The 51,208-nt window shown below is 70.4% G+C and carries 46 protein-coding genes; 26 read left to right on the top strand and 20 right to left on the bottom strand.

All coding sequences use genetic code 11. From position 1 onward, the window contains the following. The 8 genes from AUL35_RS22575 to AUL35_RS10995 all read left to right on the top strand — a co-directional run. Positions 1-339, top strand: a 339-nt coding sequence (locus AUL35_RS22575; protein ID WP_202814273.1) for a hypothetical protein, incomplete at its 5' end; no start/stop codon positions are given. A gap of 148 nt (positions 340-487) precedes the next feature. Then, positions 488-919: a DUF2852 domain-containing protein gene (locus AUL35_RS11025; RefSeq protein ID WP_062014735.1), complete on the top strand. Its 432-nt coding sequence runs from the start codon at positions 488-490 to the stop codon at positions 917-919. A 104-nt stretch (positions 920-1,023) separates the two neighbouring features. Beyond that, a complete protein-coding gene (locus AUL35_RS11020) occupies positions 1,024-1,764 on the top strand; it encodes a M48 family metallopeptidase (RefSeq protein WP_062014733.1) in 741 nt (246 codons plus the stop codon). 102 nt (positions 1,765-1,866) lie between these two features. Next, positions 1,867-2,547, top strand: a complete 681-nt coding sequence (locus AUL35_RS11015) for a phosphoribosylanthranilate isomerase (RefSeq protein WP_062014731.1) — start codon at positions 1,867-1,869, stop codon at positions 2,545-2,547. Beyond that, on the top strand, positions 2,544-3,767 hold the full coding sequence (gene trpB / locus AUL35_RS11010) for a tryptophan synthase subunit beta (RefSeq protein ID WP_062014729.1): 1,224 nt from the start codon (positions 2,544-2,546) through the stop codon (positions 3,765-3,767). Before AUL35_RS11015 ends, trpB begins: the two co-directional genes overlap by 4 nt. 83 nt (positions 3,768-3,850) lie before the next feature. Continuing rightward, positions 3,851-4,678, top strand: coding sequence for a tryptophan synthase subunit alpha (trpA, locus tag AUL35_RS11005; protein ID WP_062014728.1), 828 nt, complete (start codon positions 3,851-3,853; stop codon positions 4,676-4,678). A gap of 62 nt (positions 4,679-4,740) precedes the next feature. Then, entirely contained in the window at positions 4,741-5,667 is a 927-nt protein-coding gene (gene accD, locus AUL35_RS11000) for an acetyl-CoA carboxylase, carboxyltransferase subunit beta (protein ID WP_062014726.1), read from the top strand. Between the two features lie 65 nt (positions 5,668-5,732). Beyond that, positions 5,733-7,028, top strand: coding sequence for a folylpolyglutamate synthase/dihydrofolate synthase family protein (locus tag AUL35_RS10995; protein WP_062014749.1), 1,296 nt, complete (start codon positions 5,733-5,735; stop codon positions 7,026-7,028). Positions 7,029-7,090: 62 nt separating this feature from the next. On the opposite strand, the gene trxA is transcribed toward AUL35_RS10995, so the two are convergent. From trxA to AUL35_RS10930, 13 genes are all read right to left on the bottom strand, one after another. Then, the gene (gene trxA / locus AUL35_RS10990; RefSeq protein WP_062014724.1) at positions 7,091-7,414 is read right to left on the bottom strand and encodes a thioredoxin; all 324 of its coding nucleotides are present in this window, start codon (positions 7,412-7,414) and stop codon (positions 7,091-7,093) included. A 124-nt stretch (positions 7,415-7,538) separates the two neighbouring features. Beyond that, positions 7,539-11,135 (bottom strand): double-strand break repair helicase AddA, encoded by a 3,597-nt coding sequence (addA, locus tag AUL35_RS10985; protein ID WP_062014723.1) that lies wholly within the window; start codon positions 11,133-11,135, stop codon positions 7,539-7,541. After that, a complete protein-coding gene (addB, locus tag AUL35_RS10980) occupies positions 11,132-14,269 on the bottom strand; it encodes a double-strand break repair protein AddB (protein ID WP_062014721.1) in 3,138 nt (1,045 codons plus the stop codon). Before addB ends, addA begins: the two co-directional genes overlap by 4 nt. A 255-nt stretch (positions 14,270-14,524) precedes the next feature. Next, positions 14,525-15,298: a nucleotidyltransferase family protein gene (locus AUL35_RS10975; protein WP_244493740.1), complete on the bottom strand. Its 774-nt coding sequence runs from the start codon at positions 15,296-15,298 to the stop codon at positions 14,525-14,527. A gap of 13 nt (positions 15,299-15,311) precedes the next feature. Continuing rightward, positions 15,312-16,862, bottom strand: a complete 1,551-nt coding sequence (gene tsaE, locus AUL35_RS10970) for a tRNA (adenosine(37)-N6)-threonylcarbamoyltransferase complex ATPase subunit type 1 TsaE (protein ID WP_062014719.1) — start codon at positions 16,860-16,862, stop codon at positions 15,312-15,314. Next, positions 16,859-19,372, bottom strand: a complete 2,514-nt coding sequence (locus tag AUL35_RS10965) for a PAS domain-containing sensor histidine kinase (RefSeq protein ID WP_082666265.1) — start codon at positions 19,370-19,372, stop codon at positions 16,859-16,861. The genes tsaE and AUL35_RS10965 overlap by 4 nt, the downstream gene beginning before the upstream one ends. Before the next feature lie 221 nt (positions 19,373-19,593). After that, entirely contained in the window at positions 19,594-20,994 is a 1,401-nt protein-coding gene (gene ahcY, locus AUL35_RS10960) for an adenosylhomocysteinase (RefSeq protein ID WP_062014716.1), read from the bottom strand. Positions 20,995-21,157: 163 nt separating this feature from the next. Continuing rightward, positions 21,158-21,460 carry an HPr family phosphocarrier protein gene (locus AUL35_RS10955; protein WP_062014714.1) on the bottom strand — a complete coding sequence of 101 codons (303 nt, stop codon included), beginning with the start codon at positions 21,458-21,460 and terminating at the stop codon, positions 21,158-21,160. Positions 21,461-21,521: 61 nt separating this feature from the next. Further along, positions 21,522-21,923, bottom strand: a complete 402-nt coding sequence (locus AUL35_RS10950) for a PTS sugar transporter subunit IIA (RefSeq protein WP_062014712.1) — start codon at positions 21,921-21,923, stop codon at positions 21,522-21,524. A gap of 202 nt (positions 21,924-22,125) precedes the next feature. Continuing rightward, complete coding sequence (locus tag AUL35_RS10945; protein WP_062014710.1) at positions 22,126-22,605, bottom strand: HPr kinase/phosphorylase; 480 nt, start codon at positions 22,603-22,605, stop codon at positions 22,126-22,128. Continuing rightward, complete coding sequence (locus AUL35_RS10940; protein ID WP_082666264.1) at positions 22,602-24,395, bottom strand: sensor histidine kinase; 1,794 nt, start codon at positions 24,393-24,395, stop codon at positions 22,602-22,604. The genes AUL35_RS10945 and AUL35_RS10940 overlap by 4 nt, the downstream gene beginning before the upstream one ends. A gap of 29 nt (positions 24,396-24,424) precedes the next feature. Beyond that, on the bottom strand, positions 24,425-25,135 hold the full coding sequence (locus AUL35_RS10935; protein ID WP_062014709.1) for a response regulator transcription factor: 711 nt from the start codon (positions 25,133-25,135) through the stop codon (positions 24,425-24,427). A gap of 233 nt (positions 25,136-25,368) precedes the next feature. Beyond that, positions 25,369-25,848, bottom strand: a complete 480-nt coding sequence (locus AUL35_RS10930) for a pyridoxamine 5'-phosphate oxidase family protein (RefSeq protein WP_062014707.1) — start codon at positions 25,846-25,848, stop codon at positions 25,369-25,371. A gap of 331 nt (positions 25,849-26,179) precedes the next feature. Between AUL35_RS10930 and AUL35_RS10925 the strand changes: the two genes are divergently transcribed. The 6 genes from AUL35_RS10925 (at position 26,180) to AUL35_RS10900 (ending at position 30,596) form a co-directional block, all read left to right on the top strand. Continuing rightward, positions 26,180-27,790: a phosphoenolpyruvate carboxykinase gene (locus AUL35_RS10925; RefSeq protein ID WP_062014705.1), complete on the top strand. Its 1,611-nt coding sequence runs from the start codon at positions 26,180-26,182 to the stop codon at positions 27,788-27,790. A 139-nt stretch (positions 27,791-27,929) separates the two neighbouring features. After that, entirely contained in the window at positions 27,930-28,406 is a 477-nt protein-coding gene (gene arfB, locus AUL35_RS10920) for an alternative ribosome rescue aminoacyl-tRNA hydrolase ArfB (RefSeq protein ID WP_062014704.1), read from the top strand. A gap of 140 nt (positions 28,407-28,546) precedes the next feature. Then, positions 28,547-29,110, top strand: a complete 564-nt coding sequence (locus AUL35_RS10915) for a fasciclin domain-containing protein (RefSeq protein WP_062014702.1) — start codon at positions 28,547-28,549, stop codon at positions 29,108-29,110. 96 nt (positions 29,111-29,206) lie between these two features. Further along, positions 29,207-29,704 carry a peptide-methionine (R)-S-oxide reductase MsrB gene (gene msrB / locus AUL35_RS10910; protein ID WP_062014700.1) on the top strand — a complete coding sequence of 166 codons (498 nt, stop codon included), beginning with the start codon at positions 29,207-29,209 and terminating at the stop codon, positions 29,702-29,704. A gap of 143 nt (positions 29,705-29,847) precedes the next feature. Then, the gene (locus AUL35_RS10905) at positions 29,848-30,285 is read left to right on the top strand and encodes an Hsp20 family protein (protein WP_062014743.1); all 438 of its coding nucleotides are present in this window, start codon (positions 29,848-29,850) and stop codon (positions 30,283-30,285) included. Positions 30,286-30,341: 56 nt separating this feature from the next. Further along, positions 30,342-30,596, top strand: a complete 255-nt coding sequence (locus AUL35_RS10900; protein WP_062014698.1) for a DUF1150 domain-containing protein — start codon at positions 30,342-30,344, stop codon at positions 30,594-30,596. Between the two features lie 73 nt (positions 30,597-30,669). Here AUL35_RS10900 and ptsN read toward each other — a convergent pair whose 3' ends face one another. The 6 genes from ptsN to lptC all read right to left on the bottom strand — a co-directional run bounded on the left by ptsN (position 30,670) and on the right by lptC (position 35,613). After that, positions 30,670-31,134: a PTS IIA-like nitrogen regulatory protein PtsN gene (ptsN, locus tag AUL35_RS10895; RefSeq protein WP_062014696.1), complete on the bottom strand. Its 465-nt coding sequence runs from the start codon at positions 31,132-31,134 to the stop codon at positions 30,670-30,672. 145 nt (positions 31,135-31,279) lie between these two features. Beyond that, positions 31,280-31,858: a ribosome hibernation-promoting factor, HPF/YfiA family gene (gene hpf / locus AUL35_RS10890; protein ID WP_062014695.1), complete on the bottom strand. Its 579-nt coding sequence runs from the start codon at positions 31,856-31,858 to the stop codon at positions 31,280-31,282. Positions 31,859-31,953: 95 nt separating this feature from the next. After that, positions 31,954-33,282, bottom strand: coding sequence for an RNA polymerase factor sigma-54 (gene rpoN, locus AUL35_RS10885; RefSeq protein ID WP_062014693.1), 1,329 nt, complete (start codon positions 33,280-33,282; stop codon positions 31,954-31,956). A 101-nt stretch (positions 33,283-33,383) separates the two neighbouring features. Beyond that, the gene (gene lptB, locus AUL35_RS10880) at positions 33,384-34,145 is read right to left on the bottom strand and encodes an LPS export ABC transporter ATP-binding protein (protein WP_062014741.1); all 762 of its coding nucleotides are present in this window, start codon (positions 34,143-34,145) and stop codon (positions 33,384-33,386) included. A 128-nt stretch (positions 34,146-34,273) separates the two neighbouring features. Beyond that, positions 34,274-34,897 carry an LptA/OstA family protein gene (locus tag AUL35_RS10875; protein WP_062014691.1) on the bottom strand — a complete coding sequence of 208 codons (624 nt, stop codon included), beginning with the start codon at positions 34,895-34,897 and terminating at the stop codon, positions 34,274-34,276. Further along, positions 34,894-35,613, bottom strand: coding sequence for an LPS export ABC transporter periplasmic protein LptC (lptC, locus tag AUL35_RS10870; RefSeq protein WP_062014689.1), 720 nt, complete (start codon positions 35,611-35,613; stop codon positions 34,894-34,896). The genes AUL35_RS10875 and lptC overlap by 4 nt, the downstream gene beginning before the upstream one ends. Positions 35,614-35,885: 272 nt before the next feature. On the opposite strand from lptC, the gene sppA reads away from it, so the two are divergent. The 8 genes from sppA (at position 35,886) to AUL35_RS10830 (ending at position 42,347) form a co-directional block, all read left to right on the top strand. Next, a complete protein-coding gene (gene sppA / locus AUL35_RS10865; RefSeq protein WP_062014687.1) occupies positions 35,886-36,839 on the top strand; it encodes a signal peptide peptidase SppA in 954 nt (317 codons plus the stop codon). Between the two features lie 113 nt (positions 36,840-36,952). Next, on the top strand, positions 36,953-37,237 hold the full coding sequence (locus AUL35_RS10860) for an integration host factor subunit beta (RefSeq protein ID WP_062014685.1): 285 nt from the start codon (positions 36,953-36,955) through the stop codon (positions 37,235-37,237). A gap of 153 nt (positions 37,238-37,390) precedes the next feature. After that, positions 37,391-37,798 (top strand): lipopolysaccharide assembly protein LapA domain-containing protein, encoded by a 408-nt coding sequence (locus AUL35_RS10855; RefSeq protein ID WP_062014683.1) that lies wholly within the window; start codon positions 37,391-37,393, stop codon positions 37,796-37,798. A 66-nt stretch (positions 37,799-37,864) separates the two neighbouring features. Beyond that, a complete protein-coding gene (locus tag AUL35_RS10850; RefSeq protein ID WP_062014682.1) occupies positions 37,865-38,911 on the top strand; it encodes a class I SAM-dependent methyltransferase in 1,047 nt (348 codons plus the stop codon). Beyond that, the gene (locus AUL35_RS10845) at positions 38,908-39,777 is read left to right on the top strand and encodes an RNA methyltransferase (RefSeq protein WP_062014739.1); all 870 of its coding nucleotides are present in this window, start codon (positions 38,908-38,910) and stop codon (positions 39,775-39,777) included. Before AUL35_RS10850 ends, AUL35_RS10845 begins: the two co-directional genes overlap by 4 nt. Beyond that, complete coding sequence (gene lspA / locus AUL35_RS10840) at positions 39,774-40,289, top strand: signal peptidase II (protein WP_062014680.1); 516 nt, start codon at positions 39,774-39,776, stop codon at positions 40,287-40,289. Before AUL35_RS10845 ends, lspA begins: the two co-directional genes overlap by 4 nt. 25 nt (positions 40,290-40,314) lie before the next feature. Continuing rightward, complete coding sequence (locus AUL35_RS10835) at positions 40,315-41,325, top strand: MDR family oxidoreductase (protein WP_062014678.1); 1,011 nt, start codon at positions 40,315-40,317, stop codon at positions 41,323-41,325. 113 nt (positions 41,326-41,438) lie between these two features. Beyond that, a complete protein-coding gene (locus AUL35_RS10830) occupies positions 41,439-42,347 on the top strand; it encodes a GNAT family N-acetyltransferase (RefSeq protein ID WP_082666261.1) in 909 nt (302 codons plus the stop codon). A gap of 14 nt (positions 42,348-42,361) precedes the next feature. Here AUL35_RS10830 and AUL35_RS10825 read toward each other — a convergent pair whose 3' ends face one another. Further along, entirely contained in the window at positions 42,362-42,646 is a 285-nt protein-coding gene (locus tag AUL35_RS10825) for a DUF1236 domain-containing protein (protein ID WP_062014676.1), read from the bottom strand. Positions 42,647-42,896: 250 nt separating this feature from the next. Between AUL35_RS10825 and mutS the strand changes: the two genes are divergently transcribed. From mutS to murJ, 4 genes are all read left to right on the top strand, one after another. Continuing rightward, positions 42,897-45,590 carry a DNA mismatch repair protein MutS gene (mutS, locus tag AUL35_RS10820; RefSeq protein ID WP_062014674.1) on the top strand — a complete coding sequence of 898 codons (2,694 nt, stop codon included), beginning with the start codon at positions 42,897-42,899 and terminating at the stop codon, positions 45,588-45,590. Between the two features lie 55 nt (positions 45,591-45,645). Continuing rightward, positions 45,646-46,545, top strand: coding sequence for an SDR family oxidoreductase (locus tag AUL35_RS10815; protein WP_280137334.1), 900 nt, complete (start codon positions 45,646-45,648; stop codon positions 46,543-46,545). Positions 46,546-46,653: 108 nt separating this feature from the next. Further along, positions 46,654-49,524, top strand: coding sequence for a [protein-PII] uridylyltransferase (locus AUL35_RS10810; RefSeq protein WP_082666260.1), 2,871 nt, complete (start codon positions 46,654-46,656; stop codon positions 49,522-49,524). After that, on the top strand, positions 49,521-51,140 hold the full coding sequence (gene murJ / locus AUL35_RS10805; RefSeq protein ID WP_062014671.1) for a murein biosynthesis integral membrane protein MurJ: 1,620 nt from the start codon (positions 49,521-49,523) through the stop codon (positions 51,138-51,140). Before AUL35_RS10810 ends, murJ begins: the two co-directional genes overlap by 4 nt. Positions 51,141-51,208: the final 68 nt, after the last annotated feature.

The following is a 51,208-nucleotide window of genomic DNA, read 5'->3' as shown; positions in this document are numbered from 1 at the left end:
CCCGCCGTCCCGCCGGTCGAGGCGCCGGCCGCCGCCGATCTGCCGGACGGCGAGGTGCTGGGCGCGGGAACCGCCTTCACGGCCGCCGCCGCCCTGCCCGACAACCCGGTTCGCCTGCCTGTAGCTCCAGCGGAGACGGAGCAGCATCGGCCCGGCACCGCCGCGTTGGAGGCCACCACCGCGCTGCACGGGACCGAGCCCGACGGCGACCCGGCCCATCTCGGCGAAACGGCGGCGACCCTTTCGGCGCCGTCGGGCGGGGAGGGCATGGAGGCTATCCTGCCGGAGCCGCGCTTTGCGGATGCCGAGCGCGAGGCCGAGAACCGCACCGGAACCTGACGTTCCCGCCGGCCCGTTCGCGTGAGCCTTGCCGAATCGTGAACGGCGCGAAGCGGCGAGGCGTTGAAGCGCGTTTTGAGGCCCACCATCTGAGGAAGCGGGATCGTCGCCCGCTACCCATGGGCCTTTCGCACTGGAACGCCGTTCGATGAGATCGCAAGCCCTGATTCGCCCCGCCTGGACCCCTGCCACCATCGCTTTGATGGTGCTCGGCTTCATGGCCTATTGGCCGCTTGGCCTCGCCGTCCTCGCCTACATCCTCTGGGGCGACCGGCTCGAGGCCTTCCGCGGTGACGTCGGCCGCATGACCGACCGCGTCGCGGCCACCTTCCGCGGCTCGGGCGCCAACATTCCGGCCGGCTTCGGCCGCACCGGAAACGTCGCCTTCGACGACTGGCGCGAGGCCGAGCTGAAGCGCCTCGACGCGGAGCGCCGTCGCCTGAACGAGGCGAGCGCCGAGTTCGAGTCCTATGCGCGCGAGCTTCGCCGCGCCAAGGACCAGGAGGAGTTCGACCGCTTCATGAGCCAGCGCGGCCGCCGCGCCGGCGCCGAGGACGCCGAGATCGTCACCGCCCGCTAGGGCGTCAGTCTCGATCCGTGAACATGGGCCGCCCCGGCGACGGGGCGGCCTTTTTCGTGTCCGTATGGAAACCGGCAAGGCCCGCGCGCTAGAAGAGCGGGCACATGCCCGCGCTTCCCGCCTTTCTCCGCCGCTCCGCCCCCCAGCCGCTGCCCGAGTTCTTCGAGATCGAGGGCCGCGCTCTGCCGCTGCGCGTGCGCGAACATGCCGGGGCGCGGCGCCTCGTCCTGCGTCTGTCGCCGTCGGGCGAGCTGCGCGTGACGGTTCCGCCGCGCACGCGCGCGGCGACGGTGCTCGGCTTTCTCGACCGGCACCGCGCCTGGGTCGCCGGGCGGCTCGAGGTGCATCCTGGTGCCGTGAGAGTGGAGGACGGCGCGATCTTGCCGTTTCGCGGCGGCGAGCTTCTCGTCGTGCACGAGCCGGGACGCCGCGCGGCGCGCGTCGAGGCGGGCGAGGGGCGTCTCCTTGTCGGGGGCGAGCGGGACGGGATCGGCCGCCGCGTCGCGGACACGCTGAAGCGCGAGGCGCGGCGCGACCTGCAGGCCGAGGTCGACCGGCTGGTGCCGATCCTCGGGCTGCGGCCGAGCGCCCTGTCGCTCAAGGACACGCGCAGCCGCTGGGGCTCTTGCTCGGCGGAACGCCGGCTCAGCTTCTCCTGGCGCATCGTCATGGCGCCGCCCCCCGTGCTGCGCTACCTCGTCGCGCACGAGATGGCGCATCTTCGGGAGATGAACCACGCCCCGGCCTTCTGGGCGCTCTGCCGCGAGCTATGTCCCGAGACGGAGGCAGGGCGCGACTGGCTGCGCCGCCGCGGCGGTTCGTTGCACGCGATCGATTTCGGGTAAGGACAGGCCGTTTCCATGCAACGCATCGGGGTCGGCGCGCTTTACACGGGCCGCCCTCCGGCGCGATAAGGCCCTGACCCTCTTAGCGGATTTCGAGATCCCGTGAACCGACCGCACGTCAAGATCTGCGGACTTAAGGAAGCCCGGCACGTCGACGTCGTCCTCTCGCGAGGCGGCAACGAGATCGGCTTCGTTCATTTTCCTCCCAGCCCGCGCCACCTCGAGATCGCGGACATGATGCGACTGCGCGCCCATGCGGGCGGCCGGGCGCTGGTGACGGTCGTTCTGGTGGACCCGGACGACGACCTCCTCGAGCGCGTCGCCGAGCGCGTGCGCCCCGACGTTCTCCAACTCCACGGGCGCGAGAGCGTCGCGCGTGTCGCCGAGGTCGCGGCGCTGACCGGCCTCAACGTGATGAAGGCGATCTCGGTCGCCGAGCCCGCCGACCTCGACGCCTTCGAGCGCTACGAGCCGGTCGCCCACCGCATACTGATCGACGCCAAGCGCCCCAAGGGCTCGCAGCTTCCCGGCGGGAACGGCGTGAGCTTCGACTGGCGCCTTCTCGACGACCTGCCGACGCGCGACTTCACGCTCTCGGGCGGCGTCACCCCGGCCAACGTCGCGGAGGCCGTCCGGCGCGTGCGCCCCTTTGCCCTCGATCTCTCCTCGGGCGTCGAGCGCGCCCCGGGGGTCAAGGACGAAGGCCTGATCCACCAGCTGTTCGACGCCCTCGACGGGGCGGCCCGGACCACCGACCACACCAGCCAGCGGCATTCGGCATGAACTCGATCGCGACCCCGAACTCCTTCAAGCTCGGCCCCGACGACGACGGTCGCTTCGGCCTCTTCGGCGGGCGCTTCGTGGCCGAAACCTTGATGCCGCTGATCCTCGACCTCGAGGCGGCCTACAAGGCGGCCAAGACCGACGAGGCCTTCAAGGCCGAGCTCGGCAGCCTCCAGACGCACTATACCGGCCGGCCGAGCCCGCTCTATCACGCCGAGCGCCTCACCGAGCACTTCGGCGGCGCCGAGGTCTGGTTCAAGCGCGAGGAGCTGAACCACACCGGCTCGCACAAGATCAACAACTGCCTCGGCCAGATCCTGCTCGCCCGCCGCATGGGCAAGCGGCGCATCATCGCCGAGACGGGCGCGGGCCAGCACGGCGTCGCCACCGCCACCGTCTGCGCGCGCTTCGGCATGCCCTGCGTCGTCTTCATGGGCGCGACCGACGTCGAGCGCCAGAAGCCCAACGTCGTGCGCATGAAGCTGCTCGGCGCCGAGGTGCGCGCCGTGACGGCGGGCGCCGGCACGCTCAAGGACGCGATGAACGAGGCGCTGCGCGACTGGGTCTCGAACGTCGAGGACACCTACTACCTGATCGGCACGGCCGCCGGTCCGCACCCCTATCCCGCCATGGTGCGCGACTTCCAGCAGGTGATCGGCGACGAGACGCGCCAGCAGATGCTGGACACGGTCGGCGCCTTGCCGGACGCGGTGGTCGCCTGCGTGGGCGGCGGCTCCAACGCGATCGGCATGTTCCGCGCCTTCCTGGACGATCCCGACGTCGCGATCTACGGCGCCGAGGCCGGCGGCCACGGCATCGACGTCGAGAACGGCCATGCTGCCTCGATGAGCGGCGGGCGGCCCGGCGTGCTTCACGGCAACCGCACCTATCTCCTGCAGGACGAGGCGGGACAGATCCTCGAGGGCCATTCCATCTCGGCCGGCCTCGACTATCCCGGCGTCGGTCCCGAGCACGCCTACCTGCGCGACACGGGCCGCGTCTCCTACGTGCCGATCACCGACCAGGAGGCGCTGGACGCCTTCCAGCTCTGCACGCGGCTCGAGGGCATCATTCCCGCCCTGGAGTCGGCTCACGGCCTCGCCCAGATCGCCAAGATCGCGCCCACGATGCGGCGCGACCAGCGCATCGTCCTCTGCCTGTCGGGCCGGGGCGACAAGGACGTGAACACGATCGCCGCCCGCATGGGAATGGACATCTAGGGCGACGCGCATGGGGCCGGGCGCTTGAGGCGCCGCCCCGCGCGCTGTATCGCCGATCCCGTTCCGCACCGAAGGACCCGAGCATGACCACCCGCATCGAGACGCGTTTCGCCGAACTGAAGGCCGAGAAGCGCCCCGCGCTCGTCACCTTCGTGATGGCGGGCGACCCGGACCGGGACACGGCGCTTGCCGTGATGCGCGCCCTGCCGGCGGCGGGCGCCGACCTGATCGAGCTCGGCATGCCCTTTTCCGACCCGATGGCGGATGGACCCGCCATCCAGCGCGCGGGGCTTCGGGCGCTGGGAGCCGGCGAGACGCTGGCGCGCACGCTGGAGACGGTGCGCCTCTTCCGCGAAGGCGACGCGGCGACGCCCGTGATCCTCATGGGCTACTTCAACCCGATCTACATCTACGGCGTCGATCGCTTCGTGCGCGACGCGAAGGCGAGCGGCGTCGACGGGCTGATCGTCGTCGACCTGCCGCCCGAGATGGACGACGAGCTCTGCCTGCCGGCGCTGGAGGGCGGGCTGAACTTCGTGCGCCTCGCCACCCCCACCACCGACGACCGGCGGCTGCCGGCCGTTCTCAAGAACACGTCGGGCTTCGTCTACTACGTCTCGATCAACGGCATCACCGGCACCGCCGCGCCCGACGCCGGCGCGGTCGGCCGCGCCGTTCAGCGCATCAAGGGCCATACCGACCTGCCGGTCTGCGTCGGATTCGGTGTGCGCACCGCCGACCAGGCCGGGGCGATCGCGCGGCAGGCGGACGGCGTCGTGGTGGGCTCGGCCATCGTGCAGGCCATCGAGGAGGCGGCGCCGCATGGAACGCAGGCCGTGGTCGATGCCGTCACCGCGCTGGTGCGCTCGCTGGCCGAGGGCACGCGCGGCCGGAACCTTGCGGCGGCCTGAACCCGCCCTCATCTCATCTTGAACGCTCCGGCCCACGCGCCGGCCTCCGCTCGGAGAACCGCATGAACTGGATCACCAACTACGTCCGCCCGAAGATCTCCTCGCTGCTCGGCCAACAGCCGCGCGAGGTGCCCGAGAACCTTTGGATCAAGTGTCCCGAGACCGGCGAGATGATCTTCCACAAGGATCTGGAGGCGAACCAGTACGTCATCCCGACCTCGAACTTCCACATGAAGATCGGGGCACGGGACCGGCTGACCCACTTCTTCGACGGCGGCGTCTTCGAGGAGATCGCGCTGGAGAAGGTGCCGCTCGATCCGCTGAAGTTCCGCGACTCCAAACGCTACGTGGACCGGCTCAAGGACTATAAGGCCAAGACGGGACTCGAGGATTCGGTGCTGGTCGCGGCCGGCGCGCTCGAGGGCCTGCCCATCGTGGCGGCGGTCCAGGACTTCGCCTTCATGGGCGGCTCGCTCGGCATGGCGGCAGGCGAGGCGATCGTGACGGCGGCCGAGACGGCGGTGGACCGCCGTCGCCCGCTCGTGCTCTTCGCGGGCTCGGGCGGGGCGCGCATGCAGGAGGGCATCCTGTCGCTCATGCAGCTGCCGCGCACCACGGTCGCGGTCGAGATGGTGAAGGATGCGGGCCTCCCCTACATCGTCGTCCTCACGAACCCGACCACCGGCGGCGTGACCGCCTCCTACGCCATGCTCGGCGACGTCCATATCGCCGAACCCGGCGCGGTGATCGGCTTCGCGGGCGCGCGCGTCATCGAGCAGACCATCCGCGAGAAGCTGCCGGAAGGCTTCCAGCGCTCCGAATACCTGATGGAGCACGGCATGGTGGACATGGTGGTCCACCGTCATGAACTGAAATCGACGATCGCGAGGCTCCTGTCGGTGCTGACCAAGGCGCCCGCCGCCGAGCTGGCGCCCCAACCGGCCGCCGCTGCCGCGCCCGAGCCTGCCGCGCAGCCAGAGCCGGCCTGACCGCATTGACCTCCTCCCTTCCGCGCGTGGACACGGGCGAAGCCGAGCGCGAGATCGCCGGCCTCATGGAGCGCCACCCGAAGGGCTTCGACCTCGGGCTGGAGCGCATCCGGCGGCTTCTCGCCTCGCTCGGCGATCCCCAGACGCGCCTGCCCCCGGTGATCCACGTCGCCGGCACCAACGGCAAGGGCTCCACCGTCAGCTTCATGCGCGCCATCCTCGAGGCCGAGGGACTGGCGGCGCATGTCCACACCTCGCCCCATCTCGTGCGCTGGCACGAGCGCTACCGGCTGGGGCGTCGGGGCGAGCCCGGACGGCTGGTCGACGACGCGGTGCTGGCGGACGCGATCCGCCGGGCGCGCGAGGCGAACGGCGGGGAGCCGGTCACGGTCTTCGAGGTGCTCTCGGCCGTCGCCTTCCTTCTCTTCGCGGAGCATCCGGCCGACGCCGCGCTGATCGAGGTAGGCCTTGGCGGACGTCTCGACGCGACCAACGTCGTCGACCATCCGGCCGCGACCGTCGTCACCGCCATATCGCTCGACCACCAGCCCTATCTCGGCGACCGTGTCGAACTCATCGCCGCCGAGAAGGCGGGGATCTTCAAGCCGGGATCGCCGGTGGTGATCGGCCCGCAGACGGACGGCGCCGCGCTCGACGTCCTCCGCGACAAGGCGGCGCGCACACGCGCGGCCGTGAAGGTCTACGGCGAGGATTTCCTCGCCTATGCCGAGCGCGGACGGCTGATCTACCAGGACGAGGCGGGGCTTCTCGACCTCGCCCTGCCGCGCCTTCCGGGCCGTCACCAGATCGGCAACGCGGCGACCGCGATCGCGGCGCTGCGCGCGGCTGGCTTCAAGGCGGGCTCGGCCGCGATCGCGCGCGGGCTGACCGGCGCGCAGTGGCCGGGCCGCCTGCAGCGCATCACGACGGGTCCGCTCTTCGAGGCGCTGCCGCCGGGGTCGGAGCTCTGGCTCGACGGGGGCCACAATCCCGGCGCGGGCGCGGTGATCGCCGAGGCGCTGGCCGAGATGGAGGACCGCACGCCGCGCCCGCTCCATCTCGTCTGCGGCATGCTCTCGACCAAGGAGCCGGTCGGCTTCTTCCGCCATTTCCAGGGCATGGCGCGCGACGTGCAATGCGTGCCGATCCCGACGAGCGATGCCGCACTGGCGCCCGAGGTGCTGGCGGGCGCCGCCCGCGAGGCGGGTCTGCGGGCCTCGCCCGCGGCCGGCGTGGCGGAAGCCCTGTCGCGTGTGGCGGCGGGCGGGCGGACGGGCGACGCCGCGCCGCGCGTCCTTGTCTGCGGCTCGCTCTATCTTGCCGGCGAAGTGCTGCGCGACAGCGATCTGGCGCCCCGCTGACGCGAAAAGGGCCCGCCGGTCGTGAACCGGCGAGCCCTCTCGTCAATCTGCGCGGGAAGCGATCAGGCGGCGGTGTTGGAGTTGATCCAGGCCAACAGCTTGCTCTTGGGCGCGGCGCCGACCTGGACGCTCGCCTGCTCGCCGTTCTTGAAGAGCATGAGGGTCGGGATCGAGCGCACGCCGAACTGGGCGGCCAAATCCGGGTTCTCGTCGATGTTCACCTTCACCACGTCGATCGCCTGGTTCTCGGCGGCGATCTCCTCGAGGCTCGGGGCGATCATCTTGCAGGGACCGCACCACTCCGCCCAGAAGTCGACCACCACGGGCTTGGCGGACTGAAGGACGTCGGACTGGAAGTTGCTGCTGTCGATGGTCTTGGTGGCCATGCTCGGCTCCTGGGATAGGGCCTCGACGCTGCTTGCGAGGGGCCACGTGCGGGGGCGGGAACGAGAATTCTTGCGAGTCTCTCGTTCCGCGTCCGCGCATAGGTAGATGGGGCCGGGCCCTGGTTCAAGCGGCGTGGGCGGCGGCCTGCGCCCGTGCCGCCCGGGCGGCCAGCGCCTCGTCCAGCGCCTCGGCCGGTACCGGCATGAGGAGCGGTCCCTCGGTGAAGAGCAACGAGGTCCTGATCTCCAGGGCCGGGAAGAGCGGGCGCACCAGCTCGCGGTAGAGCGCGAGCTGCAGGCACATGGCGTCCGGGACCTCGGCGAGCGATTTGGGAAACGGTGCGTTCGTCTTGTAGTCGAGGATGTGGACGAAGTCCGGCCCGACCGCCAGCCGGTCGATCGCTCCGTTCACGGCGTAGAGAACGCCGCCGAGCTCGATCTCGCCCGCGACCGTCACCTCCGCCCGGCTCCCGTCCGAGAAGAGTTCGGCATGGACCGGATCGTCGAGCACCGCCTCGACGGCCGCCAGCATGGCCTCGCGCTCCTCGTTCGCGAACGCCGCGCCGACGCGCTCCATGTATGTGCGGGCGGCCGGTCGCCGTTCCTCGTGCGGCAGTTCGGGCAGAACCTGGAGAAGGCGATGCATGAGGCGGCCGCGCTCCAGGGCCAGCCGCCCGTTCGAGCCGGGAAGCGCCGGATCGGCGTCCGCCACGATCTCGAGGCGGCTCGCCCCGCCCGCCGTGGAGGGTGTCAGGGGGCGTGGGGGCAGGGGCTCGGGATCGAGCTTCGTCATGTTCACTTCACGTACGGGCGCCACCGGCTCGGGCGCGAGCGCCGGGGCGTCGATCCGCTCGTCGGGCTCCTCACCGATGCGCAGCGCGAGCAGCTCGCCCGTCTCGGGATCGCGGATCTCGCGCGCGCCGTCGCCGCCCAGCGCCGCGCGCACGCGCATTGCCCACGACGCCTCGTCCGGACCGCGCTGGCCCGCGATGCCGCAGACGACCAGCCGGTCGGCCGCGCGCGTCAGGCCCACATAGAGGAGGCGGCGGTACTCGTCCTCGGCCGCCTCGCGCTCGATGTCCTGCAGCCGCTCGACCACCGCGTTGCGAGCACCCTTCTCCGGGCACCAGAGGAAGCCGGGCGCTGCGCCCGACGGGCGGCCGGGCATGTCGGCCCACTCCATGAGCCGGGCGCCGTGCGCTCGGCTGAACGGCGCGGAGCCTGGATCCACCAGGAAGACCACCGGTGCCTCAAGGCCTTTCGAGGCGTGCGCGGTCATGATGCGCACCTCGCCGCGCCCGTGGTCCATCTCGCGCTTGATCTCGGGCGGCGAGGCTTCGAGATCGGCGAGAAACGCGTCCAACCCGCCGCGGCCGGCCTCTTCCTCGGCCAGCGCGAGGTCGAGAAAGGCGTCCACCACCGTGCCGGCCTCCGAGCCGAGGCGCACGACCAGCGCGGCGCGTCCCCCCTCCGGCCCGAGGATGCGCGCGAAGAACGGGAACACGGTGTCGAAGCCGGAGCGCCGGCGCAGTTCCTCCAGGCGATCGAAGCTCGCCTTGCAGAGTTTCAGGAAGCGGGCGCGTTCGCCCTCCGGCACGAAGGGGGGCACGAGCGCCACGCCGCGCGGGCGCGCGAGGCGGCGCAGGGCGAAGTAGAGCGATTCGGGGCGCTTCTGGTCGCGCGAAAGGGCGAGCGCCATCAGGTCGTCGTCGGAGAAGCCGAAGAGCGGGCTCTTCAAGACCGCGGCGAGCGACAGCTCGTCCTCGGCGTTGGAGACCGTGCGGCCGAGCGCCATGAGGTCCTGCACGGCGATATGGTCGGTGATGACGAGGCGGTCGGCGCCCGCCACCGGCAGCCCGGCATCGCGCAGCGCCGCGCCCATGGCCGCGACGAAGCCGGAGCGCTTCCTCACGAGGACGATGACGTCGCCCGCCGTGATCGGGCGCGTCTCGCCGCGCACGCGCACCGGCTGGCCGATCCAGCGCCGGATCGTCTCGGCGATGCGCCGCGCGAGGCGGCTCGGCGGGGCGGAGGCGGGCTGGTGGTCGATCGGGTCGAGCCAGTCGTCGCTCGCCACCACGGCTGCCGGCACGAGGCTCGGCCAGACCTCGATGAGGCCGGGGTCGCTCGCGCGTGCCGAGACGTGGACGGGCCGCTCGTTGCCGCTCGACAGGCCGCGCCGGTCGCTTTCCCCGGAGAAGACGCGGTCCACCGCGTCGAGAACCGCCGGCACGGAGCGGAAGCTCTGGTGCAGCTCGACGCGCGAGAAGGGCAGGCCCGCATTCTTCGCCAGCGCCTCCAGGTTACGCCGCTCGGCGGCGAACATGGCCGGCGAGGCCCCCTGGAACGAGTAGATCGACTGCTTCTCGTCGCCGACCGCAAAGACCGTGCGCGGCCTCGGCCGGGCCTGCGCCTCGCCGAAGAACTCCTCCACGAGCTGGCGCACGACCTGCCACTGGCGCGGGCTCGTGTCCTGCGCCTCGTCGACCAGCACGTGGTCGATGCCCTGGTCGAGCTTGAAATGGACCCAGGCCGCGGCCTCGCCGCGCAGAAGGAGATCGGCCGTGCGAACGATCAGGTCCTCGAAGTCGAGCCGCCCGCGCCGCCGCTTGAGCGCCTGGTAGTCGGCGTCGAGCCGCTCGGCGATGCGCAGCGCCGCGCGGCTGGCCGAGAAGAGCCGGAGCGTCGCGAGGCGCTCGGCGAGCGCGTCCAGCGCGTCGCCGGCCTCGGCAAGGCGTTCCGCGAAGTCCGGGAAGCGGCTTGCCACCGCCTTGGTCGCGACCGAGCCCGGCTTGCGGCGCTCGCCCGCCGCCGTGAGCAGGATGGCCCCCAGAGCCTCGAAACGCCCTTGCGCCGTCGCCGCGCTCTCGAAGTCGGCGAGCTTGCCGAGAAGGGTCGCATCGGTCGCCTTGTCGCTGTCTCCCGCAGCAAGGCTCAAGGCGCGGCGGAAGTCGCGGTCGAAGCCCGGCGGATCGTTCACCGCCGCCAGCGCGGTCTCCGCCGTCGCGGCCGGGTCGATGCCGAGCGAGCGCGCGGTGAGCGCGATCGCCTCCTCCAGCCCGCCGGCTCCCTCGATGAAGCCGCGGACGCGGTCGCGCTTGGCGACGATCTCGGTGAGAAGCGCGTCGAGCCCCCACTCGCCGCCGGCGGCGAGCGCATCGGCAAAGGCGAGCGCCAGCGCGCCGTCCTCGGGGTCGGGAGAGCCGGGCCTCGTGCCGGTGACGAGCAGGCGGCGCGCCTCCGCTAGGAGAAGCGCCGACTCGGTCTCGTCCAGCACCTCGAAATGGCCGGGGATGTTGGCCTCCAGCGGGAACTGGTGCAGCACCGCCTCGCAGAAGGCGTGGATCGTCTGGATCTTCAGGCCGCCCGGCGTTTCCAGCGCGCGGGCAAACAGGCGCCGCGCCTCGGCCAGCCGCTCCGGCGCGGCGGGCCGGTTCGGCTCCATTCGGGCAAGTTCCTCGGCGAGCGCGGCATCGGGAAGGCGTGTCCAGCCCGCGAGCCGTCGAAAGACGCGCGTCTGCATCTCGGCGGCCGCCGCCTTGGTGTAGGTGAGGCACAGGATCTTGGAGGGCTCGGCCCCGGCGAGCAGCAGGCGCACGACACGCTCGGTGAGGACATGCGTCTTGCCGGAGCCGGCATTGGCCGAGACGAAGACCGAGCGCGAAGGGTCGGAGGCGAGCGCCTGAGCCCGCTCGGTCTCGCGCGAGACGGTGCGGCTCATGCGTCCTCTCCTTCGTCGCTCGCGGCCACGCCCCATTCGCGGGCTCGCGCCAGGTGGTCGTAGGGGCCCGAGAAGTCGCCCGCCATGAAGGGCCGGGCGCGCGACAGGTAGCCCTTGTCCGCGTTCTTGTAGATCGCGGCGAGGGCACGGAACCTGGCGAGCGCCCCCTCGGCGAGGTCGTCGCCCGTCTGCGGCTCGCCGGTGCGCCCGCCTCCATGCGCCAGCCGTTCCTCCAGGAACTCGCGTTCGCGCAGGCGCACGTAGATGAGATCGGAGATGCCGCCGGGCTTGTCGCCCAGCGCCTCGAAGCCGCCGAGCCTCGCCATCGCACCCTCCAGCGGAAGCTGCGGGGCGAGCAGCGTGCGCGCCTGTTTCACGGAAGGGTGCGTGCCCGTCTTGTAGTCGACGATCTCGATCGCGCCGCCGCGCAGCCGGTCGATCCGGTCGGCATAGCCGCGCAGCGTCACGCCAAGATCGGCAAACGTGACTTCGCCCTCGACCTCGGTGAAGCGTGCCTCGACGAAGGGCGCGCGCGTCCGCTCCCAAGCCACCATGTTGTGCGCCAGGGTCTCCATGCGAGGCCACCACACGGCCTCGATCTCGGGCGGTAGCTTCTCGCGATCGAAGAGCACCCTGGCGATCTGCAGGAGCTTTCCTTCCGCGCGGGGGTCGTCGCCGCGCACCTTCGAGACGAACTCGTGGAGCACCGCGTGGTAGAGCGTGCCGCGCTCCGGCGCGCCGGGCTGGCGGATCAGCGGCTCCAGCGGCTCCAGGCGCAGGACGCGCCGGGCATGGACCGCGTAGGGGTCGCGCACCAGCGTCTCGACCTCGGTCACCGAGTAGCGGATCGGCCGCGCTTCGGCCGGGGGCTTCGGTTCGGGCCGGCCGGCCTTGCCCGTCTCGGGTAGGCCGCAGAGATCGGCCTCGGCCACGCGCGCGTGATGGAGATAGACCCGCCCGCGCTCGCGCATCGCGGCCTCCTCGCCCGGTCCGGCGAGCGTCAGGATGCGCTGCAGCCAACGCGACGCGATGGCGGGCGCGCCGCCCGCGCGAGCCGAGCGGGCGAGGATGACGCGCGGCGTGCCCATCGCCATCCAGATGTCATGGGCCGCGAGGCCGATGCGCCGCTCCGGCGGGTCGAGGTCGATCTCGGCGCGCATGACGCGCGACAGGAAGGCGTCCGAGCGCGCCGCGCGCGGCCATGTTCCCTCGTTGAGCCCGGCGAGGATCATCGTGTCGACGTTCTGAAGCCGTGCCTCCAGCGCCCCCCACACGAAGACGCGCCGCGACAGGCCACCGCGCGGGCGCACGGTCACCTCGCCCATCAGGGCTCGCACGACATCCGGCAGCTCCTCCGGCACGAAGGCGAAGCCCGTCTCGGGCGCCGCGCCCATCTCGCGCAGGAAATCGGCCATCGCCGCGCCGGCCTCTTCCGCATAGAGCGGACGGGGCTCGCCCTCCTCGTCGCGCGCCAGCGCCTCCAAGGCGGTGCGCAGCGCCTCGGCATAGTCGGCGACCTCGGTCTCGCCGTCGCCGCGCAGGACGAGGAGGGGGCCGAGCGCTGCGGCCAGCTTGTCGGCGACCTCGGTCGCGTAGCCGCGCTCCTCGGGCCCCAGAAGATCGACGGCGCGGCTGGCGCGCAGCCGGTCCGGATCCTCGCGCGGCAGCTCGAAGCGGCGGATGCGCGATCGTACGAGTTCGGGAAGCGATAGTGCGTCCGCCGTGCCGACGCCGCCGCGCAGTGCCAGGAGCTCGATCGCGCGCGCGCCCTCGCGCGCCTGCGCGGGCGAAAGGCCCAGCCGCACCAGCGGGTGCTTGAGGAGCGAGAGCAGCACGATCGGGTCGCCCGGCCGCAGCGCCGCGTCGAGTGCCAGGGACGCCAGCGTTCCGGGCGGCGTGCAGGCGAGCGGGCGGCCCGCCGAATCATTGGCCTGAACGCCGAAGCGCTCGAGTTCGGCGACCACGCGCCGCGCCACGTTGCGGTCCGGCGTCGTCAGCGCCACGGTCGAGCCTTCCGCCGACAGCGCGTCGCGGATCGCCACGGCGATCGCCAGCGCCTCCTCGCGCTCGTCCGCCGCCTCGATCAGGTCGACGCCGCGCAGCGCGGGACCGGCGAGCTCGGCCAGGTCCCGGCTCGCCCAGAGGTCGGTGGTCTCGGCCGGGCGCATCGCCTCCGACAGGAAGCGCTCGCGCGCCAGAAGGTCGCTCCCTTCCGTTGGCGCGGTCTGGTGTACGTCGTCGCGCCCCAGCTGGAGAGCTTCCATGATCCGCCGAAGGCCGTGCTGCGGATGGCCGGGCGCGGCGATCGTGCGCGAGCGGTCGATCCAGCGGAAGCTCGGCTCGTCGAGATGGCAGTCCAGGCCGGGCAGCACCAGCGCGCCGTTCGGGAGCCGCGCGACCGCACGAAAGAAATCGAGCGTCGCGGGCGCCGTCGCGGTCGAGCCGGCCACCACCACGCCGCCGCGCGACCCGTGCCGCCGCAGCCGCTCGGCCTCGCGCCGGAACCATTCGACGCGCGCCGCGGCCCTGTCCTGCAGCCGCCGCTCCGCCAGGATCGCCGGCCACTGCCGCGCGAGAATGTCGAGGAAGGTCAGCGTCAGCTGCCACCATTCCGCGAGCCGGTCGGGCGCAAGGTTCGGCAGGGCGGCCAGACTCGCCTCGTCGTCCGTCGCCTCGTCGAGAAGGGCCGCCAGATCGTTGGCGAGATACAGCGCGTCCGCTGCCGAGGCCGGCAGCACGCGCTCCTCGCCCGTCAGAATGCGCAGCGACTGCCGGTTCAGCGTCGTCTTCCAAAGCCGCACCAGCCGCGCCAGAAGCAGCCGCCGCTCCAGCGCCGCCATCTCCGGCACGAGCTGCGGCGTGGGGCCGAGATCGAGGAAGGCCGCTGCATCTTCCGCCTCGCCGAGCGGACGCACGCTCGGCAGGATCGCGGCCCGCCCGCCCAGCGCCCGCGCGAACTCGCCCTGCAGCGCCCGCGCCGCGCGGCGCGTGGGCACCAGAACCGTCAGGTCCGCCAGCTTGAGCGGATCGCCCCGAAGATCCAGGCCCGGCAGGAAGCGCCCGTCCAGAATGCCCTCCGCCAGGGTCGGCAGGAACGGAAGACCCGGCGAGATCGAGAAGACATGACTGCGCATCGCCGCATCCTATCCGCGCCCGCACGGGCGTTCAAACGCATGAGGGTCGCGTGTTGGAGCCAAGACGGGACTCCACCCTCGACCCGGCCTGTGCGAGCCACGGGTCTCGCCCGTCCGTGGGACGGGAATGATTCCCCTGCAGCCCCTTCTCTTGAAGAGGTTTGGGATCGATCATCGAAAGAAAGGAAGGGTCCGGGAAGCCATTCCCGGACGGGGTCGGGGCGGTAGCCGCGCCATGACCCGGATGCGCGCCCCTCAGGCGTACTGGACGCGTCCCGTGCTGGCGAGGAAGGCGTCGTTGGCCTCGCGCACGGCGGCGGGGGTTCCGACGGTGATCCACAGGCCGTCGAGGCGCACGCCGTAGAGGCGGTCGGCCGCGATCGCGGTGTCGAAGACGCGGTTGAGGGAGAAGGTTTCCTCCGGCAGGCCGTCGAAGACGGCGGGGTTCAGGATGCCGGCGCCCGCATAGATGAAGGGGCTCATGTCGCGCTCGGCGACGCGGCGCAGGCGCCCTTCCTTGTCCATGGTGAAGTCCCCGCGTCCCTCGTATCCGGTGGCCTGCCGCATCTCGGCGATGAGGAGGGTGATGTCGGACTTCGCGGGGTCCCAGAGGTCGGCGACGAGGTCGAGATTGTCCCGGTAGCCGTCGATCCAGAACGTGTCGGCGTTGAGGAGGTAGAACGGGTCGTCGCCGAGTAGCGGGCGGGCGCGCACGATGCCGCCGCCCGACTCGAGGAGCCTGTCGGTCTCGTCGGAGACGACGACCTCCATGTCGCGGCGCTTGCGCAGGTGGGCGCGCATGAGCTCGGCCATGTAGTGGACGTTGACCACCACGCGCTCGACGCCGTTGCGGGCGAGCGCGTCGAGCCCGTAGTCGATCAACGCCTTGCCGCGCACCTCGACGAGGGGCTTGGGGATGGTGGAGGTGATGGGGCGCATGCGCTTGCCGAGGCCCGCCGCGAGGATCATCGCGGTGCGGGGCTTGGCGGCGGAGCGGGGCATGCGGATGGCGGCTGTCGGTCGGTTCATGGCGTCGGCAAGGCTATGATGGTGCGCCGTCCTCGTCCAGCAGGCGCCAGCGGCCGTAGAGCTCGGCCAGTGGTGCCAGCGCCGGATGGGGAAGGGTGCGCTTCAGATACTGTTTGAGACGGGGAATGTGACGACGGTATTGCGGTTTGCCGTCGCGCGCGTGAAGCCGGACGAAGATGCCGAGAATCTTCGTCAGCCGCTGCGCCGACATCACCGCATAGGCCGCCTCGAAGCGGAAGGCGTCGAAGGCGGGATCGTGCCGGCGCCGGGCGGCGCAGTAGCGCGCGATGAGGCGCGCCTCCAGCTCGGGCTCGACGGTGACGCGCGCGTCCTGCGCGAGCGAGGCGACGTCGTAGGCGGTCGGCCCGATCATCGCGTCCTGGAAATCGAGCAGCGCGATGCGTCGGATGCCTTCCTCTCCCGGCTGCCAGAGCAGGTTGGGCGAATGAACGTCGCGCAGGAGAAGGTGATGCTCGGCGTCCTCGGCGAGGTCGAGGAGCGGTGCCCAGGCGGCGTCGAACGCTGCCCGGTCGTCGGGCGAGGCGGGCTGGCCGTACCGGTCCGGCCAGTACCAGTCGAGGAGCAGCGAGATCTCGATCGCCATGGCGTCGCGGTCGAAGGGCGGGATGCGGTAGGGGCCGTCCGGCCCCGCGACGGTCTCGGCGAAGGGCTGCGCGTGGAGATGGGCGAGGGCGTCGACGGTGGCCTCGTAGCGCTCCGGGATCGGACGGCCGCCGGCGTCGAGAACGCCGTCGCGGCCGAGATCGGAGAGGAGGGCGAAGCCGGCGCGCGTATCGGCATGGAGAACGTCCGGAACCAGGAGGCCGTGGTCGCGCAGGGTCCCGGCGATGGCGACGAAGGGCGCGAGCGTCTGCGCGAGATGGGCGATCGCCGCGTAGGGCCGGCCGCCGCGCACGGGCGGGCCGGGAACGAGGTCGGGCGAGTCCATGAGGATCAGGGGGGCCGCGCCGGCCTCGACGGTCACCGTCTCGTAGCCGCGCGCCGAGGCGTCGCCGCCGAGCGGCGCGCGCCAGGCGCGTCCATGGCCGGCTTCCTCGAGAAAACGACGGGCGGCGAGCGTCCGGCCGAAACGCGTGGCCGCGGACGCGTGCCCGGACTCGATATGCGCGACGCGCCCGCCGCCCGCCGCGTCACGCAACCGGATACGCAGGCCCGGGTGTCGCGTGAAGCTTGGCGCGCGCTCCGGCCACTCCACGAGAAGAATGCCGTCCTCCAGCACCTCCACGAGCCCCAGTTCCTCGATCTCCGCCTCGTCGCCGAGGCGGTAGAGGTCGGCATGGGCGGCTGGCGGCTGCGTGTCGTAGAGCTGGACCAGCGTGTAGGTCGGCGAGGGGACCTCGAGTTCCGGATCGCGCGCGAGCGCCCGCAGGAAGGCGCGGGCGAGCGTCGACTTGCCGGCGCCGAGATCCCCCTGCAGCGCCAGGAGGTCGCCCGGGCGCGCGGCAAGCGCAAGGTCGGCCGCGAGACGCCGCGTGGCCTCTTCGTCCGCCAGCGGAACGTCCCACGTCGCGTCCGGTCCCGACCGATCGGGAATGCCGCTCATTCCGCCGCGAGGTCCCGTTCGTTCCTGTCGGGAGCGGCCGGGAAGCGGCAGGTCACAGTCGTGCCGCGACCGCGCGGACCGGTGCCGACCTCGACGCGCCCGCCATGCAGTTCGACGAAGCTCTTGACGATCGACAGGCCCAGCCCGGCGCCCGACTGGCGGCCGCCCGCCGGGTCGGATTCGAAGCGCTCGAACAGCTTGGCGACGGCGTCCGGCGCGATGCCGGGGCCCTCGTCGCTGACGGCGAAGACGACGTCGCCCTTCTCGCGCCAGGCGCGCACGCCCACCAGCGATCCGGCCGGCGCGAAGTTGGCGGCGTTGGACAGGAGGTTGAAGAGGATCTGCGTGATGCGATGCCCGTCGGCGCGGAAGGTCGTGCCCGCGCCCGCCACATCCACCGAGAGCCGCAGGTCGCCGTCGCGCAGGCGCTCGCCCACGGCCTCGGCGGCGTGCTCCACCGTGCGCGCGATGTCGACGTCGGTCAGATCCAGATCCATGATGCCGGCATCGATCGTGGCCAGATCGAGGATGTCGTTGACAATGGCGAGAAGCGTCGTCGTCGAGGTGCCGATATAGTCGAGATACTCGCTCTGCTTGGCGTTGAGCGGACCGGCGTCGGGCGAGCGCAGCAAGGCCGAGAAGCCGATGATGTTGGTGAGCGGCGAGCGCAACTCGTAGTTTACGTGCTGGACGAAGTCGCTCTTCAGGCGCGCGGCGTGCTCCAGCGCCTCGTTGCGCTCGCGCAGCATGCGCTCGGCGGCGCGCGCGTCGGAGATGTCGGTGAAGGTCAGCATGGTCTGCCCGTTGGGCAGGGGCACGATGCCGTAGAAGTGGATGCGCCCGTCGGTCAGCTCGATCTCGCCGCTGACCGCCTCGCGGCCCGTCTCGTCGAACGCGGTGACGGCGCGGGTGAAGGCCGACCAGTCCGCGCCGCCCTCGCCGGTCGGGCGCACCGAGACGGCGGCGCTCGCCGCGAAGGCGCGGATATGGGGCTTGGCCTGGAGGAAGTCCGGCTCCAGACCCCAGACCGAGGCGAAGACCGGGTTCCACAGGCGCAGCCGGCCGTCCTGGCCGAACACGGCGACGCCCTCGCGCAGGTAGTCCAGCGTCTCGCCCTGAAGGCGCACGAGCGCGTTGAGGCGCGACTCCAGCTGAAGCTTCTCGGTCAGGTCCTCGAAGACCCAGGTCGCGCCGCCGCGCGGCTCCGGGCTCGTGAAGACGCGCAGCGTCCGCCCGTCCGACAGGTGCCAGAGGCCGTCGGTCGGCTCGGTCGCGCGATGGGCGCGCAGGATGTCGGCCTTCACCTGGCTGAGCGGGCGGTCTTCCGGCAGGACGCCGCGCGAGCGCAGGTGGTCGATGATGGCGACATGGTCCGGCCCGGCCTCGAGGAAGCCGGCCGACAGGCCGAAGAGCTTGGCGAAGGCGCTGTTGTGGTAGATCAGGAGCGTGCGCTCGTCGAAGCGAGCGATGGCGGTCGTCAGGTGATCGAGCGTCTCGGCATGGGAGCGAACGGTCTCGCGCAGCTCCATGCGGACCGTCTCGGTCTCCGACACGTCGACGGCCAGGCCCGCCGAGCCGAAGGCACCGCTGGCGTCCACGACCTGGAAGTTGCGCCGGTCGGAGGCGACCACGGCGCTGATCTGGCCCTCGAAGCGCCCGGCGGTCTTGAGGCGCGCGGCGATCTGCTGGCGCTCGCGCTCGTTGAAGAACTCGATCTGTCGCGCCACCGCATCGGACACGCCCGGCGCGTCGACGGCGGCGGCATAGGCGCTGTTGACCCAGACAAGGAGCCCGTCGGCGCCGCGCACCCACATGGGCAGGGGCGCCGCGTCGAAGAGCGCCTGCACCGTTTCGATCATGCCGTTGGCACGTTCCAGCGCGATGCGCGCCTCGGCGATCTCCTCGCGCAGGCCCTCCAGCGGCGCGAAGCGCACCGTGGCGAGCCCGCCCACGGTGCGGCCCACGATCTCCATGGCTTGGCCGCCCGGCGCCTCGATCTCGCGCCGGAAGCCTTCGGCCCGGGCGCGCAGCGTGTCGATGTCGCGCTGGAGCGCGGCCGCCTCCGTGGGGTCCATCCATTCCCCAAGGCGCAGGAAGGCTGCCGGCTCGGCGGGGACGCCCAGGGGACGCGGCAGCGCGCCCATGACGTCGGGCACGCCGACGCCGCTGAAGACCAGGAGGCGTTGACCGTCCTGCGTGAGGAGCGTGGCGCGGCGGTCGGATTCGTCGGCCGCGTCCGCCAGCGCCAGGGCGAGACGCCGATTCTCCGCCGCGGTGGCGGACTGCTGGCGGATCAGCCACACGGCGGCGATCATCGCGGCGCCGATGGTCAGGCTGACGAGGGCCAGATTGAGAACCGTTTCCGGCGCGAGGCCGCCATCCGCCTCCTGCGCGTGGGCCGCGACCGGCCACGTGCACAGAAGCGCAGCCCAGGCAACGGGTTGCAACCAGAAATAGAGGTTAGGCCGGACCCCCCGGTCCGGGCCTAGCCTTGCTTCGCCTTGTGTCATCCCCGTCCTTCTCCGCCGCCTTTCGAGGAAAGACAGTTGTCCCCAGCGCCGCGATCCGTTCCCCAACGGGTCGTGACGCTCGGGAATTTAAACGGTGGATAACTCCGCGCAAAGCGCGCGAACGGCACAGTAGGGAAAAAAGAAAAAGCGCCGTGGGGGTTGCCAACGGCGCTTTCGGGGTCTCGCATCCTAGAAGGGCGCTCGTGCGCCCTTTACACGTTTTAGTAGCGGTAGTGGTCCGACTTGAAGGGTCCCTGCGGCGTCACGCCGATATAGGACGCCTGGTCCTGGCTCAGCGTCGACAGGCGGGCGCCCAGCCGGTCGAGATGGAGGCGCGCGACCTTCTCGTCGAGGTGCTTGGGCAGCACGTAGACCTTGTTCTCGTACTGCTCGCCCTTGGTGAAGAGCTCGATCTGCGCCAGCGTCTGGTTCGTGAAGGAGGCGCTCATCACGAAGCTCGGATGGCCGGTGGCGTTGCCGAGGTTGAGGAGTCGGCCTTCCGAGAGCAGCAGCATGCGCTTGCCGTCGGGGAAGGTGACCATGTCGACCTGGGGCTTGATGTTGGTCCAGGTGAGGTTGCGCAGGGCCGCCACCTGAATCTCGTTGTCGAAGTGGCCGATATTGCCGACGATGCACATGTCCTTGACGGTGCGCATCGTGTCGAGCGTCACGACGTCCTTGTTGCCGGTGGTCGTGATGATGATGTCGGCCGTGGGCGCCGCGTCCTCGAGCGTCACGACCTCGAACCCGTCCATCGCCGCCTGCAGCGCGCAGATCGGGTCGACCTCGGTCACCTTCACGCGGGCGCCCGCGCCCTGAAGCGAGGCGGCCGAGCCCTTGCCGACATCGCCGTAGCCGCAGACCACCGCCACCTTGCCGGCCATCATGACGTCGGTCGCGCGGCGGATGCCGTCGACGAGCGACTCCTTGCAGCCGTACTTGTTGTCGAACTTCGACTTCGTGACCGAGTCGTTGACGTTGATCGCGGGGAAGGGGAGGAGCCCCTTCTTCTGCAGCTGGTAGAGGCGGTTGACGCCGGTGGTCGTCTCCTCGGTGACGCCGCGGATGGCATCGCGCTGGCGGGCGAAGAAGCCCGGCGTCTGCGCCATGCGCTTCTTGATCTGCGCGACGAAGATCTCCTCCTCCTCGCTGGTGGGGTGGGACAGGACGTCCTCGCCCGCCTCGGCCCGCGCGCCGGTGAGGATGTACATCGTGGCGTCGCCGCCGTCGTCGAGGATCATGTTGGCGGGCTCGCCGTCCGGCCACTGGAACAGGCGGTCCGTGTAGTCCCAGTATTCCTCGAGCGACTCGCCCTTGACCGCGAAGACCGGGGTGCCGCCGGCGGCGATCGCCGCGGCCGCATGGTCCTGCGTCGAGAAGATATTGCACGAGGCCCAGCGCACGGTCGCGCCCAGCGCCTGCAGCGTCTCGATCAGGACGGCGGTCTGGATCGTCATGTGGAGCGAGCCGGCGATGCGCGCGCCCCGCAGCGGCTGGTCTGCGCCGAACTCGTCGCGGCAGGCCATCAGGCCCGGCATCTCGGTTTCGGCGATGTCGAGTTCCTTGCGGCCCCAGTCGGCGAGCGAAAGGTCCTTGACGACGAAATCCTGTGCGGCGCTCATCACGCGTCCCTTGTCTCGGGCGGTGCATCGACGCGAAGGATCGCCGCGCCGCCTCGGTTGCGTTGCGGACGTCTTACCAGCGGTGGCCGGAAAAGGATATAAGGAAATCCTTATACGCTTATGCGAGCGTTATTGCAGGCCTTCGACGGCGCGGGATCGGCCGTCAGCATTCCTCGCCGAAGCGGTTGGCGAGAAGGTCGGAGATCGCCTCCATGGCGGCCTGCGCGTCGGGGCCGTCGGCCTCGACGTCGATCGTGGTGCCCTGGCCGGCGGCCAGCATCATCAACCCCATGATGGACTGTCCGCCGACGCTCATGCCGTCGCGCGAGATGATCAGGCGTGCGTCGAAGCACTCGGCGGTCTGCACGAACTTGGCGGAGGCCCGAGCGTGCAGTCCCTTGCGGTTCACGATGGCAAGGGTGCGTACGATCGGCCCTTCCTGCGGTTTCACGGCTGTCTGGCTCATCGGCTGAAATCTTCGGACAAGAATACGGGACCGGTGGCGGACGACATGGGGGAGGGCTCCGCTACTGACCGCTGAGAATTCGACTGGCGACGGCGATGTACTTGCGACCGGCATCCTGCGCGCGAACGAGGGCCTCCTCCATGGAATGCTCGGCCCGCACGCTGGCGAGCTTGATCAGCATGGGAAGGTTGACCCCGGCCAGGACGTCGATGCGATTCTCCTCCATCACCGAGATGGCGAGGTTGGAAGGCGTGCCGCCGAACATGTCGGTCAGGATGATGACGCCCCGCCCGCGATCGGCGTCGCGAACCGCCTGAAGAATGTCGAGACGGCGCTGCTCCATGTCGTCCTCGGCACCGATGCAGATGGTCTCCAAGGCGTCCTGGGGTCCGACCACATGCTCCATGGCCAGCTTGAACTCGCGGGCCAACTGGCCGTGGGTCACAAGCACCAATCCGATCATGCGACCCCGTACTCCGCCACTTCGCTAGGCATTCGATTGTGCGCTTGCGGGCACCGCCTCCGCAAGGCACACCGCCGTCACATTCGAAAGATTCCGGGTTTTCAACGCGGATCGGTCGTATCCGGCCCCTTGCGCTTCGCATCCGGGTTGTAAAACCGCACACCTATGCACAGTTCGTGTGCTGCGGCTGCGAAGAATCCCGTCACGCCGCGTCCGGATCGATCCGCTCGGCTCCCGACAGGAGCGCGACCACGAGATCGGCGCCCGTGGTGCTCGCCCGCGCCGGCCATCGCACCGCAGCAAGCACGATGCCGGCGAGCGTGTCGTCGGCACGGGCGGGCATGCGCTCGCACGGTTCCGGCGCCTCCAAGAGATCGACGAGGAGGGCGACCGGGCAGGGCTCGGCGGCAGGCACGCGCAGAAGCCCGACGCCCCGCGCCTCGATCAACCCCTTGAGTGTGTCGGGCGCGAAGGCGACAAGCCTTCCCTCCTCGACCCGCAGGCGCACGCGGTCGTCGGCCAGAAGCCGGCCGGGCGTGCCGTCGAACAGGCGGCGCGACAGGAGCGCGAGCGCGAGCGCGGACTTCCCGCTTCCCGCCACACCCCGAATCAGGACCGCGCGATGGCCAAAGGCGACGGCGCTGGCATGGATGCCGCCGGGGCCGAGCGGGTCGTCGCTCATTCCTCGGCCGGAAGCGTCACGATGAAGCGCGCGCCCGCCACGCTCCCGTCGCCGCGCAGGATGTTCTCGGCCTCGAGCGTACCGCCATGGGCCTCGACGATCTGGCGCGAGATCGACAAGCCGAGGCCGGAATTCTGGCCGAAGCTCTCGGCGCCCGGTCGGTCCGTGTAGAAACGCTCGAAGATGCGTTCGATCTTCTCGGCCTGGATGCCCGGGCCGTTGTCCTCGACCGTCACCACGACGTGGCGCGAGCGGCGCCTGAGGCCGACCGTGATCTCCCCGCCGTGATCGGGCACGAAGGAGCGCGCGTTGTCGACGAGATTAGTGAAGACCTGGCTGAGGCGCAGGTCATGTCCCGAAACGCGGAAGGTCTTGCCGGCGGGCGGGGGTGTTCGCTTCAGCTCGATGCGCGTGTCGCGGCCGGGCTTCAGGTGCGCGCGCGCCCCGTCCACCACCGAGGCGACGAGGCCGCCGAGATCGACGCGGCTCGAGACCTCGCGCGCCAGTTCCGCGTCGAGACGCGAGGCGTCGGAGATGTCGGTGATCAACCGGTCGAGCCGCTTCACGTCGTGCTGGATGATGGCAAGGAGGCGCTGGCGCGACTCGTCGTTGCGCGCGAGCGGCAGGGTCTCGACCGCCGAGCGAAGCGAGGTCAGCGGGTTCTTCAGCTCGTGGCTGACATCGGCCGCGAAGCTCTCGATCGCGTCCATGCGCGCATAGAGTGCGTTGGTCATGCCGCGCAGCGCGGTCGCCAGGTTGCCCACCTCGTCGGCGCGGTCGCCGAAGTCGGGGATCTCCTCGCGCGCGTTGACCCCGCGCCGAACGCGCACGGCCGCCGCCGAAAGGCGCCGCAGCGGCGTCGCGATGGTGGAGGCCAGAAGCATGGACAGAACGACGGTGACAAGCGCGGCCACCGCGAAGGTGCGCACGATCGCCATGCGCTCGGCCTGTACGATCTTGTCGATGTCGCCCCCTTGGGTCGACAGCATCAGGACGCCTAGCACGGCCCGCGCGCGCTGGATGGGAACGGCGACCGAGACGATGAGCTCGCCCGTCTCGGTGGAGCGCACAACCGCGGACGGACCGCCCGTCAGCGCGCCCATGACCTCGGAATAGGTCGTGCCGGACCCGCCCGCCGCCTCGCGGTAGACCGGCAGGCCGCCATGGCCGAAGATTCGCCCCGCCTGGCTTTCCAGCCACGAGAAGACGCTGTTGTCGCTTTCCTCGGCCACCGGCGGCAGGCCGAGACGCTGGATCTGGCCGAGCGAGTAGAGGTGGCGCGAGTCGAGGATGAGGTTGGCGTCGCGGTCGTAGAGGCGGGCGCGCGTGCGCGTCGGCGAGATCAGGCGGCGCAGAAGCGGGGCCACGCGCTCGGGATTGATCGGAAAGTCGAGGGACTCGGCCTCGGAGCCGGGCTGCACCGTCGCGCCCGCCTGCATCTCGAGGAGGCGCTCGGGGTCGAGCGTGATGGAATTGGTCTCGACGGTGGCCGAGGAGGCGATGGCGCTCGCGATGATCTCGCCCTGCGTCAGGAGGCTTTCGACGCGCGCGTCGATCAGCCCGGCGCGGAACTGGTTGAGATAAAGGATGCCCGAGACGAGGACGATCAGCGCGACGAGGTTGAGAAAGACGATGCGCCGGGTCAGCGACGAGAAGATCGAATGGCCCAGCACCCAGCGCAGCCGGAAGAGCGTGCGGCGGACGAAGGGCACGCGCCGCCAGCGCGCGCGAAGGGAGCGCGGCCGGGCCGGGGAGGCGGCGGGCGGAGAGCCCTCGCTGGTCAACGCCAAGAACGGCCTCCTTATGCCGAGAGCGGCCTTCAGATCTCGCGGAAGCGGTAGCCCACGCCGTAGAGCGTCTCGATCATGTCGAAGTCGTCGTCGATCGCCTTGAACTTCTTGCGCAGGCGCTTGATGTGGCTGTCGATCGTGCGGTCGTCGACATAGACCTGCTCGTCGTAGGCCGCGTCCATCAGCGCGTCGCGGCTCTTCACGACGCCGGGCCGCTGGGCGAGCGAGTGGAGGATCAGGAACTCGGTCACGGTGAGCGTGACGGGCTGCCCCATCCAGGTGCAGGTATGGCGCTCCTGGTCCATCACGAGCTGACCGCGCTCCAGCGAAGCCTCCGGCGCCGGGCCGCCGCCCTTGGCCGCGACGGAGGGATCGCGCGGGGCGCCGCGCCGCAGGATGGCGCGCACGCGCTCCACCAGGAGGCGCTGGCTGAAGGGTTTGCGGATGTAGTCGTCGGCGCCCATCTTGAGGCCGAAGAGCTCGTCGATCTCCTCGTCCTTGGAGGTCAGGAAGATCACGGGCAGGTCGCTCTTCTGGCGCAGGCGGCGCAGGAGCTCCATGCCGTCCATGCGGGGCATCTTGATGTCGAAGATCGCAAGCTGCGGCGGGCGGGCGGACAGGCCCTCCAGCGCCGAGGCGCCGTCCGTGTAGGTCTCGACCCGGTAGCCCTCGCTTTCCAGCGCGATCGACACGGAGGTCAGGATGTTGCGGTCGTCATCCACCAGCGCGATCGTCGGCATCGTCGGACACTTTCCTTCAGTTTTCGTCGGGCGGCCGAGCCGCCCGGACGGGATACGGAACCCGCGCTCCGCCGTGGCCGATTCGGCCGCCCGGCGCGGAACGCGATGCGCGGTATCCGTTCACATTGTGTCTTTTGTCACGTTTTTCAAACGGATGCATGCAGAAGGGCCACAGCCGACCCTGGACCGCGGTGTGCGCGGGCGCGTGATCGAGCACCCGCGCCTGCCGCTCCTTAAAGACTGACCTTCACGTTTTCGGTCGTGTCGGGACGGGGCTTGTCGCCGAGATAGGCCTTGGCGAACTCGTAGGCTTGGGTAAGCTTGTTGCTCGTGACGTCCCAGATCTCGGCCTGCGACGGGTGGATCACGAGGACCGCGACGTCGGGCGAGTCCTTGCCCTGCGGCATCCAGGCCTCGGCCGCCGCATCCCAGATCTCGTCGATGCGGGCGCGGTCCTGCGTGACCGTGGCGGTGCCCGAAACGGCGACGTACTCGTTCTTGGAAGTGAAGGTGCAGGCGACCTGGCTGTCGGCGTCGACCTCGTCGACCTTGTGCGAGTTGCGGTCGGTGATGAACAGGATTTCCGATCGCTCGCGAGACACGCGCGGCGCCATCGGGCGCGAGCGCAGCTTGCCGCCGTCCCGTGTGGTCACCATGCAGGCGTCGAAGTCCTCGACCATCTTCCAGAACTTCTCGGTGGGCTGCTCCGCCATGGGAAGGCTCCTGCTGTCTCGAACGCGGGGGTGGGCGGAGCGGGCGATTCCCGCCCCGCCGGACGGGGAGGCAACGCGCAAAGTCGCCAAAGGTGCCCGAACCCGCGCCGATCACGAGGTAACGCGAAGGAGCAGCGAAAAATTTTGCACCGCCGAAAGACGCGGCTGAACCGATTGAACCGCGACATGTCAAGCTTTAAACCGATTAAGACATTGTTTTGACTGATGATTTGGCCGGGGTCGCCAGTTGCCGCCCCGCCCGGTCCGATTTATCTCCATCGCACCCGACGCTGTGTCAGCGCGGGCCGGTTCACGAGGCGGAGCGCGACACATGACGGAAAGCGGGATCCGGAACCCCGAGCAGGGTATCGAGACCACGGGCCTTCGCGGTCCCGCATCGCTGCGCTGGAACCTCGGGCAGGCCGAACTGGTCGAGATCGCCGTCAAGCGCGGCGAGGGGCGGCTCAGCGCGCACGGCGCCTTCGTGGTGACGACCGGCCAGCACACCGGCCGCAGCCCGAAGGACAAGTTCGTGGTGCGCGACGCCACCACCGAAGACCAGATCTGGTGGGACAACAACGCGCCCATGTCGCCGGACGCGTTCGAGCGTCTCTACGACGACTTCAAGGCCCATGCCGAGGGCCGCGACCTCTTCGTGGAGGACCTGTTCGGTGGCGCCGATAAGGCCGAGCGGATCGGCGCGCGCGTCGTCACGGAGTTCGCCTGGCATGCGCTCTTCATCCGCAACCTCCTGATCCGGCCCGACCGGGCGGAGCTCGAAGCCTTCCGGCCCGATCTTACGATCATCGACCTGCCGTCCTTCAAGGCCGATCCCGAGCGCCACGGGTGCCGCACCGAGACCGTGATCGCCTGCGACCTGACGCGCGGCATCGTGCTGATCGGCGGCACGACCTATGCCGGCGAGATGAAGAAGTCGGTCTTCACCGTCCTCAACCATCGCCTGCCGGCGCGTGGCGTCATGCCGATGCACTGCTCGGCGAACGTGGGCGCGGGCGGGGACGCTGCGGTCTTCTTCGGCCTGTCGGGCACCGGCAAGACGACGCTCTCGGCCGATCCGGCGCGCACGCTCGTCGGCGACGACGAGCACGGCTGGGGCGAGGAAGGGCTCTTCAACTTCGAGGGCGGGTGCTACGCCAAGACGATCCGCCTCTCGGCCGAGGCGGAACCCGAGATCTTCGCGACGACCCGCCGCTTCGGCACGGTTCTGGAGAACGTCATCCTCGACGAGGACCGGGTGCCGGACTTCGACGACGGCCGCCTGACCGAGAACACGCGCGCGGCCTATCCGCTCGACTTCATCCCGAACGCGTCCGCCACCGGCCGCGCGCCCCATCCGCGCAACATCGTGATGCTGACCGCCGACGCCTTCGGCGTGATGCCGCCGATCGCCAAGCTGACGCCCGAGCAGGCCATGTACCACTTCCTGTCCGGCTACACGGCCAAGGTCGCGGGCACGGAGAAGGGCGTCACCGAGCCGGAGGCCACCTTCTCGACCTGCTTCGGCGCGCCCTTCATGCCGCGCCACCCCTCGGAATACGGCAACCTCCTGCGCGACCTCATCGCCCGCCACCAGGTCGACTGCTGGCTGGTCTCGACCGGCTGGACGGGCGGCGCCTACGGCACCGGCTCGCGCATGCCGATCCGCGTGACGCGCGCGCTTCTCGCCCGCGCGCTCGACGGCTCGCTCAAGGACGCCGAGTTTCGCACCGACCCGCATTTCGGCTTCGCCGTGCCGGTCGCGGTGGAGGGCGTCGAGAGTTCGATCCTCGACCCACGTTCGACCTGGAGCGACCCGGCCGCCTACGACCGGCAGGCCGAGAAGCTCGCCGGGATGTTCCGGCGCAACTTCGAGAAGTTCGAGGCACATGTGGACACGGGCGTGATGGACGCCTCGCCGCGCTTCGCGCTCGCCGCCGAGTAGCGCACGAGACCTCTGGGAGGAGGGCTGGAGCCCGTGGCCGGAGACGGCTGCGGGCTCCTTTCGTGCGCACGCCCGCTTGGTCGGCGGGCGCAAGGCCGCTACCTCACTCCGGACGTTGGCGAACGGGGATCGGATCATCATGGCGAACGAGGGCGAGAAGGGCTTGGCGACCCGCCCCGAACGAGCGCCCGAGCGGGGCTTGCGCGTCTCCTCGCGGGTCGTCATCCCCGACGAGGATCTCGAGGAAAGCTTCATCCGCGCGGCGGGACCGGGCGGGCAGAACGTCAACAAGGTGGCGACCGCCGTCCAACTCCGCTTCCTGGCGGGGCGCTCGGCGGCGCTGGGGGACGAGGCGCGCGAGCGCCTCCTGAAGCTGGCCGGCGCTCGGGCCACCAAGGGCGGCGACGTCCTGATCGAGGCCTCGCGCTTCCGCACGCAGGAGCGCAACCGGGCCGACGCGCGCGAGCGCCTCGTCGCGCTCGTGCGCGAGGCGCTCGTCCCGCCACCTCCGCCGCGCAAGAAGACGCGGCCCTCGCGTGGGGCCGTGGAGCGTCGTCTTGAGGCCAAGAAGGGGCGCTCCGACATCAAGCGGATGCGCGGCCGCATCTCGGATTGAGCGCCCCTTGCGATTCCGGCCGATCGTCCCTCTCCAAATGGTGAAGGAAATTTCGTCGCACCACTGAGGCCGGCGCACGTCCCCGTTCGTATCTCCCGCGCCTTTCGGCACCGGAAGGCGAACCTTTAGGGAGACGCGAGATGATCACGACATTCATCAAGACCACCGCTCTGGCCGTCCTCGTGGCCGGCTCGATGGCCGGCACGGCCCTGGCGCAGAACGCCACCTCCGTCGAGGTCGGCGGCGCGCCGATGTATTCCAACAAGACGATCGCCGAGAACGCGCCGAACGCCTCCAACCTCTCGACCCTGGTCGCGGCGGTGAAGGCCGCTGGCCTCGTCGAGACGCTGAACGGCGCCGGACCCTTCACCGTCTTTGCGCCGACTAACGCGGCCTTCGAGAAGCTGCCGGCCGGCACGGTCGATACGCTGGTGAAGCCCGAGAACAAGGCGCAGCTGACCAAGATCCTGACCTACCATGTGGTGCCGGCCAAGGCGACGTCGGCGGACGCCATGGCGATGATCAAGAAGGACGGCGGCCAGCACAAGGTGAAGACGGTCGAGGGCGAGGAGCTGACGCTCGCCATGAAGGGCGACAAGCTGACCGTCACCGACGCCAAGGGCAACGTCGCCACCGTCACGCAGGCCGACGTCCTGCAGAAGAACGGCGTCGTCCATGTCATCGACACGGTGCTCATGCCCTGACGGACGGCGATCCCACCGTCTATATGAAAGCGGGTGCGCGGCGGACCTCCGGCGCCGCGCACCCCGTTCGCCATTCGCCGGAGAAGGAGACGAGCCATGCGGCGTCGCCAATTCCTTCTGGGCGGTGCGGCCCTGGCCGCGCTGGCCCCCTTTGCCCGGTCCCTGGTCGGCGCCTCGCCCGCCGCCGCCGAGACCTTTCCGGTGCAGATGACGCCCGACGAATGGCGCCGCAAGCTCTCGCCGGACGCCTACGCGGTCTTGCGCGAGGAGGCGACCGAGCGTCCCTTCACGAGCCCGCTGAACCACGAGAAGGCCGTCGGCACCTTCCACTGCGCGGGCTGCGACAATGCGCTCTACGCATCCGACACGAAGTTCGATTCCGGAACGGGCTGGCCGAGCTTCTGGCAGGCGATCGACGGCTCGATCGGCACCAGGAGCGACTTCGTGCTGGTCTACCCGCGCACCGAGGCGCACTGCGCCCGTTGCGGCGGGCATCTCGGCCATATCTTTGACGACGGACCGAAGCCCACCGGCAAGCGGCACTGCATCAACGGCGTGGCCCTCGCCTTCCAGGCCTCCGCCAAGCCGGCCTGAGACCCGCTCGGCGGGCTCTCGCCCGGCCGTTGAAGAGAGATGGCGACGACGCCATATGAGATGACGAGAAACGCCGCGCGGTGCCTCTGGCAGGGCCGGGCGGCGAGCAGAAAAGTCGCTTGGAACAAGGGCTTGGCATCGTCATGAGTCGGACACCTGTGTTCTCCAGCCCCCTTCTCGTCGGTTTCGACGGGGTGGAGAAGACGCTGGAGCGGATCGGTCGCGGAAGCGACGGATATCCGCCTTACAACATCGAGCGCGTCCCCTTGCGGGACGAGGACGCCGCACAGGGATCCCACGCCATCCGCATCACGCTGGCGGTGGCCGGTTTCCGGTCGGAAGACCTGGAGATCACCACCGAGGACAACCAGTTGACGATCCGCGGATCGCAGACCGAGGCGCGGGGCCGCGAATACCTTCATCGAGGCATAGCGGCCCGTCAGTTCCAGAAAAGCTTCCTGTTCGCCGACGGGATGAGGATCATGGGCGCCCAGCTCAAGAACGGGCTTCTGATGATCGATCTCGTGAAGCCTGAGCCCGAGCGAACCGTGAAGCGGATCCAGATCGTCGCGCAGGACTGAGGCCGGCTGAACCCTTCGCCCCTCCGCGCGTTTGTTGTCTCAAGGAGTTGCCTCTCATGACCGAACACCATCATCCGATCCTCTCCGATGCCGATCTCGCCGCGCTGGGCGAGGGGCACCTGGCCTATCTCCGCCGCATGTCGTCGGACGATATCCGGGCGCGCTTCCCCGCCGCACAGTCGATCCGGCCGGGCATCAAGCTCTGGGCGCTCTTCTCGGCCGACGGCACGCCGCTCGCCGTATCGGACGATCGGGGCTCGATCCTGGAGAGCGCGAGCCAAAACGAGCTGCAGACCGTCAGCCTGCACTAACCCTTTCCCGATCCTTTCGACGAAGGGCCGGGGCCGCCTCCTCCCAGGCGGCCCCGGCCCTTTTTCGTGGCCTTCAGGCTGCGAAGGGCGGGACCGTGCGCGTCATGAGATTGTGGATCGTGGTCGCGTCGTGCAGCGCGCGAAGCTGGGCGAGGACGGACGGGTCGCGCAGGAGGCGTGCGATCTTCGACAGGGCCTTCAGGTGGTCGGCGCCCGAGTCCTCGGGCGCGAGCAGCAGGAAGACGAGGTCCACCGGCTGGTCGTCGAGCGAGTCGAAGTCGACGGGCTTGGCGAGGCGGCCGAAGACGCCGCGAATGCGCGCGAGCCCCGCGATCTTGCCGTGGGGAATGGCGATGCCGCCGCCGATGCCGGTCGAGCCCAGCCGCTCGCGCGCGGTCACGGTCTCGTAGACGTCGCGCGGCGACAGGCCCGCCAGTCCCGCCGCGCGCTCGGACAGGTCCTGCAGCACCTGCTTCTTGGTCTGGGAACGCAGCGACGGGAAGATGGCGTCCTGCTCGATGAGTTCGGAAAGGTCCACGTTGCTCTACCTTCCCGCCTGCGTGCGGGGATTGCCGTCCCGATACCCCTGACATGGAGAGCTTGCCGCGCCCTCGCGTCGTTCCCTCAGGGGTCCCTGCCGCAGGCTTTGCGCCTGCGGCATGGGGTCCTTCAGCGGGCGGGTATCAGGTCTCGGGGCGCAATGTCGAGGGGTCGATCCAGCCGACATTGCCGTCGGCCCGGCGATAAACAATGTTCACGGTATCGTTGGCGCCGTTCTTGAACACGACCACCGGACCGTCCCGGCGGTCGAGCTCCATGACGGCGTTGGCGACGCTCATCGTGCCGACGATCATCGAGGTCTCGGCGATCACGGCCGGCGCGAAGTCCTCGGGAACCTCCTCGCCCTCCTCGGGAACGGGGCTGATCACGGTGTAGGCCACCTCGCGCGAGGCGTTGGTGAGGCCGGCCTTGTGGTCCTTCAGGCGTCGCTTGTAGCGACGAAGGCGCTTCTCGATGCGCTCGCAGGCCTCGACGAAGCTGGATTCGGGATCGTGCGACTCGCCGGCCGCCTGGAAGTAGACGCCGCTGTCGAGATGGATCGACAGGTCGGCGCTGTAGCGCTGCGCTTCCTTGGACACGACGACCGTGCCCGAGTAGTTGCCGTCGAAGTACTTGGCGACCTGTTCGGTGACCCGATCCTCGATCCGGGTGCGGAACGCGTCGCCGATGTCCATGTGACGGCCTGATACGCGAAGTGCCATTCGTTTCTCCTTCCGATGGTCGTCGCCGAACCTCGTTTCGCGTGTCCGGAGACGATGGGACTCGAAGCCGCACCGCGCCTTTTCGTTCCAGGCCCTCAGCCTGCCAGGCGGCGCGCCTTCATCTCTCGGCGGCGCTGGACCGAGGAGGGGAGGCCCAGCGCCTCGCGGTACTTGGCGACCGTGCGGCGTGCGAGGTCCACGCCCTCGCCGCGCAGCCGGGCCGCGATGTCGTCGTCCGACAGGACGTTGTCGACGCTCTCGGCGCCGATCATGCGGCCGATGCGCAGCTTCACGCTCTCGGCCGAATGCGCCTCGCCGCCGTCGCTGGCGCCGATGGCGACCGTGAAGAAGAACTTCATCTCGAACGTGCCGCGCGGCGTGGCGAGATACTTGCCGGCCGTCACGCGGCTGACCGTCGACTCGTGCAGCCCGATCGCCTCGGCCACGGAGGCGAGCGTCATGGGGCGAAGGCCCGGCACGCCGAGCCGCAGGAACCCGTCCTGCCGCCGCACGATCTCCTCGGCCACGCGCAGGACCGTGCGCGCCCGCTGGTCGAGCGAGCGCAGCAGCCAGGAGGCCGACTGCTGGCAGTTCTGGAGAAACTGGCGCTCCTCGGCCTCGATGCAGCCGCTCGCCACGCGGCGCGCGTAGGTCTCGCGCACCGCGACGCGCGGAAAGGCCCGCGAATTGAGCTCGACCACCCACGCGCCGTCCACAGGGCCGGCTACGAGGACGTCGGGAACGACGGCCACCGCTTCCTCCGCCTCGAAGCGCGAGCCGGGGCGTGGATCGAGGCGACGGATCTCGGCCAGGATCTCGGGAAGGTCGCTCTCGCGCTCGCCGGTGAGGCGGGCGAGCGCGGCGAAGTCGCGGCGCGCCAGAAGCAACAGGTGCGCGAGAACGGTGCGCATCACGGGGTCGAGCCGGCCGCGCCGCGCGAGCTGGAGGCCGAGCGCCTCGGCCAGCGAGCGGGCAAACAGGCCCGCCGGCTCGGCGGCTGCCTGGAGACGCTCCAGAAGGGCGAGTGCGTCCGTCTCGGCAAGTCCGAGGCTACCGGCGGCGGCCAGCGGATCGGTGGCGAGGAAGCCCGACGCGTCGAGGTCGGCGAAGAGATGCGCGGCAAGGCGCCGCTCCCGCTCGTCGGCGAAGATGTCGGCGATCTCGGACAGGGCGTGGGTCTGGAGCGTCGGTCCGGGTGCCGCGCGCTCGCGTGCCTCGAGGTCCGACCCGCCGCCCGGCGCCATGCGCACGGGCGCGGCAGCGGCCGGCCGCTCGACGCGCAGCAACGGATTGCTCTCGGCCTCGCGCTCCAGGAAGCCCTGGAGCTCGCCCCGGTCGAACTGCAGGAGGCGGATCGACTGGAGCAGTTGCGGCGTCATCACCAGCGACTGGCTTTGACGGACCTGCAGGTTCACCGAAAGCATGAGGGTGTCGGATCCCTTCCTCGCGCGGCCCGCTAGGGCCGTGCCAAGTCAACTGGTCCGCAACTTGCCTGTCAAGCGGCGAAGGTTCGCCGGGCGACGCCTCAGTAAGTGAACTGCTCGCCGAGGTAGACGCGCCGCACGTCCGCGTCGTCCACGATGTCCTGTGGCGATCCGTGCGTCAGCACGGCGCCGGCATGCATGATGTAGGCCCGGTCGATGAGGCCGAGCGTCTCGCGCACGTTGTGGTCGGTGATCAGGACCCCGATGCCGCGCCGGGTGAGGTGGCGCACCAGTTCCTGGATGTCGGCGACTGCGATCGGATCGACGCCCGCGAAGGGCTCGTCGAGCAGCATGAAGGTCGGGCGCGAGGCGAGCGCGCGGGCGATCTCGCAGCGCCGCCGCTCGCCGCCCGACAGGGCCGTCGAAGGCTGCTTGCGCAGGTGCGAGATGCGGAACTCGTCGAGCAGCGAGGTCAGCTGCTCCTCGCGCTTGGCGCGGTCGCGCTCCACGAGCTCGAGGACGGCGCGGATATTGTCCTCGACGCTGAGGCCCCGGAAGATCGAGGCCTCCTGCGGAAGGTAGCCGATGCCAAGGCGCGCGCGCCGGTACATCGGAATGCCGGTGATGTCGTGGCCGTCGAGCTCGATGCGCCCGCCATCCACCGGCACGAGCCCGGTGATCATATAGAAGCACGTGGTCTTGCCCGCGCCGTTCGGACCGAGAAGCCCGACGGCCTCGCCGCGCCGGACCGCGACGTCGACGGAGTCGACGACGCGGCGGCCGCGATAGGTCTTGGTAATGCCGCGCGCCACCAGCGTCCCGACCGAGGGATGCTCGGAGGGCGTGCCCTCGCGCGCGAGGATGTCCGCGCGCGGGTCGCGGGACGAGGGGACAGGACGGCGCGGGCCGCCCTCCGGCCGGGCCGGGATCGTATCGGACAAGACGCCTCCAGGGGTCTCGAAGGGGAGGGCGGCGGAGGCCGCCGGCTGCATCAGCGCGCGGCGGGGCGGCCGGACTGCTGCGCGTCGGGCGACAGGAGAAGGCGGACGCGTCCGCCGTTGGAGCCGCCCGAGGCGCCCTTGCAGTCGCGGCTCTGCAGCCGCGCGACGCCCGTGTCCATCTGGATGCGCAGGATGCAGCCGGTGGCGACGTTCTGGCCCTGGCTGAGCACCACGTCGCCGGTGAGGACGGCGACCTTGGTCGCCATGTCGAAGTCGGCCTTCTGGGCGGTGGCGACCTGGTCGGCGGACTTGATGGTCACCTTGCCGGTGGCCTCCAGGCGGCTGATGTCGCTGGAGCCGCCCGGCATGTTGCCGGTCGAGACGGGCTGCGCGCCGCCCTGTCCCTCGGCCTTGCGGACATAGTAGACGAGAAGCTTGTCGGCCTTCAGCGAGGTCTCGCCCTGCTGGACGGAGACCTCGCCCGAGAACGTGGCGAGCGACTGCTTGTCGTCGACGTCGAGCTGGTTGGACTCGATCGCGATCGGCTGGTCGCCCTGCACCTGCAGGCCGCCGAAAGAGTTGCCGAGCCCGGGCGACTGGGCCTGGGCCGCCGCCGGCAGGGCGCCCGCGACGAGAAGGAGCGCCGCCACGGCGGCCGGACGGATCACGTTCATGGGATGTTTTCGCTCGCTCGGGCCGCCGGGCCCGCTTCGGGGTTGGAACGGGTCTGCGGCAAGAGCGTCAGCTTGACCCGGCTGCCGAAGCTCAAGGTCTTGCCGCCGTCCGAGATGGAAACGTTGCCGGCCTCGAGGCGCTGGCTCGGCGTGGAGATCTCCACCGGCCCGTTGCCCGTCAGGCGGCCTTCGTTGAGAAGCACGTCGGCGCTGTCGAGGCGGATGCGGATGCCGCTCGACGTGTCGACCGCGATCTGGTCGTAGAGGCGCAGCATGTTGTTGCTGGTGTCGAAGCGCCCCTTGGCGGCGGTGAGCTCGGCGGTGGTCTCGGGATCGATCGAGAGGCTGGCGCGCACGGTCTCGAGGTCGATGCCGCTTCCGCCCAGCGCCTGGATGGCCCGGTCCGCGATCATGAAATAGGGCCGGTCGTTGCCGTCGACGCCCGACAGGCGCGGGTCCTCCATCACGAGCCGTCCGTCGACGATGCTGGTCGAGGCGAAGGCGACGTCCACCGGCAGGGCGCGCGCGAACCACGTCACGGCCAAGGCCGCGAGCACGATGACGACCGCCACCAAGGGCAGGCCGATGCGCAGCGAGCGCACGACGCGCGTGTGGCGTCGCGCGCGTCCGAACTCGCGCTCCAGCGCCCGTCCGTCGCCCGCCTGCGGGGCCTGACCCGGCGGCTGACCGTTTCGGTTAACGATACTGCCTTCCAACGCGCTTCCCGTCTCCCCGTCCATGGCCGACCGGCCGCCTCAGGGCGAGGCGACGAACCAATCTATGGGCAGTTCAAGTTTCATAACAGTGTCTAACAAGACACCCTAAGGCAGGATATGGGGTTTTTAGATGGTGGATGGGAGAGGGGCTTCCGCAGGCGCCGTTGCAGCCTCGTGAGCGCTACGGCTTGCCGCGACCGGACGCTCTGGCTATCGCTCGGGTCGGAACTTCCCGCTCGGGGCCTCGGGCCCCGTCCTCGACTGGAGACGTCATGGACCCCGAATCGCTGATCGACCGTCGCCGCCTGCGCCGCCGGCTCGGACGTTGGCGGGTCCTGGCGGTGCTCGCGCTGGCGGTTGCCGTGATTGCGCTCGGCGTCGCGGCGGGCTGGCGGCCCGGCACGGGCGGCCAGCAGATCGCCCGCGTCGAGGTGTCCGGCCTCATCACGGAGGACGAGAAGCTCCTGAAGCTGCTCGACGACCTTCGCGAGGAGGACGGCGTGAAGGCGGTGATCGTGAAGGTTGATTCGCCCGGCGGCACGACGGTGGGCGGCGAGACATTGTACCGCGCCGTGCGGCGGCTCGCCGAGGCCAAGCCCGTCGCCGCCGAGGTCGGGACGCTCGCTGCCTCGGCCGGCTACATGGTCGCGATCGCGGCGGACCGGGTCTTCGCCCACAACTCCTCCATCGTCGGCTCGATCGGCGTCATATTCCAGTACGTCAACGCTTCCGAGCTCCTGGGGCGGATCGGCGTCGATGTGAACGCGGTGAAGTCCTCTCCGCTCAAGGCCGAACCCTCGCCCTTCGCGCCGGCCCCGCCCGAGGCGATCGAGATGATCCGCCGCCTCGTCCTCAACAGCTACGACTGGTTCGTCGGCCTCGTCGCCGAGCGCCGCGGCTTCACGCCCGAGGCGGCGCGCCAACTCGCCGACGGGTCGGTCTTCACGGGCGAGCAGGGTCTGTCGAACCGTCTCGTCGACGCGCTGGGCGGCGAGCGGGAGATCCAGCGCTGGCTGGAGAGCGAGCGGGGCGTTCCCGCCGATCTCGAGATCGTCGAGCGCGAGCCCGAGGGGAAGGGCGGCTGGGGTTTCGGCGCGCGGGCGCAAGGGGCGTTCTTCCGCCTGCTCGGCCTCGACCCTTCGGCGCGCGATCTGCCCGAGGCGCTCGGCCTGCCCACGGCCCGCCTTGACGGTCTTCTGTCGCTCTGGCAGCCTCCGGCCCACTGAATCGACACGCCTCGCCCGATGCAAATCATTGAATGTGAACGGACTTTGACGGTCCGCCGGGTCCGGCCGCCAGCGTGGCCGCAGGTTCGTCGCACGCAAGGAAACGCGTCTTCGTGATCAAGTCCGAACTCGTCCAGATCATCGCCGGGCGCAACCCGCATCTCTACCAGCGCGACGTCGAGACCATCGTCAACGCGATCTTCGACGAGATCACCCAGGCGCTCTGCGAGGGCAACCGGGTGGAACTGCGCGGCTTCGGCGCCTTCTCGGTCAAGAACCGCCCGCCGCGCGCGGGGCGCAATCCCCGCACCGGCCAGGCGGTCGACGTGGAGGAGAAGTGGGTGCCGTTCTTCCGAACCGGCAAGGAACTGCGCGAGCGCCTGAACGCGGGCTCGTAGGCGCCTCTGGACGCCTCGCACGCCATCGCTTAAGGCGGCGGCGTTGACGCGAGGGATGCCCCGCATATCTCCCTCTCCCGCACCCCCGGCGCATGGCGCCGGAGGCGCTTCGGGCGGCTGTCGCCCGGCTTTTCCGAACGCGAGGACGCCGCCATGGTCTCGAAGATCCTGTCCTTCATCATCCTGGTGCCGCTCGCGATCCTTCTCGTGGTCTTCTGCGTGGCCAACCGGCAGGACATCCCCGTCTCGCTCGACCCGCTCGGCACCTCGCCCCAGCTCGCCTTCGAGGCGCCGCTCTTCGTTCTCCTCATGGGCGCCGTGATCTTCGGTCTGGTTCTGGGCGGCATCGGCACCTTCCTGACGCAGACCCATCACCGCTCGCGCGCCGCGCGCCGCGCCCGGGAGGTCGAGAACCTGCGCCACGAGCGCGATCTCGCCAACGAGAAGCTGCGCCGCCTGCGCGAGGAGCAGGGCCGCGAGGCTGCGATCCGCCAGAGCCCCGCGGGTCTTCCGCCGCGCGCCGACAATCTCGCGCTCGCCGGCCCCTCGGCCGCCGCCTGATCCCGCGCCGGGCCGGCGCCGCGCGCCGGTTTGCCCGAGGGGCGGGGGGTTGCTAAGAGCGCGCCGATGACGAGACGCAGACCCTCCCACCGATCCGACGAGCGTGCGCCCCGCCGCGAGGCCCCGGCACCGGCCGCCCCGCGCCCGAGCGTCGAAGAGATGGCGCGTGAGGGGCGGGAGGGGCGACCCGAGCCCGTCTGGCAGCGAGGCGCGCGGCCCGAACTCGTCGCCCCCGTGATCCTCCATGTCGAGCCGAACGCGGACTACGCGCTTCTTGATTCGGGCGCGGGCGAGAAGCTCGAGCGCTACGGGCCCCTGACGATCCGCCGGCCCGAGAACCAGGCCATCTGGCCGCAGCGGCTGTCGGCGGCCCGATGGGACGCGGCGGACGCGGCCTTCACCGGCGATACGGACGAGGAGGGCGCGGGCCGCTGGCGCCTCGGCCTCGAGGCTCAGGGCGAGACCTGGCCGATGCGCGAGGACGGGCTGCCCTATCTCGGCCGCTTCACTTCGTTCCGCCACGTCGGCGTCTTTCCCGAGCAGAGCGTCCACTGGCGCTTCATGACCGACCGCATCCGGGAGGCGAAGCGTCCCGTGCGGGTGCTCAATCTCTTCGGCTACACGGGCCTTGCCTCGCTGCTCGCCGCGCGGGCGGGGGCCGAGGTCACCCATGTCGACGCCTCCAAGCGCGCCATCGCCTGGGCGCGCGAGAACGCGGGCGTCGCGCGGCTCGAGGACGCGCCGATCCGCTGGATCTGCGAGGACGCGGTACGCTTCGTCGAGCGCGAGGTCCGGCGCGGCAACGCCTACGAGATCGTGCTCCTCGATCCGCCCAAGTTCGGCCGCGGGCCCAAGGGCGAGGTGTGGCAGATCGAGGCCGATCTGCCCTATCTCCTCGCGCTGTCGCGCCAGCTCCTGTCGCCGAACGCGCTGATGCTGGTGCTGACGGCCTATGCCGTTCGCTCGTCCTTCTTCTCGCTCGCGGCGCTCATGGGCGAGGCGTGCCGGGGTCTCGGCGGTCGCGTCGACTCCGGCGAACTCGTGATCCGGGAGGAGGGCGAGGACCCGCGCCTCCTGTCGACCTCCCTCTTTTCGCGATGGGTGCGCGCATGACCGAGCTTCCCGCATCCCCGCGCCGCGCGCGCCAAGGCGAAACGGTCGCCCCCGGCCGCGTCAAGGAGGTGACCAGCGTTTCCAACCCGATCGTCAAGGACATCCGCAACCTCGCGCTCAAGAAGCATCGCGAGGAGACCGGCCTGTTCCTGGCGGAGGGGCTGAAGCTCTGCATCGACGCGCTGGAGGCCGGCTGGCGGATCCGCACGCTCCTCGTCTCGCGCACGCTCCTGCCCGAGAACGACCTTCTCCAGCGCACGGCCGCGCGCACCGTGGCGGCGGGCGCCGACGTGATCGAGGCGAGCGACAAGGTGCTGGCGGCAATCTCGCGCCGCGACAACCCGCAGAGCGCGATCGGCGTCTTCGAGCAGCAGACCAGCCGCGTCGAGTCGCTGGCGCCGGGCAAGGGCGGCGTCCTCGTCGCGCTCGACCGCGTGCGCGACCCCGGCAATCTCGGCACGATCCTGCGCACCGCCGATGCGGCCGGGGCTTCGGGCGTCGTCCTGGTGGGCGACTGCGTCGATCCCTTCTCGCTCGAGGCGGTGCGCGCCACGATGGGCTCGATCTTCGCCGTGCCGGTCGCGCGCTGCGACGAGGCGGCCTTCCTGCGTTTTCGCCAGTCCTTCCGGGGGCAGGTGGTCGGAACGCACATGCGCGGGACGACCGACTTCCGAGATCCCGACTACGGCGCGAAGCCGACGCTGCTCCTCATGGGCAACGAGCAGAGCGGCCTGTCGGACGCGCTGGCGGGCGCCTGCGACACGCTGGTGCGCATCCCCCAGAGCGGGCGCGCCGACAGCCTGAATCTCGCGGTCGCGACCGCGCTCATGATCTTCGAGGCGCGGCGCGGGGGGCTCAAGCTGTGAACCGGCGCACGCTCAACGCCGTCCTCACCGTTCTCATCGCCGTGGGCATCGATCAGGTCATCAAGCTTCTGGTCGTGCGCTTCATGGCGCTCGGCGACTCGATCGAAATCCTGCCCTTTCTCGCCCTCTTCCACGCCCGCAACGAGGGCATCGCCTTCTCGATGCTCAACAACTTCCACGGCTGGGGGCTCGCGGCGATCTCGGCCGCCGTGCTCCTGTTCGTGTTCTGGCTCTGGCGCAACACGCCGGCCGAGCGGCGCCTCGCCAATTTCGGCTTCGCGCTGATCGTGGGCGGGGCCGTCGGAAACCTCATCGACCGCGTGAGCCTCGGCTATGTCGTGGACTACATCCTGTTCCACACCCCGGTCTGGAGCTTCGCGGTCTTCAACCTCGCCGATACGTTCATCTCGGTCGGCGCGGCGCTGATCCTGATCGACGAGGTCTTTCTGTCGCGCGGGCGCGCCTCCGCCTCCGCCGCCGACGAGACGCGTCCGGCCGGCGACGCGCGCTGATCCGGCCGGGGAGGGCCGCCAAGCCATGACGGAACGCTTCAAGGCCCTTCTTCTTCACCAAGGCGACGACGGACGGACGCTGTGCGAGGAGCGCGTCCTCTCGGCCGGCGACCTCATGGAGGGCGATGTCGACGTCGCGGTCGAGGCGACCACGGTCAACTACAAGGACGGGCTCGCCATCACCGGCCGCTCGCCGGTCGTGCGGCGCTGGCCGATGATCCCGGGCGTCGATCTGGCCGGCACGGTAAAAGCCTCGCGCTCGCCGCTCTGGCGTGAGGGCGACCGCGTCGTCCTCAACGGCTGGGGGCTGGGGGAAACGCACTACGGCGCCTATGCGGGGCTGGCCCGCGTCAGGGCCGAGTGGCTCGTCGCGCTTCCCGACCGCTTCTCGTTTCGCGACGCGATGGGGATCGGCACGGCGGGCTATACGGCGATGCTGGCGGTTCTGGCGCTGGAGCGCTTCGGCCTGTCGCCCGACCAGGGGCCCGCGCTCGTGACGGGCGCGGCGGGGGGCGTCGGCTCGGTCTCGGTCGCGCTTCTCTCGCGGCTCGGCTGGCACGTCGTCGCCTCCACCGGCCGGCCCGCCGAAGCCGGCTGGCTGCGCGAGCTCGGCGCCGCCGAGATCGTCGACCGGGCGGAGCTTGCCGCCCCCTCGAAGCCGCTGGCACGCGAGCGCTGGGCGGCGGGCATCGACAGCGTGGGCGGCGCGACGCTGGCGAGCGCGCTCGCGGCCACGCGGCGCCACGGTGCGATCGCGGCCTGCGGCCTGGCCGGCGGCATGGACCTGCCGACGAGCGTCGCGCCCTTCATCCTGCGCGGCGTGGCGCTTCTGGGCGTCGACTCCGTCATGGCGCCCAAGGCCTTGCGCGAGGAGGCCTGGAGGCGTCTGGCGGCCGATCTCGACGCGGAAGCGCTGCGGCGCATCGAGGTGCCGATCGGCTTCGCCGACATCGTTGTGACCGCCGGGGCCATTCTGGATGGGCGGGTGCGCGGCCGCGTCGTGGTCACCGACGTGGCGCAGGCGACGCGGGTCTGAAGGGGCGCCCGTTCCTTTTTGCGTGATCCATCGTCATCGAAACTCCTTGCGGCTATACTAGACACGCCGGAACGCGCGGATCCCTCCGCCGCGGTCCGACGGGAGTCGCCTCGATGACGATACACGTGTCCGTTCCCCGAGGGCTGAAGGTCAAGGGTTTGAAGGTCGGTCAGCTGCATCCCAAAACGCTGGCGCGGCGCCGGGTCTCGGTCGCTCCGCTCGATCCCGCCGCCCCGGTTCTCGGCCGGATCGGCACGCTGGAGGTGCGGCTGGCCCGCCATGCGGGCGAGATCCGCGCCGCGCAGAAGCTGCGCTACGAGGTGTTCTACGAGGAGATGCGCGCCCAGCCCTCGCTGGACCAGCGCCTCCTGCGGCGCGACAAGGACGGCTTCGACCGCTTCTGCGACCACCTTCTGGTGATCGACCGCGCCCAGGGCACGGACCGCATCGTGGGAACCTATCGCCTGCTGCCGCAGGAGCGCGCCGAGATGGCGGGCGGCTTCTACACCGCGGGCGAGTTCGAGATCGAAGGGCTCGTCGCGCGCCATCCGGGCAAGCGCTTCCTGGAGCTTGGCCGCTCCTGCGTCCTCAAGGACTATCGCGGCAAGCGGACGGTGGAACTGCTCTGGCAGGGCATCTGGACCTATGTCGTCGCCAACCGGATCGACGTCCTATTCGGCTGCGCGTCCCTGAGCGGCACCGACCCGGTAGCGCTCGCCGAGCCGCTCGCGCTTCTGCGCGCCTCCGCGCCCCCGCCGGCCGAGTGGAGCGTCGGCGCGCTCGCCGCGCGGCGCGTGCCGCGCAACCCGGCCGATGCGAGGGTCTACGATCCGCGCCGGGCGCTCGGTGCCCTCCCGCCGCTTCTTAAGGGCTACCTGCGGCTCGGCGGCTATATCGGCCTGGATGCGGTGGTCGACCACCAGTTCAACACGACCGACGTTCTCGTCGTTCTTCCCAGGGATCGCATCGCGCAGCGCTATGTCGCGCACTACGGCGCAGGCGCCGATCGCTTCGCCGCCTGACGCGGCGAGGCGCTTCAGTTGTCGATGCGCACCACGGAGCGCGTCGCCAGCTCCACGATCACCGGACGGCCGTCGTAGTAGAAGTAGCCGTAGACCTCGTCGTTGCCGACGCGGATGATCTCGACGTTCTGCGGAACCGAGGCGCCGAGCGAGGGCGCCGAGCGCAGGGGCGCGTCCGCCACCGGATGGTCGATGGCGTACTGGTAGACGTTGACCTTTTCGGACTGCGCCAGGGCGCCGCCGCCGGCCGCCAGTGTGAGAAGAAGGGCGGCGAGCGCCCGCTGGATGAATGTGGTCATGTTCGTCCGTCAGCCTTCGCCGAAAGGGCCATCGTGAAGCCATGCCGCTTCGGTGCGGCTTGATCCTTAGCCCATTCCCGCATCGCGCGACACCGCACCGCGAGATGTCCTGCCGCTGGTGTCGCATGTCGCGGCTGAACGGGACATGAAGCGGCGCGGTTCCGGCCGGGCGGGGACCGCCTTGTGGAAGACGGGGACGGCGGGGGCCGTGGATTCGCCTTCGGGCACCGGCTCGCGGTAATCTCCTCGGATGCTGGACGTCGCGCGCACCATCGATCCGAGCCCCGCCGAGGGCGCCCCGACGCCCATGATGGCGCAGTATCTGGAGATCAAGGCGGCCTATCCGGACGCGCTGCTCTTCTATCGCATGGGCGACTTCTACGAGCTGTTCTTCGAGGACGCGGTCGAGGCCTCGCGCGCTCTGGGGATCACGCTCACCAAGCGCGGCAAGCATCTGGGCGCCGACATTCCCATGGCCGGCGTGCCGGTGGTCTCGGCCGACGACTACCTGCAGAAGCTGATCGCGGTCGGCCACCGCGTGGCGGTCTGCGAGCAGGTCGAGGACCCGGCCGAGGCCAAGAAGCGCGGCGGCAAGTCCGTGGTGCGGCGCGACGTGGTGCGCCTCGTCACGCCCGGCACGCTGACCGAGGAGGCGCTGCTCGATCCCGCGCGCGCGAACCACCTCGCGACCCTCGCGCGGCTCGGCGGCGCGCGCGGCGCGATGGCAATCGCCTTCTGCGACCTGTCGACGGGCGTCTTCCGCATCGCGCCGACGGACGAGGATAGGCTCTTCGCCGACATCGCCGCGATCGATCCGTCCGAGCTCGTCGTTCCCGATACGATGCGCGAGGACGAGGCGCTGCGTCCGCTCTTCTCGCGCCTCGGCCGGGCGCTGCGCTTCGAGCCTGCGGTCCTGTTCGACGGCGCGAGCGCGCCCGAGCGCCTGTGCCGCTTCTACGGCGTCGCGACGTTGGACGGGTTCGGCGCCTTCGAGCGCGTCGAGATGGCGGCGGGCGCGGCCCTCGTCGGCTATCTCGGCCGCACGCAGTTCGAGGCGCGCCCGACGCTGATGCGCCCCGAGCGCGTCGAGCCGGACCGTTTCATGCTGATCGATCCGGCAACGCGCGCCAGCCTCGAGTTGACGCGCGCCGTCGGAGGGCGGCGCCAGGGATCGCTTCTCGACACGATCGACTGCTGCGTCTCGGGCGCGGGTTCCCGCCTGCTGGCAAGTCGTCTCGCCTTTCCCCTGACCGACATGGCGGACATCGCCCGGCGTCAGGACGCCGTTGCCTGGGCGGCTGGCGACAACCGGCTGCGCCGCAGCCTGCGCGAAGGGTTGAAGGGCCTACCCGACCTCGAGCGCGCCCTGTCGCGACTCGCGCTCGACCGGGGCGGTCCGCGCGACCTCGGGGCCGTCGCCGAGGCGAGCGAGCGGGCGCGGCTCCTCGCCGGCCTCCTCGAAGGTCGCGAGGTGCCGGAAGAGATCGGCGAGGCCTTGGCCGATCTCGCCGCGCCGCCACCCGAACTCGGCGCCTTTCTCGGCGCGACGCTGGGAAGCGAACTTCCGCTGCGACGGGGCGAGGGGGGCTTCGTGGGCGCGGGAGCCTGCGAACGGCTCGACGAGGCGCGGCGCCTGCGCGACGAGTCGCGGCTCGTGCTGGGCGACCTTCAGGCGCGCTACGTCACGGAGACGGGCGTCCGCGCCCTCAAGATCCGCCACAACAACGTGCTCGGCTACTTCGTCGAGGTGCCCGAGGCGCAGGGACCGACCCTTCAGGCGAAGGGCGCCTTCAGCCATCGCCAGACGCTCGCCTCGGCCATGCGCTTCACGACGCCGGAACTTGCCGATCTCGAGGGGCGCATCGCCGAGGCGGGCTCGCTGGCGCTCAAGCGAGAGCTGGAACTCTTCGGCGAGATGCGCGCCGCCATTCTCGGCGCCACGGACGAGTTGCGGCGCATGGCGGATGCCTTCGGCCGGCTCGACGTCGCGGCGGCGCTGGCGGAGCTTGCCGTGTCCGGCAACTGGACGCGGCCCGTCGTGGACGGCTCGCTCGCCTTTCGCATCGAGGGCGGACGCCATCCCGTGGTGGAGGCCGCGCTGAAGCGCGGCGGCGCGGGCTTCGTCGCCAACGACTGCGACCTGTCCCCGCCGGCCGGCGGGCGCCGCAAGGCCGCGCACGGCGCGATCTGGCTTCTGACCGGGCCCAACATGGGCGGCAAGTCCACCTTCCTGCGCCAGAACGCGCTGATCGCGGTTCTGGCGCAGATCGGCGCCTTCGTTCCGGCCGCACAGGCTCATATCGGCGTCGTGGACCGCCTGTTCAGCCGCGTCGGCGCCTCGGACGATCTGGCGGAAGGTCGCTCCACCTTCATGGTGGAGATGGTGGAGACCGCCGCGATCCTGAACCAGGCGGGCGAGCGCACGCTGGTCGTGCTCGACGAGATCGGGCGCGGCACGGCGACCTACGACGGGCTGTCGATCGCGTTCGCGGCGGTCGAGCACCTGCACGAGGTCAATCGCTGCCGGGCGCTCTTCGCCACCCACTTCCACGAGATGACGGCGCTGAGCAGCCGCCTTTCGCGCCTCTCCAACGCGACCGTGCGCGTGCGCGAGTGGGAGGGCGAGGTCGTGTTCCTCCACGAGGTCGGGCCCGGCATCGCCGACCGCTCCTACGGCATCCAGGTGGCGCGCCTCGCCGGCCTGCCGCCGGCCGTTCTCGAGCGGGCGCGCCAGGTGCTCGGAGAGCTGGAAAAGGGCGAGCGCACGGGCGGCGGCACGCTCGACGACCTGCCGCTCTTCTCGGCCGCCCGCGCCGCCGCGCCCGCACCTCCCGCCGCGCCGTCGCCGGCGCTGGAAGCGCTGCGCTCGGTGGATCCGGATGCCATGACCCCGCGCGAGGCGCTGGAAGCGCTTTACCGTCTGAAGGGGATGCTCGGCTCGTAAGGGGACTAAGCCTTATTCTGGGCGTCTGGCGGGAACGGCACCGAGGCCCGCGACTTTGGGAACGAGCGGCCGACGCACGGTCTGGCCCCGAGACCCAAGGAAAAGCCACATGTCGAACTTCCCCGCCCAGCATCAGTCCGGCGATCCCGGCCACGAGCACGAGATGACGCCGGCGCCCGACTACGCGCCGCGCTTTCCCGGCTCCGGCCGCCTCGAGGGCAAGACGGCGCTGATCACCGGCGGCGACAGCGGTATCGGCCGGGCGACCGCCGTGCTGTTTGCCCGCGAGGGGGCGGACGTGGCCATCGCCTATCTGGACGAGCACCGGGATGCCGAGGAGGCCAAGCGCCTGGTCGAGGCGGAAGGGCGACGCTGCATCCTCATCCCCGGCAACCTTCGCCAGAAGCAGAACTGCACGAAGGCCGTCGAGGAGACGGTGAAGGCGTTCGGCAAGCTCGACATCCTCGTCAACAACGCCGCCCACCAGGAGCAGGCCGAGGACCTGCGCGAGATTTCCGAGGAACAGCTCGCCAAGACGTTCGAGACCAACATCTACGCCTACTTCTACATGACGCAGGCGGCGCTCGATCACCTCAAGGAAGGCTCGGCCATCGTCAACGTGACCTCGGTCAACAGCTACAAGGGCAACGATACGCTGATCGACTATTCGTCCACCAAGGGCGCGATCACGGCCTTCACCCGCTCCATGGCGTCGAACCTCGTGGAGAAGGGCATCCGCGTGAACGGCGTGGCGCCCGGCCCGATCTGGACGCCCTTCATCCCGATCGCGATGGACGAGGAGCAGGTGGCCCAGTTCGGCAGCCAAGTGCCGATGAAGCGCGCCGGACAGCCCAACGAGGTCGCCTCCGCGCTCCTGTTCCTGGCGAGCGAGGACGCCTCCTACTTCACGGGTCAGGTGCTCCATCCCAACGGCGGGACGATCGTCGGCGCCTGACCGTGTTGACCGGGGCCGCGCGAGACCCGCGCGGTCCCAACGTTTCCGCAAGGCGCTTTATGCTTTAAGAGCCCGACCCTTGTTGGTGCGGAACGGTTCTTCAGGCAGATGGTCGCTCAAGGAAAAGCGGAAGCCGGCGCGCAGCGCGCGGCTCGCATCGGCGCGGTGCCGCCCGTCCCGGAGCGGTTCCACGAGATCGCCGACGAGGCGGGGCTGGTGGCGGAGCTGGAAGCGCTGGTGGGCGAGGGGGGCGACGGCTCCGACCCCGCGGTTCGCTCCGCCGTCCTCGCCATCCTGAAGCGCGCCAACGCCGAAGGGCGGCGCGCGGCGGAGGCGATGCTCTTTGCCGACGGCTCGGGGCTCCTGTGCGCGGCCCGCATCTCGTTTCTCCAGGACACGCTGATCCGCGCCGTCTGCCGCTTCGCGCTGGCGCGCGTCTTCAACGCCTCCAACCCCTCGCAGGGCGAGCGCATCGCGGTGGTGGCGGTGGGCGGATACGGCCGGGGCACGCTGGCGCCGGGCTCCGACATCGACCTTCTCTTCCTTCTGCCCTATCGCCGGACGCCGCTCGGCGAGCAGCTGGCCGAATATCTCCTTTATCTGCTGTGGGACCTGGGGTTGAAGGTCGGCCACGCGACGCGCACGGTCGAGGAATGCGTGCGCCTGGCCGCAGGCGACTTCACGATCCGCACCGCCCTTCTGGAGCGGCGCCTCGTCAGCGGCGAGGCCTCGCTCATGGAGGAGCTCGGCCGGCGCTTCGAGGCCGAGGTCGTGGCGGGAACGGGCCGCGAGTTCATCGCCGCCAAGCTCGCCGAGCGCGACGCGCGACACCAGAAGGCGGGCGACACGCGCTATCTCGTCGAGCCCAACGTCAAGGAGGGCAAGGGCGCGCTTCGCGATCTCAACACCCTGTTCTGGATCGCCAAGGACCACTACCGCGTCGACACGCGCGAAGAGCTGGTGGCGGCGGGCGTCTTCTCGCGCTCGGAAGCGAAGCTGTTCGAGAAGGCCGAGGACTTCCTGTGGGCCGTGCGCTGCCACATGCACTTTCTCAGCGGCAAGGCCGAGGAGCGCCTGAGCTTCGACATCCAGCCCGAGATCGCAAGCCGCCTCGGCTACAACACCCATCCCGGCCTCACCGAGGTCGAGCGCTTCATGAAGCACTACTTCCTGATCGCCAAGGACGTGGGCGACCTCACCGGCATCTTCTGCGCGGCGCTGGAGGAGGAGAATGCCAAGGACGCGCCGGGCCTTCGCGCCTTCGTGCGCTCGCTGCGGCGGCGCGCGCGCCAGATTCCCGGAACGCTCGCCTTCCTCGTCGACAACAACCGCATCACGGTGGCCGATCGGCACGTCTTCGCCAGGGACCCGGTCAATCTCCTGCGCATCTTCCAGCTGGCGAGCCACCATCGGCTCGAATACCACCCGGATGCGTTGAAGCTCATCCGCCGCTCGCTGCGCCTCGTGGACGCGAAGCTGCGTGCCGACCCGGAAGCCAACTCGCTGTTCCTAGACGTCCTCACCGACCGCGAGGACCCCGAATTTCATCTTCGCCGCATGAACGAGGCGGGCGTGCTCGGCCGCTTCATCCCCGAGTTCGGCCGCATCGTCGCGATGATGCAGTTCAACATGTACCATTCCTACACGGTGGACGAGCATCTCCTGCGCTCGATCCGCGAGCTCTCGCTTCTGGAAAAGGGTCGCTCCGAGGGCGAGCTGCCGATGACCAGCGGCTTCATCACGACGATCCGCGACCGCGCCGTGCTCTACGTCGCGCTGCTCCTCCACGACATCGCCAAGGGCCGTCCCGAAGACCATTCCACGGCGGGCGCGCAGATCGCGCGCGAGCTCTGCCCACGCCTCGGCCTCGACGCGCGCGAGACCGAACTCGTGGAGTGGCTGGTGCGCGACCACCTCGTCATGTCGATGACCGCGCAGCAGCGCGACCTCACGGACCGGCGCACCATCCGCCTCTTCGCCGACCGCGTGCAGACGCTGGAGCGCCTGAAGCTCCTGACGGTGCTGACGGTCTGCGACATCCGCGCGGTCGGGCCCCATGTCTGGAACGGCTGGAAGGGCCAGCTCATCCGCACCCTCTACGGCGAGACCGAGCTGATGCTGACCGGCGGCTATTCGGAATCCTCGCGTGCCCACCGCGCCGCCGAAGGGCGGCTGCGCCTTGCCGACCGGCTCGCCGCCTGGCCGGAGGTCGAGCGCGAGCGCCTCCTCGCGCTCCACTACGACAACTACATCCTGACCGTGCCGATCGACGACCAGGAGCGCCACGCCGCCTTCATTCGCGAGGTCGACAGCAAGGGCACGGCCTTCGCCACCCAGCCCCGCACGGACGGCTTTCGCGCCATGACCGAGATCACGGTCCTGGCGCCCGACCATCCGCGCCTCTTGTCCTCGATCGCGGGGGCTTGCGCTGCGGCCGGCGCCAACATCGCCGACGCGCAGATCTTCACCACGACCGACGGGCGCGCGCTCGACGTCGTGACCGTCAACCGCGAGTTCCGCGACGATGCCGATGAACTGCGCCGCGCGACCCGCATCGCGCAGACGATCGAGCAGCTGATGGACGGGCGCGAGGCGATGCCGGGCCTTCTTGCCCGCCGACGGCAGGCCAAGCCCAGCGCCTCGTTCACGGTCGCGCCCCGCATCGACATCGACAACGATCTGTCGGGCCAGCTCACCGTGATCGAGGTCGAGGGCCTCGACCGGCCGGGCCTTCTCGCCGACCTCACGGGCGCGATCTCGGACCTCAACCTCGACATCCGCTCCGCCCATATCTCGACCTTCGGCGAAAAGGTCGTGGACGTCTTCTACGTGACCGACCTTCTCGGGCTGAAGGTGACGGGCGAGGGGCGGGCCGAGCGCATCCGCCGGCGCCTGCGCGCCGTCTTCGAGGAGCCGGGCGGCGAGGTCTCGCAGCCCGGCTCCAAACCCTCCACCATCGCATTCGGAATGACCCCGTGAACCTTCTGGGCAAGTTCGCGACCGTCGGCGGCGCGACGCTGGGCAGCCGCGTCTTCGGCTTCGCGCGTGAGATGATGATGGCCTCGGCGCTCGGCGTCGGGCCCGTCGCCGACGCCTTCAACCTCGCCTTCCGGTTTCCCAACCTCTTCCGCCGCCTCTTCGCGGAAGGGGCCTTCAATGCCGCGTTCATCCCACTCTTCGCGCGCAAGCTGGAGGATGAGGGAGACACGGGCGCCAAGCGCTTCGCGACCGAGATCTTCGCGACCCTCTTCGCGGTGCTGACGCTCGTCACCGTGCTCGCCATGATCTTCATGCCTGAGCTCGTGCGCCTCGTGATCGCGCCGGGCCTGACGGTCTGCATCGACGACCCCGAGACGCTGGGTCAGGCCCTGTCGTGCCAGGACCGATTCGAGATCACGGTCGCCTTCTCGCGCATCATGTTCCCGTATCTCGCCTGCATGTCGCTGATGGCGATGGTGTCGGGCATCCTCAACGCGTTCCGCCGCTTCTTCGCCGCCGCCGCCGCGCCGACGATCCTGAACTTCGTCCTGATCGGCGTCCTCGCCTATGCCTGGAAGACCGGGGCCGACCAGCGCACGATCGGCTTCCTGATGAGCTGGGGCGTGCTCGTGGCGGGCCTCGCGCAGCTCCTCACAGTCACGCTCGCCATGCGCCTGGCGGGCTTCTCGGTGGCGCTCGGCCGGCCGCGATGGACGCCGGGCCTCAAGCGCCTCCTGATCCTGGCGGGACCCGCCGCGCTTATCGGCGGCATCACGCAGATCAACCTCTTCGTCGGACAGGCGATCGCCTCCTACAAGCCGGGCGCGGTGTCGATCCTCACCTATGCCGACCGGCCCTACCAGCTGCCGCTCGGCATGGTGGGCGTGGCGATCGGCGTCGTGCTCCTGCCCGAGCTTGCCCGCGCCCTGAAGGCGGGGCGGCTGGAGGAGGCGCAGCACACGCAGAACCGCTCGCTGGAATTCGCGCTGTTCCTGACCGTGCCGGCGGCGATCGCGCTGTTTCTCATCCCCGAGCCGATCGTGCGCCTCATCTACGAGCGCGGCGCCTTCCAGCCGGAAACGACGGTGAGCGTCGGCGCGGTGCTCGGTCTCTACGCGCTGGGGCTTCCCGCCTTCGTGCTGATCAAGGTCTTTTCGCCCGGCTACTTCGCGCGCGAGGACACGCGGACGCCGATGATCGTGACCGGCGTCTCGGCCGCCGCCAATACGGCGCTCAGCCTTCTCCTGTTCTGGTTCTACGCCGAGCGCGGCATCGCGCTGGCCACGACGCTCGCCGGCTGGCTCAACGCCTGGATGCTGTTCGAGGGCCTGCGCCGCAAGGGCTTGTGGGCGCTCGACCGCGCGCTCGTGAAGCGCGCGCTGCTCGTGGTCCTGTCGGCCCTCGTGATGGGCGCGGCGCTGGTCGCGATGATGGGCGTCCTGCATCCCTACCTTGCCACGGGAAGCCGCGCGCTGCATCAGGCGCTGGCGATTCTCGTGCTCGTCGCGGTCGCCATGCTCGTCTACTTCGCGCTGGTCTTCCTGACCGGCGCCGTGGACCGCCAGCTCGTCGGCCGCCTCCTGCGCCGGCGCCGGGCAAAGGAAGTGCTGCGATAGGCGCGGATCGACCGCGCGGGCCGCATGGCTCCGCCGCTTGATCGGCGGGCGGGCGCACGCCATAAGCG

Source organism: Aureimonas sp. AU4, from assembly GCF_001463765.1.
Taxonomy (GTDB): domain Bacteria; phylum Pseudomonadota; class Alphaproteobacteria; order Rhizobiales; family Rhizobiaceae; genus Aureimonas.
The sequence above is the reverse complement of the archived record's forward strand: the minus strand, read 5'-3'. Positions and strand labels throughout refer to the sequence as shown.

Coding starts and splice junctions, on each gene's coding strand:
- rpoN (WP_062014693.1), bottom strand. CDS start 33,282: ATGCTTTCGGTGAACCTGCAGGTCCGTCAAAGCCAGTCGCTGGTGATG.
- AUL35_RS10810 (WP_082666260.1), top strand. CDS start 46,654: ATGGTCGCTCAAGGAAAAGCGGAAGCCGGCGCGCAGCGCGCGGCTCGC.
- AUL35_RS10845 (WP_062014739.1), top strand. CDS start 38,908: ATGACCGAGCTTCCCGCATCCCCGCGCCGCGCGCGCCAAGGCGAAACG.
- AUL35_RS10965 (WP_082666265.1), bottom strand. CDS start 19,372: ATGACACAAGGCGAAGCAAGGCTAGGCCCGGACCGGGGGGTCCGGCCT.
- AUL35_RS10945 (WP_062014710.1), bottom strand. CDS start 22,605: ATGAGCGACGACCCGCTCGGCCCCGGCGGCATCCATGCCAGCGCCGTC.
- AUL35_RS10930 (WP_062014707.1), bottom strand. CDS start 25,848: ATGGCGGAGCAGCCCACCGAGAAGTTCTGGAAGATGGTCGAGGACTTC.
- AUL35_RS10850 (WP_062014682.1), top strand. CDS start 37,865: ATGACGAGACGCAGACCCTCCCACCGATCCGACGAGCGTGCGCCCCGC.
- AUL35_RS10935 (WP_062014709.1), bottom strand. CDS start 25,135: ATGCCGACGATCGCGCTGGTGGATGACGACCGCAACATCCTGACCTCC.
- AUL35_RS10950 (WP_062014712.1), bottom strand. CDS start 21,923: ATGATCGGATTGGTGCTTGTGACCCACGGCCAGTTGGCCCGCGAGTTC.
- ahcY (WP_062014716.1), bottom strand. CDS start 20,994: ATGAGCGCCGCACAGGATTTCGTCGTCAAGGACCTTTCGCTCGCCGAC.
- sppA (WP_062014687.1), top strand. CDS start 35,886: ATGGACCCCGAATCGCTGATCGACCGTCGCCGCCTGCGCCGCCGGCTC.
- AUL35_RS10955 (WP_062014714.1), bottom strand. CDS start 21,460: ATGAGCCAGACAGCCGTGAAACCGCAGGAAGGGCCGATCGTACGCACC.
- arfB (WP_062014704.1), top strand. CDS start 27,930: ATGGCGAACGAGGGCGAGAAGGGCTTGGCGACCCGCCCCGAACGAGCG.
- AUL35_RS10830 (WP_082666261.1), top strand. CDS start 41,439: ATGACGATACACGTGTCCGTTCCCCGAGGGCTGAAGGTCAAGGGTTTG.
- AUL35_RS10925 (WP_062014705.1), top strand. CDS start 26,180: ATGACGGAAAGCGGGATCCGGAACCCCGAGCAGGGTATCGAGACCACG.
- AUL35_RS10855 (WP_062014683.1), top strand. CDS start 37,391: ATGGTCTCGAAGATCCTGTCCTTCATCATCCTGGTGCCGCTCGCGATC.
- addA (WP_062014723.1), bottom strand. CDS start 11,135: ATGAGCCGCACCGTCTCGCGCGAGACCGAGCGGGCTCAGGCGCTCGCC.
- mutS (WP_062014674.1), top strand. CDS start 42,897: ATGCTGGACGTCGCGCGCACCATCGATCCGAGCCCCGCCGAGGGCGCC.
- trpA (WP_062014728.1), top strand. CDS start 3,851: ATGACCACCCGCATCGAGACGCGTTTCGCCGAACTGAAGGCCGAGAAG.
- tsaE (WP_062014719.1), bottom strand. CDS start 16,862: ATGAGCGGCATTCCCGATCGGTCGGGACCGGACGCGACGTGGGACGTT.
- AUL35_RS10825 (WP_062014676.1), bottom strand. CDS start 42,646: ATGACCACATTCATCCAGCGGGCGCTCGCCGCCCTTCTTCTCACACTG.
- AUL35_RS10835 (WP_062014678.1), top strand. CDS start 40,315: ATGACGGAACGCTTCAAGGCCCTTCTTCTTCACCAAGGCGACGACGGA.
- AUL35_RS10995 (WP_062014749.1), top strand. CDS start 5,733: ATGGAGCGCCACCCGAAGGGCTTCGACCTCGGGCTGGAGCGCATCCGG.
- AUL35_RS10905 (WP_062014743.1), top strand. CDS start 29,848: ATGAGTCGGACACCTGTGTTCTCCAGCCCCCTTCTCGTCGGTTTCGAC.
- AUL35_RS10975 (WP_244493740.1), bottom strand. CDS start 15,298: ATGAACCGACCGACAGCCGCCATCCGCATGCCCCGCTCCGCCGCCAAG.
- AUL35_RS10875 (WP_062014691.1), bottom strand. CDS start 34,897: ATGAACGTGATCCGTCCGGCCGCCGTGGCGGCGCTCCTTCTCGTCGCG.
- msrB (WP_062014700.1), top strand. CDS start 29,207: ATGCGGCGTCGCCAATTCCTTCTGGGCGGTGCGGCCCTGGCCGCGCTG.
- trpB (WP_062014729.1), top strand. CDS start 2,544: ATGAACTCGATCGCGACCCCGAACTCCTTCAAGCTCGGCCCCGACGAC.
- AUL35_RS11020 (WP_062014733.1), top strand. CDS start 1,024: ATGCCCGCGCTTCCCGCCTTTCTCCGCCGCTCCGCCCCCCAGCCGCTG.
- trxA (WP_062014724.1), bottom strand. CDS start 7,414: ATGGCCACCAAGACCATCGACAGCAGCAACTTCCAGTCCGACGTCCTT.
- accD (WP_062014726.1), top strand. CDS start 4,741: ATGAACTGGATCACCAACTACGTCCGCCCGAAGATCTCCTCGCTGCTC.
- addB (WP_062014721.1), bottom strand. CDS start 14,269: ATGCGCAGTCATGTCTTCTCGATCTCGCCGGGTCTTCCGTTCCTGCCG.
- AUL35_RS11025 (WP_062014735.1), top strand. CDS start 488: ATGAGATCGCAAGCCCTGATTCGCCCCGCCTGGACCCCTGCCACCATC.
- AUL35_RS10915 (WP_062014702.1), top strand. CDS start 28,547: ATGATCACGACATTCATCAAGACCACCGCTCTGGCCGTCCTCGTGGCC.
- AUL35_RS10900 (WP_062014698.1), top strand. CDS start 30,342: ATGACCGAACACCATCATCCGATCCTCTCCGATGCCGATCTCGCCGCG.
- hpf (WP_062014695.1), bottom strand. CDS start 31,858: ATGGCACTTCGCGTATCAGGCCGTCACATGGACATCGGCGACGCGTTC.